The sequence below is a fragment of the Clostridium tyrobutyricum genome, assembly GCF_019144085.1.
GTDB classification, from domain to species: domain Bacteria; phylum Bacillota; class Clostridia; order Clostridiales; family Clostridiaceae; genus Clostridium_B; species Clostridium_B tyrobutyricum_A.
Genome location: NZ_JAHHUY010000008.1, coordinates 57672 through 114331 on the forward strand (window position 1 = coordinate 57672; position 56660 = coordinate 114331).

General features: G+C 29.4%; 55 protein-coding genes, 1 riboswitch and 1 other annotated feature (1 of these 57 only partly in view). Of the genes, 17 read left to right on the forward strand and 38 right to left on the reverse strand.

The features are described 5' to 3' along the window. On the reverse strand, nucleotides 1-1065 hold the 5' portion of the coding sequence (larC, locus tag KM800_RS05530) for a nickel pincer cofactor biosynthesis protein LarC (protein ID WP_217812180.1). 180 nt of this gene lie to the left of the window's left edge; 1065 of the gene's 1245 nt are visible here — the first part of the coding sequence; the start codon lies at nucleotides 1063-1065; its stop codon lies beyond the left edge, outside the window. Between the two features lie 21 nt (nucleotides 1066-1086). Continuing rightward, the gene (locus tag KM800_RS05535; RefSeq protein ID WP_217812181.1) at nucleotides 1087-1767 is read right to left on the reverse strand and encodes a FadR/GntR family transcriptional regulator; all 681 of its coding nucleotides are present in this window, start codon (nucleotides 1765-1767) and stop codon (nucleotides 1087-1089) included. A gap of 173 nt (nucleotides 1768-1940) precedes the next feature. Here KM800_RS05535 and KM800_RS05540 point away from each other — a divergent pair, with 173 nt between their 5' ends. Both KM800_RS05540 and KM800_RS05545 read left to right on the forward strand, forming a co-directional pair. Further along, on the forward strand, nucleotides 1941-2552 hold the full coding sequence (locus KM800_RS05540) for a DNA-3-methyladenine glycosylase (RefSeq protein WP_217812182.1): 612 nt from the start codon (nucleotides 1941-1943) through the stop codon (nucleotides 2550-2552). Nucleotides 2553-2564: 12 nt separating this feature from the next. Further along, nucleotides 2565-2810: a GIY-YIG nuclease family protein gene (locus KM800_RS05545; RefSeq protein ID WP_217812183.1), complete on the forward strand. Its 246-nt coding sequence runs from the start codon at nucleotides 2565-2567 to the stop codon at nucleotides 2808-2810. Nucleotides 2811-2844: 34 nt separating this feature from the next. On the opposite strand, the gene KM800_RS05550 is transcribed toward KM800_RS05545, so the two are convergent. From KM800_RS05550 to ileS, 5 genes are all read right to left on the reverse strand, one after another. Further along, nucleotides 2845-3912: a mannose-1-phosphate guanylyltransferase gene (locus KM800_RS05550; RefSeq protein WP_217812184.1), complete on the reverse strand. Its 1068-nt coding sequence runs from the start codon at nucleotides 3910-3912 to the stop codon at nucleotides 2845-2847. Nucleotides 3913-3997: 85 nt separating this feature from the next. Beyond that, the gene (locus KM800_RS05555; protein WP_217812185.1) at nucleotides 3998-8104 is read right to left on the reverse strand and encodes an AAA domain-containing protein; all 4107 of its coding nucleotides are present in this window, start codon (nucleotides 8102-8104) and stop codon (nucleotides 3998-4000) included. Nucleotides 8105-8297: 193 nt separating this feature from the next. Further along, nucleotides 8298-8903 (reverse strand): DedA family protein, encoded by a 606-nt coding sequence (locus KM800_RS05560; RefSeq protein WP_217812186.1) that lies wholly within the window; start codon nucleotides 8901-8903, stop codon nucleotides 8298-8300. 59 nt (nucleotides 8904-8962) lie between these two features. Further along, the gene (locus KM800_RS05565) at nucleotides 8963-9961 is read right to left on the reverse strand and encodes a LacI family DNA-binding transcriptional regulator (RefSeq protein WP_217812187.1); all 999 of its coding nucleotides are present in this window, start codon (nucleotides 9959-9961) and stop codon (nucleotides 8963-8965) included. A 175-nt stretch (nucleotides 9962-10136) separates the two neighbouring features. After that, nucleotides 10137-13244, reverse strand: coding sequence for an isoleucine--tRNA ligase (ileS, locus tag KM800_RS05570; protein ID WP_217812188.1), 3108 nt, complete (start codon nucleotides 13242-13244; stop codon nucleotides 10137-10139). Nucleotides 13245-13298: 54 nt separating this feature from the next. Then, nucleotides 13299-13521: a binding site (T-box leader), on the reverse strand. 142 nt (nucleotides 13522-13663) lie between these two features. On the opposite strand from ileS, the gene KM800_RS05575 reads away from it, so the two are divergent. Further along, complete coding sequence (locus tag KM800_RS05575; RefSeq protein ID WP_217812189.1) at nucleotides 13664-14299, forward strand: MBL fold metallo-hydrolase; 636 nt, start codon at nucleotides 13664-13666, stop codon at nucleotides 14297-14299. Nucleotides 14300-14334: 35 nt separating this feature from the next. Here the strand turns inward: KM800_RS05575 and KM800_RS05580 are convergent, their stop codons facing one another. From KM800_RS05580 to KM800_RS05590, 3 genes are read right to left on the reverse strand one after another with little or no spacing between them, the layout of a single operon-like run. Then, on the reverse strand, nucleotides 14335-14700 hold the full coding sequence (locus KM800_RS05580; protein WP_254906470.1) for an ArsR/SmtB family transcription factor: 366 nt from the start codon (nucleotides 14698-14700) through the stop codon (nucleotides 14335-14337). Nucleotides 14701-14749: 49 nt separating this feature from the next. Further along, the gene (gene nrdG / locus KM800_RS05585; RefSeq protein ID WP_419195457.1) at nucleotides 14750-15256 is read right to left on the reverse strand and encodes an anaerobic ribonucleoside-triphosphate reductase activating protein; all 507 of its coding nucleotides are present in this window, start codon (nucleotides 15254-15256) and stop codon (nucleotides 14750-14752) included. A 27-nt stretch (nucleotides 15257-15283) separates the two neighbouring features. Continuing rightward, entirely contained in the window at nucleotides 15284-17392 is a 2109-nt protein-coding gene (locus KM800_RS05590; protein ID WP_217812191.1) for an anaerobic ribonucleoside triphosphate reductase, read from the reverse strand. A gap of 280 nt (nucleotides 17393-17672) precedes the next feature. On the opposite strand from KM800_RS05590, the gene KM800_RS05595 reads away from it, so the two are divergent. Next, on the forward strand, nucleotides 17673-17864 hold the full coding sequence (locus KM800_RS05595; RefSeq protein ID WP_217812192.1) for a hypothetical protein: 192 nt from the start codon (nucleotides 17673-17675) through the stop codon (nucleotides 17862-17864). A gap of 27 nt (nucleotides 17865-17891) precedes the next feature. Next, nucleotides 17892-17987, forward strand: a riboswitch (TPP riboswitch). Between the two features lie 53 nt (nucleotides 17988-18040). Beyond that, nucleotides 18041-18664 carry an energy-coupled thiamine transporter ThiT gene (thiT, locus tag KM800_RS05600; protein ID WP_217812193.1) on the forward strand — a complete coding sequence of 208 codons (624 nt, stop codon included), beginning with the start codon at nucleotides 18041-18043 and terminating at the stop codon, nucleotides 18662-18664. Between the two features lie 59 nt (nucleotides 18665-18723). Here the strand turns inward: thiT and KM800_RS05605 are convergent, their stop codons facing one another. The 7 genes from KM800_RS05605 to KM800_RS05635 form a co-directional block, all read right to left on the reverse strand. Then, entirely contained in the window at nucleotides 18724-18915 is a 192-nt protein-coding gene (locus tag KM800_RS05605) for a ferredoxin (RefSeq protein WP_217812194.1), read from the reverse strand. A gap of 175 nt (nucleotides 18916-19090) precedes the next feature. Next, nucleotides 19091-19948: an Mrp/NBP35 family ATP-binding protein gene (locus tag KM800_RS05610; protein ID WP_217812195.1), complete on the reverse strand. Its 858-nt coding sequence runs from the start codon at nucleotides 19946-19948 to the stop codon at nucleotides 19091-19093. A gap of 167 nt (nucleotides 19949-20115) precedes the next feature. Then, entirely contained in the window at nucleotides 20116-20700 is a 585-nt protein-coding gene (locus KM800_RS05615; RefSeq protein WP_217812196.1) for a PsbP-related protein, read from the reverse strand. A gap of 1 nt (nucleotide 20701) precedes the next feature. Then, the gene (locus KM800_RS05620; protein WP_217812197.1) at nucleotides 20702-22087 is read right to left on the reverse strand and encodes a hypothetical protein; all 1386 of its coding nucleotides are present in this window, start codon (nucleotides 22085-22087) and stop codon (nucleotides 20702-20704) included. A gap of 67 nt (nucleotides 22088-22154) precedes the next feature. Then, entirely contained in the window at nucleotides 22155-22991 is an 837-nt protein-coding gene (gene rsmA, locus KM800_RS05625; protein ID WP_217812198.1) for a 16S rRNA (adenine(1518)-N(6)/adenine(1519)-N(6))-dimethyltransferase RsmA, read from the reverse strand. Between the two features lie 19 nt (nucleotides 22992-23010). Next, nucleotides 23011-23544 carry a ribonuclease M5 gene (gene rnmV / locus KM800_RS05630; protein ID WP_217812199.1) on the reverse strand — a complete coding sequence of 178 codons (534 nt, stop codon included), beginning with the start codon at nucleotides 23542-23544 and terminating at the stop codon, nucleotides 23011-23013. 178 nt (nucleotides 23545-23722) lie between these two features. Continuing rightward, nucleotides 23723-25000 carry a cation:dicarboxylate symporter family transporter gene (locus KM800_RS05635; protein ID WP_217812200.1) on the reverse strand — a complete coding sequence of 426 codons (1278 nt, stop codon included), beginning with the start codon at nucleotides 24998-25000 and terminating at the stop codon, nucleotides 23723-23725. Between the two features lie 473 nt (nucleotides 25001-25473). On the opposite strand from KM800_RS05635, the gene KM800_RS05640 reads away from it, so the two are divergent. Together KM800_RS05640 and KM800_RS05645 are read left to right on the forward strand one after the other, a co-directional pair. Further along, a complete protein-coding gene (locus KM800_RS05640; RefSeq protein WP_217812234.1) occupies nucleotides 25474-26604 on the forward strand; it encodes a sensor histidine kinase in 1131 nt (376 codons plus the stop codon). Nucleotides 26605-26608: 4 nt separating this feature from the next. Beyond that, nucleotides 26609-27538: a response regulator gene (locus KM800_RS05645; RefSeq protein ID WP_217812201.1), complete on the forward strand. Its 930-nt coding sequence runs from the start codon at nucleotides 26609-26611 to the stop codon at nucleotides 27536-27538. Between the two features lie 25 nt (nucleotides 27539-27563). Here KM800_RS05645 and KM800_RS05650 read toward each other — a convergent pair whose 3' ends face one another. Then, nucleotides 27564-28613, reverse strand: coding sequence for a 3D domain-containing protein (locus KM800_RS05650; protein ID WP_217812202.1), 1050 nt, complete (start codon nucleotides 28611-28613; stop codon nucleotides 27564-27566). A 226-nt stretch (nucleotides 28614-28839) separates the two neighbouring features. Then, entirely contained in the window at nucleotides 28840-29616 is a 777-nt protein-coding gene (locus KM800_RS05655; protein WP_217812203.1) for a TatD family hydrolase, read from the reverse strand. Nucleotides 29617-29782: 166 nt separating this feature from the next. Here KM800_RS05655 and KM800_RS05660 point away from each other — a divergent pair, with 166 nt between their 5' ends. Next, on the forward strand, nucleotides 29783-31414 hold the full coding sequence (locus KM800_RS05660) for an NAD-dependent malic enzyme (protein ID WP_217812204.1): 1632 nt from the start codon (nucleotides 29783-29785) through the stop codon (nucleotides 31412-31414). Nucleotides 31415-31458: 44 nt separating this feature from the next. Here KM800_RS05660 and metG read toward each other — a convergent pair whose 3' ends face one another. The 4 genes from metG to KM800_RS05680 form a co-directional block, all read right to left on the reverse strand. Next, the gene (gene metG / locus KM800_RS05665; RefSeq protein WP_217812205.1) at nucleotides 31459-33393 is read right to left on the reverse strand and encodes a methionine--tRNA ligase; all 1935 of its coding nucleotides are present in this window, start codon (nucleotides 33391-33393) and stop codon (nucleotides 31459-31461) included. Between the two features lie 369 nt (nucleotides 33394-33762). After that, a complete protein-coding gene (locus KM800_RS05670; protein WP_217812206.1) occupies nucleotides 33763-34323 on the reverse strand; it encodes a uracil-DNA glycosylase in 561 nt (186 codons plus the stop codon). Nucleotides 34324-34425: 102 nt separating this feature from the next. Beyond that, nucleotides 34426-35919, reverse strand: a complete 1494-nt coding sequence (locus tag KM800_RS05675; RefSeq protein ID WP_217812207.1) for an Ig-like domain-containing protein — start codon at nucleotides 35917-35919, stop codon at nucleotides 34426-34428. A 42-nt stretch (nucleotides 35920-35961) separates the two neighbouring features. Beyond that, entirely contained in the window at nucleotides 35962-36861 is a 900-nt protein-coding gene (locus KM800_RS05680; RefSeq protein WP_254906471.1) for a polysaccharide deacetylase family protein, read from the reverse strand. Nucleotides 36862-37652: 791 nt separating this feature from the next. Between KM800_RS05680 and KM800_RS05685 the strand changes: the two genes are divergently transcribed. Both KM800_RS05685 and ispF read left to right on the forward strand, forming a co-directional pair. Next, on the forward strand, nucleotides 37653-37835 hold the full coding sequence (locus KM800_RS05685; RefSeq protein ID WP_217812208.1) for a hypothetical protein: 183 nt from the start codon (nucleotides 37653-37655) through the stop codon (nucleotides 37833-37835). 75 nt (nucleotides 37836-37910) lie between these two features. Next, nucleotides 37911-38390, forward strand: a complete 480-nt coding sequence (gene ispF, locus KM800_RS05690) for a 2-C-methyl-D-erythritol 2,4-cyclodiphosphate synthase (protein ID WP_217812209.1) — start codon at nucleotides 37911-37913, stop codon at nucleotides 38388-38390. A 4-nt stretch (nucleotides 38391-38394) separates the two neighbouring features. On the opposite strand, the gene KM800_RS05695 is transcribed toward ispF, so the two are convergent. Beyond that, nucleotides 38395-39009: a DUF1836 domain-containing protein gene (locus KM800_RS05695; RefSeq protein ID WP_217812210.1), complete on the reverse strand. Its 615-nt coding sequence runs from the start codon at nucleotides 39007-39009 to the stop codon at nucleotides 38395-38397. Between the two features lie 283 nt (nucleotides 39010-39292). On the opposite strand from KM800_RS05695, the gene KM800_RS05700 reads away from it, so the two are divergent. Genes KM800_RS05700 through KM800_RS05710 form a run of 3 tightly spaced genes read left to right on the forward strand, consistent with a single transcriptional unit; the run spans nucleotide 39293 to nucleotide 41221 of the window. Next, on the forward strand, nucleotides 39293-39865 hold the full coding sequence (locus KM800_RS05700; RefSeq protein ID WP_217812211.1) for a hypothetical protein: 573 nt from the start codon (nucleotides 39293-39295) through the stop codon (nucleotides 39863-39865). A 17-nt stretch (nucleotides 39866-39882) separates the two neighbouring features. Continuing rightward, nucleotides 39883-40539 (forward strand): PspA/IM30 family protein, encoded by a 657-nt coding sequence (locus KM800_RS05705; RefSeq protein WP_217812212.1) that lies wholly within the window; start codon nucleotides 39883-39885, stop codon nucleotides 40537-40539. Nucleotides 40540-40567: 28 nt separating this feature from the next. Further along, nucleotides 40568-41221 carry a DUF1292 domain-containing protein gene (locus KM800_RS05710; RefSeq protein ID WP_217812213.1) on the forward strand — a complete coding sequence of 218 codons (654 nt, stop codon included), beginning with the start codon at nucleotides 40568-40570 and terminating at the stop codon, nucleotides 41219-41221. Nucleotides 41222-41370: 149 nt separating this feature from the next. Here KM800_RS05710 and KM800_RS05715 read toward each other — a convergent pair whose 3' ends face one another. Then, nucleotides 41371-42765 (reverse strand): HD domain-containing protein, encoded by a 1395-nt coding sequence (locus tag KM800_RS05715; protein ID WP_217812214.1) that lies wholly within the window; start codon nucleotides 42763-42765, stop codon nucleotides 41371-41373. A 389-nt stretch (nucleotides 42766-43154) separates the two neighbouring features. On the opposite strand from KM800_RS05715, the gene KM800_RS05720 reads away from it, so the two are divergent. Then, complete coding sequence (locus KM800_RS05720; protein ID WP_217812215.1) at nucleotides 43155-43400, forward strand: AbrB/MazE/SpoVT family DNA-binding domain-containing protein; 246 nt, start codon at nucleotides 43155-43157, stop codon at nucleotides 43398-43400. A 137-nt stretch (nucleotides 43401-43537) separates the two neighbouring features. Here the strand turns inward: KM800_RS05720 and KM800_RS05725 are convergent, their stop codons facing one another. From KM800_RS05725 to KM800_RS05785, 13 genes are all read right to left on the reverse strand, one after another. Continuing rightward, on the reverse strand, nucleotides 43538-44632 hold the full coding sequence (locus KM800_RS05725; RefSeq protein ID WP_217812216.1) for an NlpC/P60 family protein: 1095 nt from the start codon (nucleotides 44630-44632) through the stop codon (nucleotides 43538-43540). Nucleotides 44633-45056: 424 nt separating this feature from the next. Further along, nucleotides 45057-45902, reverse strand: coding sequence for a 16S rRNA (cytidine(1402)-2'-O)-methyltransferase (gene rsmI, locus KM800_RS05730; RefSeq protein ID WP_217812217.1), 846 nt, complete (start codon nucleotides 45900-45902; stop codon nucleotides 45057-45059). Beyond that, the gene (locus tag KM800_RS05735) at nucleotides 45889-46656 is read right to left on the reverse strand and encodes a tRNA1(Val) (adenine(37)-N6)-methyltransferase (RefSeq protein WP_217812218.1); all 768 of its coding nucleotides are present in this window, start codon (nucleotides 46654-46656) and stop codon (nucleotides 45889-45891) included. Before KM800_RS05735 ends, rsmI begins: the two co-directional genes overlap by 14 nt. 83 nt (nucleotides 46657-46739) lie before the next feature. Beyond that, nucleotides 46740-47519: an OmpA/MotB family protein gene (locus tag KM800_RS05740; protein ID WP_217812219.1), complete on the reverse strand. Its 780-nt coding sequence runs from the start codon at nucleotides 47517-47519 to the stop codon at nucleotides 46740-46742. Then, nucleotides 47516-48310 (reverse strand): flagellar motor protein, encoded by a 795-nt coding sequence (locus KM800_RS05745; protein ID WP_217812220.1) that lies wholly within the window; start codon nucleotides 48308-48310, stop codon nucleotides 47516-47518. The genes KM800_RS05740 and KM800_RS05745 overlap by 4 nt, the downstream gene beginning before the upstream one ends. Nucleotides 48311-48462: 152 nt before the next feature. Beyond that, nucleotides 48463-48636, reverse strand: a complete 174-nt coding sequence (locus KM800_RS05750) for a DUF362 domain-containing protein (RefSeq protein WP_017750904.1) — start codon at nucleotides 48634-48636, stop codon at nucleotides 48463-48465. 88 nt (nucleotides 48637-48724) lie between these two features. Beyond that, nucleotides 48725-48928, reverse strand: coding sequence for a heavy-metal-associated domain-containing protein (locus tag KM800_RS05755; RefSeq protein WP_217812221.1), 204 nt, complete (start codon nucleotides 48926-48928; stop codon nucleotides 48725-48727). Nucleotides 48929-48946: 18 nt separating this feature from the next. Further along, nucleotides 48947-49861, reverse strand: a complete 915-nt coding sequence (locus KM800_RS05760; protein ID WP_217812222.1) for a PSP1 domain-containing protein — start codon at nucleotides 49859-49861, stop codon at nucleotides 48947-48949. A gap of 1 nt (nucleotide 49862) precedes the next feature. Beyond that, nucleotides 49863-50807, reverse strand: coding sequence for a DNA polymerase III subunit delta' (locus KM800_RS05765; protein ID WP_217812223.1), 945 nt, complete (start codon nucleotides 50805-50807; stop codon nucleotides 49863-49865). A 16-nt stretch (nucleotides 50808-50823) separates the two neighbouring features. Further along, complete coding sequence (locus KM800_RS05770; protein WP_217812224.1) at nucleotides 50824-51153, reverse strand: cyclic-di-AMP receptor; 330 nt, start codon at nucleotides 51151-51153, stop codon at nucleotides 50824-50826. Nucleotides 51154-51254: 101 nt separating this feature from the next. Continuing rightward, nucleotides 51255-51941, reverse strand: coding sequence for a dTMP kinase (locus KM800_RS05775; RefSeq protein ID WP_217812225.1), 687 nt, complete (start codon nucleotides 51939-51941; stop codon nucleotides 51255-51257). A 16-nt stretch (nucleotides 51942-51957) separates the two neighbouring features. Continuing rightward, nucleotides 51958-53385: an aminotransferase class I/II-fold pyridoxal phosphate-dependent enzyme gene (locus KM800_RS05780; RefSeq protein ID WP_217812226.1), complete on the reverse strand. Its 1428-nt coding sequence runs from the start codon at nucleotides 53383-53385 to the stop codon at nucleotides 51958-51960. Continuing rightward, a complete protein-coding gene (locus KM800_RS05785) occupies nucleotides 53364-53576 on the reverse strand; it encodes a sigma factor G inhibitor Gin (RefSeq protein WP_217812227.1) in 213 nt (70 codons plus the stop codon). The genes KM800_RS05780 and KM800_RS05785 overlap by 22 nt, the downstream gene beginning before the upstream one ends. A gap of 344 nt (nucleotides 53577-53920) precedes the next feature. On the opposite strand from KM800_RS05785, the gene KM800_RS05790 reads away from it, so the two are divergent. From KM800_RS05790 to KM800_RS05800, 3 genes are read left to right on the forward strand one after another with little or no spacing between them, the layout of a single operon-like run. Further along, entirely contained in the window at nucleotides 53921-54862 is a 942-nt protein-coding gene (locus KM800_RS05790; RefSeq protein ID WP_217812228.1) for a magnesium transporter CorA family protein, read from the forward strand. Between the two features lie 13 nt (nucleotides 54863-54875). Continuing rightward, complete coding sequence (locus KM800_RS05795; RefSeq protein ID WP_217812229.1) at nucleotides 54876-55811, forward strand: S66 peptidase family protein; 936 nt, start codon at nucleotides 54876-54878, stop codon at nucleotides 55809-55811. Between the two features lie 53 nt (nucleotides 55812-55864). Beyond that, a complete protein-coding gene (locus KM800_RS05800; RefSeq protein ID WP_217812230.1) occupies nucleotides 55865-56587 on the forward strand; it encodes an NAD-dependent protein deacylase in 723 nt (240 codons plus the stop codon). Nucleotides 56588-56660: the final 73 nt, after the last annotated feature.

The window sequence follows — 56660 nt, forward strand, 5'->3', positions numbered from 1 at the left end:
GAGCATATCTCGATTTACTGTATATTTTCTGACTCCCAATGTAGTAGTATTTACAAAAATAACATCTCTAATATCATCTTCGCATTCACTTTTATATAAAACACTTATTTTTACTGCTGGTCTTTCCTTTTTCATCATTATTGGTGCAAAATATACATCCAATGCTCCCTTGTCCAACAAAAGATCCATAACATATTCATAATCTTCAGGACTCATGTCGTCTATATTGCATTCCATGACTTTTGCCTGATCTGTATCAGTGCAAGTATCCTGTTGTGTAGATTCGCCTATAAACACTCTCAAAATATTTGGTACATCAGGATTGTCTTTCATACCTATTCCATAGCCTATTTTATTTATTCTGAAATCTTTAACATCAGTAAAATTAGATGTAAAATAGGTCAGAATAGCTGCACCTGTTGGAGTTGTGGCCTCAAATGGTATTTGAGATTTTACTGGAATATTCTTTAATATTTCTACCGTTGCAGGTGCAGGCACTGGCATAGTACCATGTGCACACTTTACAAATCCATAGCCGACTTCCACTTTAGATGCCATAACTTTATCTATATTCAGATAATCAAAACATATTGCTGCACCTACAATATCAATTATTGAGTCAACTGCACCTACTTCATGAAAGTGCACTTCTTGTATGGGCTTGTTATGAACTTTTGATTCAGCTTCAGCTACCTTCTTAAAAATTTCAAGACTCATTTTTTTTACTTTTGGACTTAATTCACTAGAATTTATAATATTTTCAACATCGGATAAGTTTCTGTGATGATGGTGATGTTGGACCGAATTATGAAATTGATGATTATGGTTTAGACCATTAGGAACATCGTGAGCATGATGATTAACTTCTTCTGATAGGATGATATCTACTTTTGTTCCTGAAATACCATTTTTAGTATCTTGTTTTATAATTATATTATATTCATTAATTTTTAATTTTGCAAGTTCTGATATAAGATGCCTTTTATCTACTCCAACATCTATCATTGCTCCTAAGTTCATATCTCCACTTATTCCGGAAAAACAATCATAATAAAGTATTTTCATAAGTTCACTACTCCCTAATTTTTAATTTTTATCGTTCAATAATTTTTGGTTAAATTTAATTAATTCCAATGTTAACTTCTCCGCCATATCAGGATCTTGTTTTTCAATTGCATCAAACAAATCGTCATGAAGATAATCTTGTTCGGCTCCAAATTCTGAAATATCCAAAGAATTATTTATATTATCACGTATATACTGATATACATATTTATAAATATCAAATAACACTGTATTATGTGTTGAGCGTGCCACTGCAATATGAAATTCCACATCTTTTTCCAAATTTTCCTGTGAATTGTCTGTACAATTATTCCTGTCTTGTAAATGTATTTTAAGCACTTTAAGATCCTTATTTGTACGTCTTATAGCCGCCAATCTAACTACCTCTTTTTCAATGGCAAATCTAGCTTCCAATACGTCCAGTATATCTGATTTTTTTAAACGATTTAACATAGCAGCCTCAAATCGGTTTGACATCCTAACATATGTACCATCACCCTGCTTAGCTTCTAATACTTCAGCATTTATTAAAGATTGAACAGCTTCTCTTATGGTATTTCGGCTCACCCCAAATTGTTTTACCAGCTCTGGTTCAGAAGGTATTTTTGCCCCTACGGCCCAATTGCCCTCAAGTATAAGTTGTTCCATTTGATTTAATATTTGTTTTGACAATGACACTCTAACGGGTTTATTAAAATGCATTTTATAACCTCCAAATGTACTACATCCAAACATATGATGTTTGGTTAATATAATTATATCAATTAAATACTATAAAATAAAGCATATAAATCCAATATATTAAATTTGACAAATTATTATAAACTTATATAATCTATTATTAAAATACACTATATAATAGGGAGGTAAATTATATGAAAAAACTTACAAGAGATTTTTATAACAGAGACACTTTAATAGTTGCAAAAGATCTTTTAGGTAAAATACTGGTACACAATATAAACGGTAAATCACTTTCAGGAAAAATAGTAGAAGTGGAGGCATACAAGGGAATCTCAGATAAAGCTGCCCACTCTTACAATGGAAGAAGAACTAAAAGGACTGAAGTCATGTATGGTATTTCAGGAATTTCTTATGTATTCATGATATATGGAATATATAATTGTTTTAATATAACAACAGAAAAAGAGGGTATTCCAACAGCCATACTTGTAAGAGCATTAGAACCTGTAGACAATCTAGATGAATTATCTTTTAATAGATTTAATAAACACTACATTGAGCTTTCAAAATACCAACGAAAAAATATCACTAATGGCCCTGGAAAACTATGTCAAGCTCTTTTAATAGATAGGAAACAAAACGGTGAAAATCTATGTAATAATGAACTATATATATTGGATAGCAATTTGCACAATTTTAAAATTCAAGCTTCAAAAAGAATAGGAATCGACTATGCAGAAGAAGCTGCTGACTATTTATGGAGATTTTATATAAAAGATAATATTTACGTATCTAAAATATAAGGAGATTTTATAATGTACTATGTCTATATATTAAAGTGCTGCGATAATACTCTATACACTGGTTATACCAATGACATTCAAAAAAGATTAAAAACTCATAATAATGGCAAGGGTGCAAAGTACACAAGATCACGACTACCTGTGGAATTGATATACTTTGAAAAATATGATTTCAAAAATGATGCCATGAAACGAGAATATCAAATAAAACAATTATCTCGATATCAAAAATTAGAATTGATCAATACCATACAGTAACTTTAGACACTGTATGGTATTTTTATTTAGATACTTACAAATATCTCTTCAGATTATTCTTGTTTTTCAAAATATCCACCAAATATTTTACTTCTTGATCCTTACTCTTGTCCATAACTAATAGCACATCTTTAGAATCTATAATTATTAAATTTTTAACTCCAAATGCTACTATAAGCTTTTTCCCTCCAAAAACTGTACAATTCTCACTTGATTCTACAAATGTATTCCCGCTTAAGTTATTTCCCTTATATTTCTTTAAATATCTTCCTAGTGCAGTAAACGTACCTATGTCATCCCATAAAAACTCACATTTAACTACATAAGCCTTTCTTGTTTTCTGCATTATTCCAAAATCCACAGAAATACCACTAATTATACTATAGTGTTCCTTTATAGTATATACTTCTTTTTCTGTCCCTAAATCTTGATATATAGCAATCATACTTTTATACATCTTGGGAAGATATTTTTGCATTTCTCTTAGAAATACATCTGCCCTCCATACAAACATTCCACTGTTCCAAAGATAATTTCCCTTAAGTATCAAATCCTTGGCAACTTCCAAATTGGGTTTTTCCAAAAATCTTTCTACCTTAAAACTAGCTATGCAGGTATTTATAAGTTCACCCATTTCTATATATCCATATCCTGTTTCAGGCCTTGTTGGTTTAACTCCTATAGTTACAAGTGCCCTTTTTTTCTCTGCAATCTCAACTGCCTGATTTATAGTACTCAAAAATAATTCTCTATCCCCTATATAATGATCTGATGGCAAAATTATCATAGTGGCAGATGGATCCTTTTTTAATAGTTTTACTGCTGAAAATCCAATACATGTAGCCGTTTCCTTGTTCTCTGGTTCTGAAAATATATTTTTTCCGTCTATATCAGGAAGTTCTTCTTGAACTTTATCTATATATTCCTCATTAGTAATAACATATATATTTTTTTTATCTACTAAAGGAGATATTCTATCCACTGTACCTCTTAAAAAACTTTTATTATTTATGACTTTTAAAAACTGCTTAGGATTCTTTGCTCTTGAAAGAGGATAGAGCCTTGTACCCTTTCCACCAGCTAGAATTAATGCATATAACAAGTAATTTCCTCCTAATTATTGCTTGTGAACTTCCTAATTATTAAAGCATATTATAATATATGTCTATTATATATAAGTTGTGAAACTATACGGCCTTAAGATTTTTTGTCTCTTCAGTGCTGTTAGAAGAATTAATCTGGTGCTTATATCTTTTTATTCCAATACTATCCAGTTTATTAAATATCTTATTCATGACAATTTCCGACTTTAGATAAAATTCACTACCTCTAATTCTTAAAAATGTCCATCCCACCCTTTCAAGGTCAAGCTGTCTTTCTATATTTTCCTTAAAGTTATATTTTTCCTCTAATTCATCTCCATCACATATAATAGCAACTCTATTTCTAGAACCCTCTATCATAAAGTCTATATTATATTTTCCTATCTTTATTTGAGGTCTCACTCTATATCCCGCATTTTTTATAATTGTATATACATCTTTTTGAAAATCGGATTGGAATACTTGTCCTAAGTTCTTCTTGTGAATACTATACTTGTTATAATTCAAGCAATAATTCAACAATGAGTGTCTTATGCACTCCTCGCTCAAATCTTCCAAATTAACTGAATAAAAAAGCCACATCTGATTTCTGGCCCTACTTGCAGCTACATTAAATCTTCTCATATCATTGTCCCTGGAAAGTGGTGCAAATTTAACATTATTTGAAATTACCATGGACAAAAACATTACATCTCTTTCATCACCCTGGAAAGAATAGGCATCCCCACACACTATTCTCCTATTTATCATTTCCTTTACTCCAATTTTTCTTCTTAAAATAGTTTCTATCAAATTTCCCTGAGCTTCTCCCAAAAGTGATATAACCCCCATACTCATACCATTATATTTTTTGTCTTTACAACACTCTGTTATTTTATTTGCTATAGCTTCCGCTTCTATATTATTTATAGGTTTTCTAGTATCCCTTTTACCATCTACCTTAATAGCATTTATAGGAGGACTGAAAGTTTCACTCAAACTTGGATATCTCAATGGTTTTATATCTCCTGAATAGACAATATTATTACTGAATCTTATTATCTCAGGTACGCATCTAAAATGCTCCTTCAGCATCAATCTATTAGGAAATACTCTAAGTGCAGTATCATAAAGACTTGTTTGAAGATCAAACCACTGTCTATCAGGTATATCTTTAAGATATTTTTCTATCAGACTTGATACTAATTTTTGATCAACCCCTATAATTTCAGGACTTATTTGCTTGTCATCTCCTACTATAACTGCACGTTTAGCTCTCATGAGTCCACATAGTGAAAATATATCACTCTGACTACTTTCGTCAAATATTATTACATCAAACAAATTATCATTTAATTTTATATTTTCAATTACTCTATTTAAAGGCATGATCCATACAGGAATAACTTCTTTACATTTTTCCATTTCGTTTTGAGCTATTTTCCTATACTTTGATACCATTTTCCCTCTACCTTTTCCGATTCTCTTTACTGCCTGCATCCATGAAAACAAACTTCTCTTTTGGCTTTCTTTTGTATTAACTATCTGATTGTACCATGTGCTCTTGGCTACTAATTCTTTTACTATAAGTTTTTCTCTTGCTTTTTGTCTCTCCAATTTTTCTTCAATCTTTTCTGGATTTAGTGCACTTATCTTATTTAAAAGATTGTTCCATTGAGACCATTGCCATGCCTTGTCAAAACTTTTATACATATTTTTTGATTGTTCCCAATGTTCGACTATTTTTTGAGTAGTATTAGGACATACTCTTGACATTTTTTTCGTCAAATCATTAATTAACGATATCTTATGATTTACTTCTTTTATATTCTTTAACTCTGTAGAAAGTTTCTCCGCAAGTTTCTCGGATATATTACCTGATTCTAATTGATTATTTACATCATTATCAAGTGAGTTCATCAATTTTTTAATAGTATTTAAATATACTTTGGCCTCATTATACTCATCAACATTTTTCATACTATTTACACATTCTATCAAATAATCATAAGTTTTTATATCATATAACTCTATTGATTTAGGAAAGTCTATTTTACCCATATTAGCTAATATGTTTGATTTATACTTCTGATTCCACTCAACAATAAGTTTCAATTTTTTAAAGTTTTCTTGTATATCCAGTATATTTATATCATTTTTGCTAAAATTCTTATTTTGAAATCCATAGTCTTTCATAGTATTGATCCATACATTTTCTAACTTTCTCAATATGTCCTTTTTCTGAAGAAATAATTTTATAACAAATGCCTGGTCCATATTGGAAAATGGTCTATCATCTATAGTACAATTTGAAAATATATATCCACATTCCGGATGAATAATTTTAAACAGTCTTCCTATCTTTTTCTTTTCATCTAATGCTCTATATACAATTTCAAATCTTTTAGTAAATTTATCCATATCCTCTTCTGGCAATTCTACTTTATGGTTTCTTAAATCATTTGAAATTTTAGTAAGCATCAATAACAGATTTGAAGATTTATAATATACATCTTTAAATACTTGCCTTGTAGCCTCATTTTGATGATAACTCTTAAAAATATCCTCCCACATACTGCCCTTGAGTTTAATTATATTATCTCTACAATCATAAATAGCTTTTAAAAGTTCATCATAATTACAATTATGCTTATATGGTATATACCAATCTTTTAAGTTCTCTATAGATTTTTTATTGTTGGCTTTCAATTTTTTATAATCGAATATAGTAGAATATACCTTCTCATTTTCAGGAAGCTTATCCAACACACTCTTTATACTATCAAATCTTAATTTTTGTTCTTTATCTACTTCACCTAATAAATCCATAAGCAAATCAAATTGTTGATTTGAAATTGGCATATCATTTTTTATGTTCACATCGTCTTCAATCCACGAATACCTATTTGAATTTTTATTTACCCACTTTGCAATATCTACCATGGTATACTTTTTGCTTTCATAATTTATAGTCTCATTTTCCAAGGCTTGTACTTCTTTTAGCTTTCTATACAGAATCCTTTGATTTTCTATACAGGACTTTAGCTGCTCTCTTAACAACTCTGCATCATTATGCATGTTTTTAGGATCTAAAGATAGATTGTTGGTTATCTGTCTTACAGAATCACTAAGCTCTTTAAATGATTCTGCATCATTTCCAAGGAGACTTATACAAAGAGGTCTTATGTTCTCAGGTATTTTTTTTATAAGTACTCTAAGTGCCCTGTCCGTCTGGCTTGTAACCAATATCCTTTTCCCATGAGCAAGCAAATGACATACTAAATTCACTATAGTTTGACTTTTTCCAGTTCCAGGAGGTCCCTGCATCACTACTCCATAATTTTCTGATATTCTCTTTATTATTTCTTTTTGTTCTGAATTCGCAGGAAGTGGGAAAAGTACATCTTGCGCCACCTTTTTCCATTCGTTTGTATCTGCTCCCTTATTCGCCTTTTGTTGGTTGTCATTGTTTTCTTGAACTAGGGCCCTGATAGTTTCCGGTATAGGATATCCTTCTCTTACCTTTTTTAATATATTGTTAATCTCAATCTGCCATAATCTCATATTATTTTTTCTAACAAATATTACAAAAGTATTATATATTACAGGGAAATTATAAAATTCAACTTTATCTTTTGAAAAATATCCATCTTCTATTTTCCCATTTTTACTTATGCATGCTATTATATTTGAAAATGCCATCTTAGCATCCTCTTTAACTCTAGGATCCAAATTCATATTATTTATCTTGTCTTCCAAGTCTAATATATTATTTATATTTAGTTTTTGAATGTCTTCAAATATTGAGCTCTGAAATTTAGTCTTCCCTGAAGGTACTAAAGCAAATGTCTTTTTTAAGTTATTAAATTGTATTCTCATCCTTGTTTCAAGAAGAGGATATCTAATTTTTTCATTATCTACTTCCCAGCATATAAGTCCAGATCCACATATTATTTCAAAATTTTCTCCTCTTTTTTCACTTTCCTGATATAACTTAAAGAATTCGTCATACATATATGTGGATTTCTCATTTATTTCTATCCAAGAATCATTTGCAGAATTTTTATTTATAATACACCCGGATAAATTCAAGAACTTTTCTTCCCAGTACACTCTTTCGTAATCATATACATCTTTTATAGTCTTCTCATTCAAGTTCTTTAAACTTAACAGATAAGAAAATATATTCTCTATCTTTTCTCTTTCATGCATATAATATCCTCCTTTTCATATGTAAGGCACCGATAATTAATCCATTTAACTTACTAATTATACTTACTTTTATGTTAAATTATACCATGGAAATATATGATTTACAAAAAAATCGTTAGACAAAAAAAAAGAATTTTGTACATTAAATATAATTTAGTGTACAAAATTCTTTTAATTTATGTATAGTTTTTAATTACTCTTTTGACTTTTTAAATTTGGTAAATATCTTGTAAACTACAAATGCAATCACTATAACAACTAAAGCTACATCTGCAAAATGAAACCATTCACGTATGGTTATCCAATTTTCTCCCATTTTATATCCTGCAAACCCTAAAATAACACTCCATAAGGCAGAACCTATTAAGGTATATACAATAAATTTTTTAAAATTCATTTTGCTTATTCCTGCAGGAAGTGATATAAATGTTCTAATTATAGGCAATAATCTAGAGAAAAATACTATTCTTTCACCATATTTGTTAAAATAATCATCACTTTTTTGTATATGTGATTTAGATAACCTAAGTTTATCTGCATATTTTTCTACCAGAGGTCTTCCACCAATTTTTCCTATATAGTAAGCTACACAAGAACCTATAGTTCCTCCTAATGTTCCAAAAATCACAACAGGAATTATACTTAGCCTTCCTAAATAGCTCAAATAGCCTCCAAAAGGAAGAATAGCCTCGCTAGGTATTGGAATACATGCGCTTTCAAGAGCCATAGCTATAAATACACCTATATACCCCGTTTTATCCAATACAAGAACAACCAAATCTATTAATCTTTCTACCATAAATTTTCCTTTCCTAATAGTTTACCCCTTTGTTATACATATTATTCCAGAAATATTTTTCATTGTTTACATGAATCTCTCTTAATCAATTCATGATTCAATACATATTTTGTATTTTCAACTTTTTGTTTGTTTATAAGTTTTATGAGCATTCTCATACCTACGGAACCCATATCATACATAGGTTGAGCTACTGTAGTTATCTTTGGATAGAATACAGATGCTGAATATATATTTCCAAATCCTATTACATCTACATCTTCCGGAACTCTTATATTGCGGTCTCTAAGTGCATTTATAGCCCCCATAGCAACTTCATCACTACAGCAAAATACTGAATCTATACTCTGCTTATCCAGTATTTGATTCATACCCTCATATCCGTCTTTAGCTTTTAAGCCTCCAAAACAAGTGATATTATCATCAATACTAAAGTTATTATCCTTTAGAGCTTCCTTATATCCTATATATCTAACTGCACTGGCATTTTCTTCATCCTCATGAGCACCTATATAGGCTACTTTTTTATTACCTCTTTCAATTAAATAATTGACTCCATCATAAGCTGCTTTTTTATTGTCAATAGTAACACTTGGTATATCCTCATTATCGTTTGCAGTCTCTACTAATACCATGGTAAGTTGAAGCTGTTTTATTAATTCCAATATAGATGGTTCTAGTGATGCACTCATATACAAAACTCCATCTACCATTTTTTCTTTGAGAACTCTAAGGTATTCCATTTCTTTTTCAAAGTCCAAATCTGTGTTGCAAAGCATTATATTATAGTCATATATATTTGCTACATCTTCGGCCCCTCTTACTATTTCAGGGTAAAATTGATTTGATATATCAGGTATTATTATCCCTATAGTTTTTGTTCTTTGTGTTTTAAGGCTTCTAGCTATTATATTCGGCCTATAGCCTAGCTTATCTATAGCTTCTAAGACTTTTCTCTTAGTTTCCTCATTTACAACGTCTACATCGTTTAATACTCTTGAAACTGTAGCTATAGAAACACCTGCCTCTTTAGCTACATCTTTAATTGATGCTGCCATTTTTTTCACCTACCGATACGTTTTCTTTTTATAATTATACTTGTAAATTGTAACTATTACAAGTTAATTTTATTATATTGACATATACTACAAGAATTATCTACATCAAGGTTATAATCATACAAATTCATCCATATGACTATAACCTTGATTTTATAAATAAAACTTATCAAACTTATTTTTTTAATAACTCTACTGCAATTCTAAAATCTTCTCCATTTATCTTGTAATCATTGTACTTAAAATTTTCATTATACAGAATTTCATATGAAAGTGTTTCTCGTTTAATTTGCTGTTCAAATTTTTTAACTATACCCTCAAGATAAGTATTACCCGAAACATATAATTTTATATTATCTGCAACTTCAAAACCACTTTCTTTTCTCAGGTTTTGTATTTTGCTTAATATTTCTCTCAAGTTTCCCGCTTCTTTAAGTTCTTCAGTTATGGTTGTTTCAAGTACTATACCTATAGTACCTTCACCTGCAAATGCAAATCCTTCTAATCCCTGCATTGTAATAAGCAGATTGTCAGAGTTCAATTCTATTTTTTGTCCATTTATATCAAGATAAACAGAGTCACCTGCTTTTATCTTCTTTGAAAGCTCCATTTGATCCAGGGAAGAAATCTGCTTTCTAATTTCAGGTATAAATCTACCGTATTCTCTTCCCAATACAGGAAGATTTGGTTTTATATTGAAATTAACATACTTAGATAGATCTGCACCAAATTCTACCTTCTTTATATTTAATTCTTCTTTTATCATGTTTCCATAGTAATCTTGAAGAGTCTTGGAACTTACAAGCATTTCTAAAAGTGGCTGTCTGTTCTTTATATTAGCTGTATTCCTAGCACTTCTTCCAAGTTTAACTATTTTATAAGCTTCTGACATATCATCTTCCAAAGCTTTATCTACAATAGTTTCATCATATTCAGGCCATTTACATAAATGCACACTTTCAGGAGCATCTTTATCTAATTTCACTACCAAATTTTGATAAATTTCCTCTGTCATAAATGGTACAAATGGTGCTGCTATCATGCTTAGAGTAGTCAAAACTTTATAAAGTGTTACATAAGCACCTATTTTATCAGTATCCAACTTAGAATTCCAGAATCTTGCTCTGTTAACTCTTACATACCAATTTGAAAGGCTATCTACAAATTCTCCTATGTTTATGGCAGCTTGAGTTACTTCATATTTGTCTAAATGCTTCTCTGTTTCTTTTATAAGTGAATTCAATCTTGACAATATCCACTTATCCATTATATTCTCAGATTTAAAATCTTTATAATTCAACGGGTTAAAATTATCCAAATCCGCGTATAACACATAGAATGAATATACATTCCAAAGGGTTCCCAAGAATTTTCTTTGAGTATCCTGAACTGCCTCTTCATAGAATCTTGATGGAAGCCAGGGAGCACTTGAAGTATAAAAATACCATCTTGTAGCATCTGCTCCTTCATTATTCAAAACTACAGTTGGACTCAATACATTTCCCTTGTGCTTTGACATTTTAAGTCCATGTTTATCTAAAACATGACCTAATACCATACAATTTTCAAATGGACTTCTATGAAATAAGATTGTAGATATTGACATAAGAGTATAAAACCATCCTCTTGTTTGATCTACTGCTTCTGTTATATATTGAGCAGGGAAATTTTCTTCAAACAATTCTTTGTTTTCAAAAGGATAATGATGCTGTGCAAATGGCATTGATCCTGAATCAAACCAACAATCTATTACTTCACTTGCTCTCTTCATGTCCTTGCCGCAGTGCGGACACTTCAATTTAACATTATCTATGTATGGCTTATGAAGTTCTATATTCTCAGGTACATTTATTCCCTTTTCCTTAAGTTCTGCAATACTTCCAATACATTCCTTATGGCCACATTCACATTCCCAGATTGGAAGTGGTGTGCCCCAATATCTCTCTCTGCTGAGGCCCCAATCTATAGCTCCTTCTATAAACTTTCCAAACCTTCCTGTTCTTATGTTATCTGGATACCAGTTAGTACTGTTGGTATTATCAACTAATTTATCTCTCATAGAAGACATTTTTATAAACCAGGTATCTCTTGGATAGTATAAAAGTGGTGTATCACATCTCCAGCAAAATGGATATGAATGAGTAAATTTTTCTGATTTATATAAAATATTGTTTTCTTCTAGATATTTTATTATTTTAGGGTCTGCGTCCTTGACAAATAAGCCTTTCCATGGAGTGACCTCATCTTTGTACCTTCCTTGAGTATCTACAGAATTTACAACAGGTATATCATACTCTTTACATATATTGCTGTCATCTTCACCAAATGCAGGTGCTGTATGAACAATTCCCGTACCATCTGTAAGAGTAACATAGTCTCCATGTATAACATAATGAGCCTTTCCTTCATATTTTACAAAATTAAACATTGGCTCATATTCCAATCCTAAAAGTTCTTTTCCCTTGAGCTTCCTTACTACTTCATATTCTTCTTCCAATTTTCCTAAAAGAGCCTCTGCTAATATAAGGTGCTGGCCTTTGTTTATTACTTCTACATAATCATAAGTTTTATTTATTGCAAGTGCCATATTGTTTGGAAGAGTCCATGGAGTTGTAGTCCATGCAAGCATATACTTATCTTCATCTTTTAGTTTAAACTTAACATAAACTGATGTTTCCTTTACATCTTTATATCCTTGAGATACTTCATGTGAAGAAAGTGCTGTTCCACATCTTGGGCAATATGGAACAACTTTATAACCCTTATACAAAAGGCCTTTATCCCATATCTGCTTTAAAGCCCACCATTCTGATTCTATATAGTCATTATGATAAGTAACATAAGGATTATCCATGTCAACCCAGAATCCTATCCTGTCTGACATATCCTTCCATTCGCTTATATAAGTAAATACACTATCTTTACACTTTTTTATAAAACTTTCCACTCCATATTCTTCTATCTGTGGTTTTCCTGATATTCCAAGACTTTTTTCCACTTCAAGTTCAACTGGAAGTCCATGTGTATCCCAACCTGCTTTTCTTAAAACATTATAGCCTTTCATTACCTTATATCTTATTATAAAGTCTTTCATGACCCTAGTTAGAACATGACCTATATGAGGATTACCATTGGCAGTTGGTGGTCCATCATAAAAAGTAAAATACTTACCATCTTTATTTAGTTCAAAATTCTTTTCAACAATTTTATTTTTTTTCCAAAAGTCTACTACATCTTTTTCCCTGTCAATAAAACTTTTAGAGTTATCAATCTTATTATACATAATTAACTCCTTTCTATAGCATATAATATCTTAAATAAAAAAACTTCATCCTAATAATAGGACGAAGTTGAGATTCGCTTTACCACCTATGTGTAAATTTCAAAAAATACAAATACATTTTATTCCTTAACGTGGAACTACGAAAAAACCTACTAATAATTATTTCAGTTTTTTAGCTCCCAGGTGATTTTCTTTAAATCTTCCTGCGAATTTTCACCTATACTTCGCTCTCTTTCAGTAACACGATTTAAATACTCTTCCTGTTCAAAGCTTTCGATATTCAACTATACTATTTTACGTAATCGACTTAATTATATTATAGACATTTTTTATTGTCAAATATTTTCATACTATTTTTTACAATAAATATCTAAATATAATGTTATAATGTTCTTAATATTAAACTAGGAGATGATTTTATGAAAGTAACGTGGCTTGGTCATTCTAGTTTTATACTGGAGGATTCAAACAACATTAAAGTTTTAACAGATCCTTTTGATGATTCAACTGGATATAAGGTATTTGAGGGTACTGTAGATACAGTTACTATAAGTCATCATCATTTTGATCACGACTACACCAAAAAAATAACATATTCAAATATAATAGATAAAACAGGTGATTTTAATTTTCAAAATATCTCGATAAAAGGATTTCCTTCCTATCACGATAAAGTAAAAGGTGCAAAAAGAGGCAAAAACATAATTTTTATAATTGAAATGGATGGATATAGACTATGTCATCTAGGAGATCTAGGATATGTATTATCCAAAGAAGAAATTAATAATCTTAAATCTATAGATGTACTGTTTATACCTGTAGGCGGTAATTTTACCATAGATGGAAAAGAAGCTGCTGAAGTAGCAAAACTAATACATCCTCATATTATAATTCCAATGCATTATAAAACACCTGACTTATCATTTGAATTAGATGGATTAGAAACTTTTCTCAAATATATTAAAAGTGGAAAATATATCGGTAAAAATTATTTAAACCTATCTGATGATTGTAAAAATCAATATAAAGATGTAAAAATACTAAATTACAAATAAAAAAGCTGTCTCAAAATTTATTTTGAGACAGTTTTTTATCCTATGACTACATGCTCTAAACCAGCATTAAACAATTGATTTATATGCTCGTCATCCAAGGAATAATATACAAGCTTTCCATCTCTTCTGAATTTAACAAGGCGTGCTGACTTCAATATCCTGAGTTGATGTGATATAGCAGATTGACTCATATTAAGCACTTCTGCAATATCACAAACACATAATTCCGTTTTAAATAAAGCGTATATAATTTTTATTCTAGTATAATCTCCCAGGACTTTAAAGAGAGATGATAATTTAATGAATGTATCTTCATCAAGCATAGTCTTTTTAACACAATTTATAAGTTTATCATGAACTTCATAACAATCACACACTTCTATTTTAGAATCATCACTCATAATATCACTTCCCTATATAAAGTATTAACTATGACATATAATATTATGTTTAAATATCAATTAACACTATATTTTTTAAATTAATACTTGCTCTTACATCTATAATTCTTTGATTACTAGAACCTCTAAATTTGAGTGAAACAGCTTTTTTATTTTCATCAAATTTTCCATCTACAAGTACATCTATATTTTTTAAAAGTTCTAGACCATATTCAATCTTATTATCTAGTATATACTCAATTTTATATCCTGTATAGCACCATATATTCAATCCAATGGTCTTGATTTTCTTTGCCATATATGAAAACTCTTCTGCCTGATAAAATGGATCACCACCTGAAAATGTTACGCCATGTATCATAGAATTTGATTTTATATCTTCAACCAACATATTTATATCTCTCAATTCTCCACCATAAAAAGAATGAGTTGATGGATTAAAGCAGCCCCGGCAATTGTGTCCACAACCTTGAGCAAAATATACCCTTCTAAGCCCTGGTCCATTTACCAGACTCTCATAAGCTATACCTGATAATCTTACTCTTTTATGCTCCATATCCATCACCTGTTTTCAATATTCATATTATACATTATAAACATGCCTTCCAGAAGCCTGTGATATTCTATCTTTTCTCTCTGCTACTTTTCCTTCTCCAAATCTCTCATCTAACGAAAGATATCCTGTAACTCTTGATATTCCCTGAATGTCACTACTTCCACACTTTGGACATTCATCCTCTCCATGAAGATAAGTACCACATTTTCTACAATATCTTATGTGAAAATTTATTCCTATATAGCTTATATTAGTATTGGTATATGCATAGTTTATTATATCATAAATTGTCTGTTCCGATGGATAATCATCAAGCTCAATATAGCTTATATGTCCTCCATTACATAATTTATGATATGGCGCTTCTATATCAATTTTATCTTTTATTGATATGGGATAGTTTACAGGTACATGATATGAATTAGTATAATAATCCTTATCTGTAACTCCTTCTATTTCTCCAAATATCTTTTTATCTTTGAGTATGAACTTACCACTAAGTCCTTCTGCTGGTGTAGCATAGCAGCTCCAATTCAAATGAGTCTCTTCTGTCAACTTATCTGTATAATTTCTGATATGAGATATGATTTTGAAGCCAAGTTCTCTTGATTCTTTACTTTGTCCGTGATGTTTTCCTGTAAGAGCCACTAAAGTCTCTGCAAGTCCAATAAATCCTACACCCCATGTACCCTGTTTTAATATAGGCTCTATAGAATCCTCTTCACCTAAATTTTCAGAACCCTTCATAAGACCCTGTCCTGCAACAAAAGGCAAATCTTTAACTTTTAACTTCTTAAGTGTATCATATCTATGCATTAGAGATTCTCTTGAAAGATCTAATCTATCATCAAGAAGTCTAAAAAATTTATTTATATCTCCTTTAGCTAAAATACCTATTCTTGGCAAGTTAATTGTAGTTGGAGCTATATTGCCCCTACCCTTTGATCCTGCCTGTCCATTTACATTTGAACATACATATGTTCTGCATCCCATAGTAGCTGGAACTATTCCCTGGTCATAATAAAATTTATTGAAGTCTGCATCCATATTCATAAAAGTAGGATTCATTCTCCTTGCAGCTACCTTGCAGGCAATTTTAAATAAATAGTAATAAGGATCTCCCTGTTTTTTATTTACTCCATCTTTTACTCTAAATATTATATTAGGAAATACAGGCTGTTCTCCTTGTCCAAGTCCCTTTTCATACTCAGTTAAAAACACTTCACATACCAAAGCCGCATCTTTCGACCTTGGAATACCCACATTAATAGAACTAAATGGCACTTGAGAACCTGCTCTTGAATGCATAGTATTCAAATTATATATTATACCCTGCATGGATTGTTCTACATTTTTTCTCAATTTCTTATTGGATATCTCTGCCATGTTACTTTCATCTATTCCCATGTCTTTTAGGTCATTTATTATTTCCTGTCTTGTAGGTTCAATAAACATAGCCATGTCATTATCAAAATCCGGATGAGATTGTCCACCGAACATATCATTTTGTGATGATTGTAATAATATACATGACAATTCAGCGGCAGACCCTATTCTCTTTGGCTTTCTTATATTACCGTATCCTGTATTGAATCCATTCAGCAATACCTCTTTTGTAGGTATGTGTAGACAATTAATACTTAAGTTATAGGAATCAAGATCATGATAATATACATCTCCGTTTTCATGTGCTTTAGCTAAATATTTAGGCATGGTGGCCAAATTATGCCACTTATTTGATTCGCTTGCTATTCTTAAAAGCTTTGAACTATAATTATTACCAACATTTGCGTTATCCCTGTCTGTTTCAATACCTATTTTATCAATAGCTTTCATAAGATCAGATTTTATTTCTCTTATATTATTCCTATCTCTTCTATAATTGGAATAAGCTTGTCCAATTGTTCTGTATTCATTATTTATAAGTACGTCTTCAACTATATTTTGTATATTCTCTACATTTATTTCTTGTAAATCCAAATTTTCTATATGTTGAATAATTTTTTGAGTTAAATCAATAAACTCACTTTCTTTTAGCTCAAAGCCTATTTCATCTGATGCTCCTTTTATAGCATTAGTTATCTTAATAGAATTAAATTCTACTTCTCTTCCATCTCTTTTTACAACATGTAGCATATATTATTCCTCCAAACCACTATATCTTGAATGCTTATGTAATTATACTATTTACCTTTATAAATATCAATTCTTATCTTCAGTGCTTATTTTTACATTAAGCCTATTTTTACTGGATTAATATAAAAATTCTCCAATTTGGTCTGAATTGTAATATTAAAATTTATAGAATAATTTTTTTAAGGTTTCACAAAATAACTTTAAAAGTATGCTTAAATATTATACTACAATTAAAAACCGAAAACATATTTTACATTAAATTTAAAGGAGTAATGTATCTATGATTGGAAAAATAATAGATTCAAGTAATACAGAAGCTACCGTAGTCTTTTGTGACGGTTCAACTGTAAATATATCAACTTCTTATCTTCCCTATAACTTTAAAACAGGAGATAATATAAACATAGAACTATCCAATACAAATATGACTGGAAGAGGTCCTACCAATATATCAAGCCCTCCAATTTGTTGAATTATTTATATGTATATACTATAATAATTTTGATGCTAGGGGTGCTTTTAAAGCTGAGAAATATATATTAACCCTTTACCTGATCTGGGTAATACCAGCGTAGGGAAGCCAATTGTGGCTTTTATGAAAAACTTTCCTCTTTTTTATGTACCTCTAAAATATGAAGGAGGATTTTTATGTCATTATCAAAAAATTTTATAGAAATAATGTCACATCCAGACGCAATATTTACATTGATAGCTTTAATAATTTTTATTTTGTTTATTACTAAAATAAGAAAGATAGAATTCAATACTCACATAATAACTCATATAGGAATTGCATTGGCACTTGCTACTATATTAGAAATATTTAGATTGTACCACTTGCCACAGGGTGGGAATATAACTCTTGGAAGTATGATACCTATATTGCTTATAGCCTTTTTTTATGGTCCAGAACTAGGTTTCCTTACAGGTTTTCTATATGGCATTATAAATTTAATATTGGATCCATATATACTTCAGCCTGTACAAGTTATATTTGACTATCCGCTTCCTTTTATGATGCTTGGTATTGCAGGCTATTTTAAAAATTATAAATTACTAGGAACTTTGACAGCTATTTTAGGCCGGTTTATATGTCACTTTATATCAGGAGTATTATTTTTCGGAAGTTTTGCTCCAAAAGGCATGTCTCCTATGATTTATTCATTATCTGTAAATGGTATTTTCATGTTGATTGAAGGTATTATATGCTTGGTTATAGTAGCTTTATTACCACTTAAACGTATTGAAAGTATTTTAAAGAGAACTTATTAAATAATTATAGAACAAAAAACTGTACAAAATTATTTGCGTACAGTTTTTTATATAAATAATTATTCATTTATAGATATAGCATCCACAGGACATCCATCTCTTGCTTCCCTTGTTGAATCTTCAGACGTATTTGGAATTTCACTTACCAATGTACCAGCTTTTCCATCATCATCCATGGTGAATACATCAGGACATACACTTGGGCACATGCCACATCCTATACAGACATCTTTATCAACTTCTGCTTCCACAAATATCACATCCTCTCTTCAATAAAGTTTTGCATAGAAAAATATGTGATTTTTCGATTTTAATCTTGATTTATATTGATATATAAAAAGACTTAATTCGACAATTCACGATATATTATACATTAATAATTATTGACCAATTAGGATATTAATATTCATTTTAGCTTTAAATACTTTATCTATTTTTATTTAAACCTTCCATAAAATTCTCAATTAAAGTGTTATAATCAGTTGAATTACATATGTAATCTTCCACATTTCCACTTTCCATACTATCTGCCAATTCTAGATCCATAGGTAATTCAGCAAGAAGAGGAAGACCTAAATATGCAGCCTGTTCCCTGGCAGATTTTTTACTAAATAATCTTATTTTTTCGTCACATTTTTCACATTTAACATATGAGAGATTTTCTACAGCTCCAATTATATTTATATTCATTTTCTCAGCCATTATAACCACTTTTTTAACTATCATGGATACCATATCCTGAGGTGTTGAAACAATAACTATACCTTCAAGAGGTACTTGTTGCATTATAGTAAGTGCTATATCACCTGTTCCAGGAGGCATATCTATTAAAAGATAATCCAATTCTCCCCACTGAGTATCTGAATACATCTGTGTCAATACTCCAGTAATAACAGGTCCTCTCCATATAACCGGCTGTTCCTCTTTTTCCGTCAAAAGATTCAATGAGATAACCTTTACTCCCAATTTTGTATTTACAGTAGAAAATTTCACATCCTGTGTACCTTCTATTTGAGATATATTGGCTCTTTTAGTGTTTATCCCAAAAAACCTGGGCATGGATGGTCCCGTTATATCTCCATCTAGTACTCCAACTTTATATCCTTTGTGTGCCAACTTTATGGCAAGGGTACCGGTTATTGTTGATTTGCCCACCCCACCTTTTCCACTCATGACACCTATTATATGTTTTATATTGCCAAATTTCGGAATTAGCTTAGAGCATTTATTCTTATTTTCCTCACCACATTTGGAATTACTTGGGCAGGTATTACAATTACTCATTTTATTATTACTTCCCTTCTTTAATTATGACTGATTTCTAATATCTATATAATACTAATTTTTATATGCTTTTAAATATCATAATGTTTAAAAATCTCTCTCAATATTATAACATAATTTGATAAAAAAATTCCCTTTCAATAACAAACTTGAAGGGAAAGTATTGTTCAATCATATCTAAGGGTCTCTACTATAGTTTTAAATACAGTTTCCATATCACCCTTAAAATCACTTTGTCTCATAAAGAATGAAAATCTATAAAATCTATCTCCATCTTTTATAAAATACTCATTACAAACATAACTATCTCCTACTGGTTTTGTAATAGTATATTTTAGTAGATAGCCATTTTTTTGTCCAATACTTATGCTATCCAAAGAATATGTCTTATAAAGATTTTGCTTATCGGATATTAGCTTGCTGTTTATTAGAAACTCTTTGAGATTACCTTTAAAGTTCCATATTTCAAAAAAACCGATTACCTTATTATCATCACTTATAAAATCTGTATGGCATATTATATCCTCTCCAAATATATCCTGTTTTTTCACTTGCCATTTTGACGGAAGTTTATATTTTAATTTACCATTTAATTCACTATATTCTGATAGAGAACTTATATTATTTTGGATTAGTGCCGTATATCTTAATCTCTCCTGAAAACTATTGCCAAATATAAATAGTATAATTATAAGTCCTATTATAATTATAATAACACCCAGATTTCTCTTATTTAAAGTTGTTGATTTCATATCACTTTTTCTTTATAGGTATTTGTATAGTTCCAGTTTTAAAATCATAGAACATTATCCAGTAACCGGATTTATCTTTACCTCTGTAAGAAGGTATCCACGTAACAAATCCAGATTTTCCTCCATAAGGTTGGTCTTCTCTACTTTTCGTTCCAGGTATTCCATAAAGCATATATTTAACATTTCCATTTTTGTCATATTTATATCCAAATAAGATATGACAATTCTCTTCTATATACTTATAATAGGGCATCATAGGACAATATACGAATGTGTATTTATTACGGTCTCTAGTGTTTTGAAGACTATTTATTGATGTTACAGGTACCTTATACCATTTACATCTTTTTAATTCTCTAGTAACGTCTGAAACTTCCTTGAATCCTTTTACAAGTAATCCCAGAAAATCATTTTTTGATTTTTTGTTATGTCCTCTATAATCCTCCTCTGAAACTTCTACAGCTGAATTATCTATATAAATTTCATCATCATTAGACTCATCTTCATTTATATTTTTAATTTCCTCTAGTCTTTCCTTTTTCTCATCTTGAACTAAATCAGAAATTTTATTTAATAAACTAGACTCTTTATCCAACCTCTGTTTTGGTTTATCAGCTTCAATATTATCCATCTTTTCCGTATTAATTTCTTTTTTCTTCAATTCTATATTTTCTTCATATTCATCAAATATGCTTTTATTATTGGATAGTTTAGCTTTATCCTTTTGATTATCTTTTTTTTCATCTTTCTTATTGTCTTTTACAGTTTTCTTCTTTGTATCCTTATCATTTTTAGCATCCTTATCCTTGTCTTTTTTAATGTCCTTAGATTTTTCAACTTCTTTTTTAACATCGGATTTATCTTTATTGTTGTCTTGTTTATTGTCGGACTTATTGTCTGTCTTTTTATCTGATTGTTTTACTGGTTTTGACTTTTGACCCTCAGCTTTTTTATTTTTATTCTCTGAAACATCAAATGACTGCCAATCAGGTATATCCATACTTGCAAATCCACTCATTACAGCTATTATATTTCCATCTAAAAGTCTAACAATAGCTGCTCCAGATACTTTATCTATGCCTATTCCACTACCTGATACATTATTTATCGGATATTCATAGCTAACATCAGCTCTGCCATAATCATCTATGTTCATTTCTCCAACATTAATTATCTTCTTCGCATCGTTTTTATTGCATATAAGTATCATGTAATAAGGTGTTTTATCTTTTTTTAGATTCTGTACGTAATAAGATACTTTGCACTTATCATTTTTAGTTTCCAACTTAGCATATCCTGAAGCAATTTTATCAGAAGCTAAAGAGTATCCTTTTTCATCTTCCTGCAATATTATAAAATATCTACTATAACTCTTTTTTTGCGCCAACTTCTATACCTCCATATATTTTATTCATTATAATATATGAGGCAACTTCCAAAAAGTGAACAATTAATTACAATAATTCGTGTATAGAATCAGATAATTTACCAAATTCCTTTATAGAAAGAGTCTCTCCTCTTCTCTTTGGATCAATACTTGATCTTTCAAAAGCAAGTTCCATATCCACTTTGGAAATTTTCAATGGTTTCAATGCATTCCATAAAGTTTTTCTTCTCATATTAAAAGCCAACCTTACTATTTTAAAAAAGAATTTTTTATCTTTCAACTCTATTTTAGGTTCACTTAGTCTGTCTAACTTTATTATGATAGAATCTACCTTGGGACTTGGAATAAATGCGTCTGGAGTTACTTTTCTAACTACAGATACATCGCAATAATATTGAACTAAAATAGACAAAGCCCCATATTGTTTACAAGCGGGTTTAGCTGCTATCCTTTCGCCTACTTCTTTCTGTATCATTATAGTTAAAGATTTAAATTTATAATCTTCATTTAAAATTTTTGATATTATAGGTGTAGTTACATAATACGGAAGATTGGCTACAAATTTTACTTTATCATAATCAGCAATCAATTTGTTGAAATCTGTTTTTAGTGCATCTCCATGTATTAACTCAAAATTAGAAAAGTCCTTTAACTCTTCTTGAAGTATGGGTATCAATCCTGAATCCAACTCTATTGCACATACTTTATTAGCCCTGTTTAAGAGTTCCCTGGTAAGTGTTCCAACTCCCGGTCCTATCTCTATAACAAAATCCTCACTTGAGATATCCGCTGCACATATTATATCCTCCAATACCGAATCATCTATTAAAAAATTTTGTCCTAGTTTTTTCGAAAATTTAAATTTATATTTGTATACAATATCTTTGGTAGAAAACTTCTCCATATAAATCTCCTTATATATATTATTTTAACTCATTTAAAGCCTTCTTAAACTCCTCCTTTGTAATTCCATAATTATTCAATCTATTTAAAAATTGTGCTGCATTAGCATATCCTATTCCTAATTTTTTGCCAAGTTTATCCCTTCTATATTTAGCTTTTTTATCTCCTGTAAGTTCAAAAAATATCATGTCATTTATATCAAATTCATGTCTTTTTTCTTTTTCTTCATACTTTGCATTTTCAAGAGCTCTTCTTATAACTTCAGGAGATGCATTTTCTACTCCTATATCTCCATCACGCATACCATCTTCCTGGGATATATATGCATGTTTTATATTTTTTACTCGTTTTGAAATAATTCTTCTGATTTTTTCTCCTGCAAAATCAGGATCTGTAAGAACTATAACACCACGTCTTTTTTGAGCCTCTTTTATCTTATCTATAACTTTTTTATTTATTCCAAATCCACCTACTGCTATAAGCTCTGCATCAACTGCTTTTTTTACAGCTGTTACATCATCCCTACCCTCAACTACAATAATTTCTTTAATCATAAATCCTCCATAATTTATAGAATATAATAGCTTTATTTTATCATAAATTATAACTTTTACTATGTATTTCTCAATTATTCATAAAAAACTGACCTCCCATAAGTTAGATTTTTAGATCTAACTTATGGGGGTCAGTTCATAAACTCCAGACTGTCTTTTTATATACAAGTATATACTTTTATGCAATTTCCTTTATTGAATTTAAATTTTGAATATATTCCTCGCCTTTTACAGCATTGTATTTACCTTCCCATTTTGATATAGCTACTGCAGCTAGAGAATTACCAATAATGTTTACTACAGTCCTTGCCATATCAAGAATACGATCTATACCTGCAATAAATGCAACTCCCTCTATTGGTATACCTACAGAACCTAAAGTGGCAAGTAAAACTACAAAAGATGCTCCAGGAACTCCTGCCATACCCTTAGAAGCTACAAGCAATACTATTATCAAATTGATTTGTGCTGGAAGAGTCATATGGATTCCATACATCTGTGCAATAAATAAGGCTGCTATTGATTGATACAATGTAGATCCATCCAGATTAAAAGAATATCCTGTAGGAATAACAAAGGATGTAATAGCCTTTGGGCATCCAAATTTCTCCATTTTCTCCATAAGCTTTGGTAATACCGCTTCAGAACTTGCAGTAGTATAAGCAAGAATAATTTCGTCTTTTAAAATTTTAAACATTTTAAAAATGCTTGTACCTGCTATTTTAGCTACTATGCCTAATATAACTACTATGAAAAATGCCATTGTACCATATGTAGTAATAATCAATTTTACCAAGGGAATTAAAGAGGAAATACCGAATTTCGATATTGTAACCCCAATAAGAGCAAATACACCAATTGGTGCAGTCTTCATAATTTGATTCGTCATCCAGAACATAGCATCTGCCACACCCTGACAGACATCAATTACAACTTTACCTTTTTTACCTATAGCTGCTATACCCAATCCAAACATAACAGAGAAAAATATAATAGGAAGTAAATTTCCTGTAGAAAGTGCCTCAAAAAAATTGCTAGGAACAATATTTATAAATGTATCTGCCAAACTGTGATGTGTGTTCTGTGCAGTATTTACATAGCTTTTAATACTTACCTTTGAAAGTTCATGAATATTTACACCACTTCCAGGATGAAATATATTGGCAGATCCAATTCCTATAAAAATAGCAATAGTAGTTATGAGTTCAAAATATATAATAGTTTTGCCGCCTAGTTTTCCTAATTTTTTAATGTCTCCTACACCGGCAACTCCAACTACCAATGATGAAAAGACAATAGGTATAACTATCATCTTAATAAGGTTCAGGAAAATCTGACCTATAGGTTCAAGATAAGTTGCAACAGCTGCATTACCATAAAAAGCACCTCCTACTACAACACCCAGTACTAGACCGATAACTATCTGTACTGCCAAACTGCATTTAAATTTTTTCATTCTATTCCACCTCATTAATAATTTTAATTTAAAATATCTGTTTTATATTCTTATGTATTGAAATCAGCATTATCTTACTTTATATTTATAATATATCCTTATCTATATTAATCTACATAAAACTACAATGTACTTTTTAATTTTAATAACAAAATAGATATATTGTTAAGCAATTCTTAACGATATATCTATTTTTATGACAATACACTTAATTGTATTTTTTGCTTATAAATCTTTAAATATTATAGTATATTTACCAGATTTCTGATATTCTTTTATATAGATTAAATATACTATTTTAAATCGGGAGATGTGAATTATTGTCGAAAAAGAATTTTTACATAATAGTCCTTTTTATATTATTAGTACCTATAGTAGGTGAATTTAAATTTTTCCCTTTTCACGATAGTTTTCGTGTAAGCTTAGGTACCCCACTATTTTTCTTCTGGTTATTATTTACACATAAGATGCCCATGATTTTACCTACATTTATAATAGGTATAGTTGTAGTGTCCTTTAGAATATTTATTGATTTAATTTCAAATAATAATTTTGAATTTATTATTTCTTTTTCAACACATTTATCTACATTTTTCTATTATTTTACTTATTCTCTTCTCTTTTATTTAATGAAAGTAAAGAGATTTCAAAATCGTTTGCCTATAATAATAGGTTTATCTACTCTTATAGAAATATGCTCAAGTACAATTGAACTTGTATTCAGACATTTTATATTATCAGATACTATTAATGGAATAATACTGGGCAAAATAGTGCTCATAGCTCTTATAAGAAGTATTTTTGTTCTTGGAATTTTTAGCATGATCAAATTACAGAAAACTGAACAGGAAATAGAACATCAACAAATACAAAATGCTCATATGATTTTTTTAATATCCAATTTATATGAAGAATCTATAGAATTAAAGAAATCCCTTCAAAATGCAGAAAATATAACTAGAAACTGTTATAATTTATATAGAAAAATACAAAGTAAAGATTTAAATATAAATATAGATGAATTATCTAAAAAATTACTGGTTATTGCTGGAGAAGTACATGACATAAAAAAAGATAATCAAAGAATATATTCTGGTATTTCCAAAATGATTTCCAACGAAAATTCTACAGATTACATGGATATAAAAGAAATAGGTAATATAATTATTAATAGCAATAAAAAATATGCAGACTCATTAGGTAAAAATATAAAATTTTTTCTTACTATTAAATCACATGTAAAACACATTCATATTTATACAACTTTATCACTTATTAATAATTTGGTATCCAATTCTGTAGAAGCTATATCCCAAAATGGAATAATAAAAATTATGATTTATAGAATCGATAATTGTATAAGATTCGAAGTCCATGACAACGGTATTGGTATTCCTGATAAAAAAAGAGATTTGATTTTTAAGGCTGGCTATACTACTAAATATGATATGTATGGTACTCCTTCTACCGGTATGGGTCTTCCATATATCAAAAAATTAGTGGAAGAACTAAATGGTACTATAGAATTAAAAAGTGAAGTAAATTCAAACAATACAGTTTTTACTATTACACTTCCTATTAAAAGTTTATCTGAGAAAGGATGATATAATGAACTTTTTTATTGTTGACGATGATGAAGTAATCCGTTCCATGATAAAAGAAATTATTGAAGATTATGATCTTGGAAAAGTAGTAGGGGCCTCTGAAGATGGCTCTTATATAAATACAGATATGCTTAATTTTAAAAAAGTGGATATTCTTATCATAGACTTGCTTATGCCTATTAAAGATGGTATTCAAACAGTACAGGATTTAGGTCCATCTTTTGATTTTAAAATTATAATGCTTTCACAAGTAGAAGATAAAAATATAATAGGTGATGCATATTCTCTTAATATAGAATACTATATTACAAAACCAATTAATAGATTGGAAGTAATAAAAGTAATAGAAAAGGTATCAAATAATATCAAGCTTCAAAGATCTATAAAAGACATTCAGAAAACTATAAGCATACTCGGTCTTGAAAAGTCTAAAAAAATAGATAAAAAATCTACTGTACAGAAAAATATTATCGAATGTGGAGAATTTATATTAACAGATCTTGGTATGATAAGTGAAAGCGGAAGTACCGATATTATAGACATACTTCAATATCTTTCAGATTATTATAGAGGAAATTCTTTTAAAAATGATTTTCCATCTTTAAAAGATCTATTTACGAATACATCAACAAAAAGGCTTGGCAGTTCTTACACAAAAGAAAACTTACAAAAAGAATTCAAAGCTTCGGAACAGAGAGTAAGAAGAGCAATATTCCAGGGTTTAAGTTATATAGCTTCTCTTGGGCTGACAGATTACTCCAATACTAAATTCGAGGAATACTCCTCTAAGTTTTTTGATTTTACAGAGGTCCGCAAAAGAATGCTCGAACTGCAAAATGAAATTCATAGTTCCATGTCTCATATACGTATAAATACCAAAAAATTTATAAAGGTATTTTATATGGAAGCTAAAAAGAGCAGCAAAAATATTTAACCAAAAAAATAGGAGCATAAAACTCCTATTCAATGACATACACATTAACCGTTTTTACTCCCCAGTTGTTTGCTTCTGAACTGGAGTTAAAAAACAGATCCAGTCTATTTCCCTTAATGGCACCGCCAGTATCCTCAGCTATGGCATAACCATAACCGTCTATATACAACCTTGTGCCTAATGGTATCACTCTTGGATCAACTGCTACAGAACTAACATTACTTCTTTTAGCTACAGTACCTGTAGCTGTTATGCCAAATCCTGGATCTCCAGGTCCCTTGCCTGTACTTTCATAATCTGCAGTATATGCAGTTGATCTCATCTGTAGAGATTTAGCATATGAAAAATTACCTCCTCTTGAAGGGGTATAAGATACTGCATCTGCTGATAAAGTACCCATTGCAACAACCTTTTGTACAGGCTGTTTTTTGACTACTTCTCTTATAACCTTCCTGGCGGTTTCCTTCCCATTTTCATATATAATTCTTGTTACAGTCTCTTTTTCTCCATTTCTACCTTCCTGAATAACTTTTTTACTACCAGACTGGACACTGGTATCATCTTTTACAACTGTTTCATATTCTATAGGTATATTTGTGCTTACTTCCTTACTGTCAACCCTGGTTACACATACTTTTAATTCATTTTTTAATGGCAAATCTCCACTTGGAGATACTCTATCCAAACTTCTCAATTTAATTTTTTCTGCTTCCAACATATGAAAAACATCATCTTCTGCAGAATGTACGTGTACCTTTCTTCCGTCAACAACAACTTCCAATTTTACTGCTCTTTTAATATATAATTTTCCTTTGTCGTAAACTTTGCTGTTTAAACTAGGGGTTACTTTATCCTTAGGTCCTACCTTAATTTTGTTATTATTCAATATTTTCCCATAATTACTGCTGAAAGTAGTAATTTTCTTATCTGTGCCATCTACTGAAATAGTTATTGTCTTTTTCATATTAAAAATTACCGCAGTCACTATTATAACTAAAACCGCTATAATAACTGCTGATGTCTTAGGACCATTGGAAAAATATTTGTTTACGTATGTCCTTAACTTTCCCACCATAAAAAATACCTCCTCTGGGTAAGAGCGATACACAATATTATAACGGCAAGCTTGATTTATGTCAAATAATCGCTCTAATAGGCTGTTAAATGCATTCTATGCATAAACTAATAAAATATTATTATGATTCCAAATTGACTTTATTAACAGCCTTATAAATCCTATAAAGAAAATACTTTCAGATGAAAAATATTATAACTAAATTACTATATATATATGATAAATATCATGATTTTATTCCAAGTAATTTTTTATTGTTGGCAATTGTTATACTACTCAATTCTTCTGCTCTTATTTGTCTTATTTCAGCTATCTTTTCTATTATAAATTTTATGTATTCAGATCTGTTTCTATTACCTCTAAAAGGAGTCGGTGCCATATAGGGACAATCAGTTTCAACTAAAATTCTGTCAAGTGGAACTTCTTTTGCCACATCAACTACTTTCTTTGCATTTTTAAAAGTTACCACTCCTGTAAAGCCTATATAATACCCAAGTTTAACGCACTCTCTAGCAAATTCAACACTTCCAGAAAAACAATGAATCTCCCCTTTAACACTGCTAAATTGCTTTATTATTTCAAGAGTATCTCCATGAGCTTCCCTATCGTGAATGATTACTGGAAGATTCAACTCTTTGGCAAGTTTCATTTGTCTTATAAAAACTTTTTTTTGGATATCTCTAGGTGGATTCTCTTTATAATAATAATCAAGTCCTATTTCACCAATAGCCCTAACTTTAGACATTTTAGATAAATTTTTGAGTTCTGTAACTGTATCCTCTGAAAATTTATCTGCGTACTCTGGATGTATGCCTACAGCCGCATAAAATATATCATGCTTTTTTGAAAGCTCTGCAGAAGCTCTTGATCCTTGTATTGATGCACCACAATTCAACACTCCTACAATTCTATTTTTTACAAGTTCTTCTATTATAATTTCCCTGTCTTTATCAAATTGCTCATCATCATAATGTGCATGAGCATCAAATATATCAAAATCCATTTTAAATTCCCTCCTTTTATTTTATATTGTACATATAACTACAATCTTTAACATGCCTTATATAGTTTAATTTTTGCTATAGGTATAGTATACTTCATTATATGGATTTATAAGTTATAAAAAGTTGAAAAACCATTAAAATATATCAACAAGGAGTGTTTAATAAATGCCTAATTTAACAGGACAGGATCTATTGAGAAATCCTTTTTTTAACAAAGGAACTGCTTTTACACACCAAGAAAGAGAAAAATATGATCTGGTAGGTTTTTTGCCCGATGCAGTAAGGACAATAGATGAACAGGAAAAGATTATATATGAAAAGATTATATCCATTCAAGATAACCTTGAAAAACATCTTTTTCTAATGAATTTATATGACACAAATCGCACTCTTTTCTACTATATTGTTGGAAAACATGTTACAGAATTCCTCCCTATTATTTATACTCCAACTATAGGAGATGCAGTAATAAACTATTCAAAAAATTTTGATACTCCAAAAGATGCTGTATTCTTATCTGTAGATAATCCAGGAAATATAAGAAACTCTATTGAAGCCGCTTTAAAAAATCTTGATGAAATTAAGCTTATAGTTGTAACAGATGGAGAAGGAGTACTTGGAATAGGTGACTGGGGAGTACACGGTGTAGACATATCAATAGGGAAATTGGCAGTGTATACTGTAGCCGCTGGTATAAATCCTAAAAATGTTCTTCCTGTAGTAATAGATGCAGGTACAAACAATGAAAAACTTCTAAATGATCCACTATACATAGGAAATAAACATAATAGAATTACAGGAAAGATATATGATGATTTTATAGACCAATTTGTTAAAATATCCCTTGACCTTTTTCCAGAAGTTCTCATACACTGGGAAGATTTTGGCCGGGGCAATGCAAGAAAAATTCTTGAAAAATATAGAAAAGACATATGTACATTCAATGACGATATCCAGGGAACTGGAGTAATGATGGTATCTGCCATGAATGCTATAGCTAAAGTTACAAAAATTCCCGTAAAAAATCATATAGTATTGGTATTTGGAGGGGGTACTGCAGGTGTTGGTGTCTCTGATCAAATATTTCTTGAAAAAGTTAAAAACGGATTGACTGAAGATGAAGCCAAAGCACAGTTTTATCTCGTAGATAGGCAGGGACTTTTAACTCAGGATATGGACGGTCTTACAGATGGACAAAAGAAATATGCTCGACCAAGTGGGGAATTTAAAAATCCATTAAAATCTCTGGCAGAAATAGTAGATGCAGTTAAACCTACAGTACTTATTGGAACTTCAGGTGTTCATGGTGCTTTTACAGAACAAGTTGTAAAAAGTATGTCAAAATCCACAAAAAGACCTGCCATCATGCCTATTTCAAATCCTACAAAACTATGTGAAGCAACTGCAGAAGATGTTATAAAATGGTCTGATGGTAAAGCCCTAGTAGTTACCGGTAGTCCTTCTGATCCAGTGGAATACAATGGGGTTACATACACAATAGGTCAGGCTAATAATGCACTTCTTTATCCAGGTCTTGGGCTTGGTATAATAGTTGCAAAATCAAAAGTAGTCACAGATGATATGCTCTCTGCTGCTGCAAATGGAATTGCTTCTCTCCAGGACATGTCAAAATTAGGTGCACCTATACTTCCACCGGTATCAATGCTTAGAGAATCATCAAAACTTGTAGCAACTGCTGTAGTAACTCAAGCAGTTAAGGAAGGCATAAACCGAAATACTATTGAAGATCCAAAAAAAGCAGTAGAAAATGAACTCTGGGAACCATGTTATAGATAATACAAAAATAAACTGCCGGTAATTATATACCGACAGTTTATTTTCTATTTTACAATACTTCCTGTTTCCAATTCTCCAGATATGGTAGCTGTGAATAATTTGCTTTCATCGTCTGATGCTGCTGAAAGTATCATTCCCTGGGAAATCTCGCCTCTTAATTTAATAGACTTTAAATTTGCCACAACTACAACGAATTTACCTACAAGATCTTCAGGCTTATAGTATTTAGCTATACCTGATACAATCTGCCTTTCTTCTCCTCCAATGTCAACCTTAAACTTAAGAAGTTTTTTAGCTCCTTTTATATTTTCACAATTAATTACTTTTGCTACTCTTAAATCCAATTTGTCAAAATCATCTATAGTTATCTCTTGCTTTATAGGTTTCATCTTTTTATTGTTTTTAGCTTCCTGCTGCTCCTTAAGTTTGTTGAGTTCTTCTATCTTTTTATCAACATCTATTCTTGGGAATATGGCTTCTCCTCTGTTTATTTTAGTGCCAGACTTTGTACCATTAAAGGAATTCAAACTTTTCCATGATATGGCTTCAACATTCAACTGATCATTTATTTTCTTGCTAGTGTCTGGTAAAAATGAAGATATACATACTGAAATTATCCTTAAAGATTCTGCCAGATTATAAAGTACTGTTGACAGATTTCCTCTTTTGGATTCATCTTTAGCAAGTATCCATGGCATAGTTTCATCTATGTACTTATTGGATTTGCCTACAAGCTCCCATATGCTATCCAAAGCTTCAGGTATTCTAAGTGCATTCATATTGTCTTCTACTTTTTGAGGAACTTCAAGAGCTATGTTTTTCAAGCTATCATCCGCATCATTTTTTTCCAAAGCTTCAGGTATTATCCCATCAAAATATTTGTCTATCATAGCGCACGTTCTTGAAAGAAGATTTCCAAGATCATTTGCCAAATCTGAATTTATTTTATTTATAAATATTTCATTATTGAATAGTCCGTCCGATCCAAATGGAATTTCTCTAAGTAAATAGTATCTTACAGGATCTGTTCCAAAATTATTTACAAGTACAACAGGATCTACAACATTACCTTTAGATTTTGACATCTTGCCGCCGTTTACCAGCAGCCATCCATGTCCAAACACCTGTTTAGGTAAAGGAAGTCCAAGTGCCATAAGCATTATAGGCCAATAAATCGTATGGAATCTCAATATATCCTTGCCAACTAGGTGTACATTTGCGGGCCAATATTTATCAAACATTTCCGTATTATCACTTCCATAACCAAGAGCAGTTATATAGTTCACAAGAGCATCTATCCAAACATATATTACGTGTTTTTCATCAAAAGTTACAGGTATACCCCAGTTGAATGAAGTTCTTGATACACATAAGTCCTGAAGACCAGGTTTTAAGAAGTTATTCAACATCTCATTTTTTCGTGACTCCGGCTGTATAAATTCAGGATGATTCTCAATATACTCTATAAGTTTTGGAGCATATTTTGACATTTTAAAAAAATATGCTTCTTCTTTTGTCTTCTCCACAGGTCTTCCACAGTCAGGACATTTGCCATCCACTAATTGTGTTTCTGTCCAAAAGGATTCACATGGTGTACAGTACCATCCTTCATATTTTCCTTTATATATATCTCCCTGATCATATAATTTCTTAAATATTTTCTGTACTGCATTTACATGATAGTCATCTGTAGTTCTTATAAATTTATCATAACTTATATTCATCATTCCCCAAAGTTCTTTTATTCCGCTTACTATTTCATCTACATATTCCTTTGGAGTAATACCTTTGGCCTCAGCCAGTCTTTGAATTTTCTGCCCATGTTCATCTGTTCCAGTTAAAAGCATGACATCATAACCTGTTAATCTTTTAAATCTGGCTAATGCATCCGCGGCCACAGTAGTATAGGTATTTCCTATATGAAGTTTAGCTGATGGATAATAAATTGGTGTTGTAATATAATAAGTTTTTTTATTCATTTCTATTACTTCCCTTCCTTTTACATTTGTTTAATGGATTATTTTTATAATACTGGCAATAAAAAGCCTCTATATAGATATAACAATATCCATATAGAGGTATACAATAACACTTTACCACTCTATTTCATTTTTACCTCACAGTAAAAATCTCACTAAGTAATTTAAATTACTATACAGTATAACGTCTGTAAATCCGGACTACCTTAATATATTTTCAGATAATATGCTCCAGATCCATATTCATAAATCAATATGCCATCAGTTTCCACCAGACACTGACTCTCTCTTAAACCTTTGATTTATTACTCTTTCCTTCATTGCATTTTTCAGTAACATAATAAATTATATATTTTTGTCTGTCAATATTTATGCTGAAATTTCTCTATATTTTTTATTTATAGCTTTTAAATCTTCTAAAAATAATTGATTTTTATTTGGATCTCTAAGGATTGCAGAAGGATGAAAAGTTGTTGTCATATAAAATCCCTTTCTTTCAATCCATTTGCCTCGATCCCTTGTAATTCGCCAATCTGTTCCCAATATATATCTCATGGCAGTTGCACCTAAGCATACTATGATTTTAGGTTTTACAAGTGCAACTTGATTTCTTACATATTGAAGACATACCTTTGCTTCATCTTCATAGGGTGTTCTATTTTTTTCAGGTCTGCATTTGCAAATATTACATATATAATAGTCTTTATTTCTATAAAGATCTAATTCTTCTAAATACTTTGTCAGTAACTGTCCTGCTCTGCCTACAAAAGGAATACCAGTTCTATCCTCGTCTGCTCCTGGTGCTTCACCTATAAATATAATATCAGCCTTGGAGTTTCCATCTCCAAAAACCATATTTATTCTTGTATTTCCCAGAGCACATTTATGACAATTTATACATTCATCATAAAGTTCTTTCCACTTAAGCAATTTTATTCACTCCAATTAAGCATCGTATAATAATATTATTATACATTCTAATTTTAAAATATACAATTTATACTATAAATATACATATTTCTAAAATAAATTTTATTGTGCATATTTAGGTATGTCAAAATACATCGTTTGATATAATGAAGGTGCCATATTTATCATATTAATTATATTTGATATCTGATTATATGACCAGGAAATATCTGTCGCATACTGATGCTGACCTGGATCTGCTGGATTCCATCTCATCTTGTAGATAGTATCCTGTTTATAATCATCATTATTTATATAACTTTTAGAAAGCCATTGAGCTCCACCCGATATAGCAAGTTGAGGTGTAAACCATCCTTGTTCGTATGCCTTTTTGGAACCTTCACCATTTGGATCACTATCTACTGCCCCTATTCCAAAAAAGTTATAAACAACTTGCCCATCGTATTTTGCTTGTCCGCTTGAAAGATATGAAGTTCCAAGTGCCGTTTCAAGCATTGCATGAGACACTAAATAACTTACACTTATATTATTTGCCTTAGCAGCATTTATAAAGTCCTGTCCATGTCCTTTAAAAATACCCTTGTTTGCAAGAAAATTATTTAAATCATCTGCACTTATACCATCTTCATAACTAAGCTTCAAAAATTGATATTTTCCATATGAATCAAGAAAGTTACTTGGATTCATATAGTATTTTATCTGATTGGCAGAGGCTAAATTAGTAAAACTAGCAGTTTTAGAAAAATAAGGTCCCTCATTGGAATATCCTTCCCATGCCAATTGCTTGTTTACTCCATAACTCAATGATGTACTATAATTGGTATATTGAGCATTTGGAATACTTGAACTATCAACGCATCTAAAATAATTTACATAATAGTTGTCATAATCTGTATTCATATCTCTATGAGCTCCAGTAGACACCCCTGCTCTTCTTACATATATAATTGCTTTATATTTTTGTCCATTTGTTCCAGAAGCCAATTTCTTATTTGCTGTAACTACACCATTTACGGGAGATACATAGTTTTGAGTTATTTCTTGGAATGCTCCATCACTGTATGGATTGTCCTGTGCTACAAATATTCTATATTTAACATTCTGACCAGCTGTGGAATTCAATATAAAACCTTGATTTTGAGAATTTAGCAATGGTGTGTACTTAAAATCATTTGATGTTATAGCAGGTAATGCTGAATAATTTGTACCATCGGAATACTTATTTACAAGAGTAAACTTCAACGTACCGGACTCACTTAAAGGTACACCTGCTGAATCTTTAACTCCTTTACTTACATTTACAGTATATTGAGCACCAGGTATATATCCTGAAGTTTGTGGACTAATAAGCACTGTATATTTATCTTGAGATAAAGTTATAGCTACAGGTATACTATTGCCACTTGCATCCTTAACAATTATATTACTGCTGTTGACCGTATCTGATTCTAATGTCTTGTTAAATTTTACAGACCACTCCTTGTTAACATCTACACTATTTTTAGTGCCTGAATAAGCACTTGCAGTTATCTTAAATTGAAAACTTGTAAAAGAAATAGCTGCAACCAAAATCAATGTTCTTAACCTTTTATTCAAAATATTTCCCCCCATGTTATTTATTGAATACTATTTTCTTTATTATTTGTGCATATCGTATTCAGGATCTTTTAACCTTATCATGAACTCATTCATACTATGATTGGCACTCATATAAACTCTATGCAATTTGTATATTCCCTGAGACTTGTTTCCCCAGCCACTTTCTGTACTAAATGCCATTTTATATCCTGACACTTGAGCAGCCTTAATGGTATTTTGATTAAAGTGCCCAAATGGATATGCTATATAATCTATTTTTTTATTTAATATATTTTCTAAAAACTCTTTTGAATTTCTTAAAGTCTCAAGTTGCTTTTCATAACTTAATTTATCTAAATCATCATGATTTACAGTATGGCTTTCAATATCTATACCATTTTCATTCATTTCCCTCAACTGCTTTGAGGTTAAGTAGGAACTATCTTTATCTACCGTACTAGTTATGACAAATATAGTAGCATGAAATCCAAATTCCTTTAAAACAGGATACGCATTTACGTAGTTATCTTCATATCCATCATCAAACGTTATAAGTACGGATTTTTTAGGAACAGGTTTATTTTCCTCAATAAATTTATAAAACTCAGTTAAAGTCAATGTAGTATATCCACTATCTTTTAAAAATTTCATTTTTTCTCTAAATACATCCTTTGGAATTCTCAATTCATTACCTTTTTCATAATCTATGGAATGGAACATTAATACAGGTACTGAACTGTTATTATATATTACATCTCCTGTAAACTCTCTCGCTTTAGGAATTTTATAATCATTAGAATCTACTACCTTTACTGATTTATTAACATTATTTTTATGATTTATGGTTAAACCTGATTTTATATCCTGCAAAAAATCAAGTTTTAAAATATTACAAACGCCAACTAAACCTGCAGCAATTATTATACATGCTATTATTGTTTTCAATCCTCTTTTGTTCATGTATTCACTTCTCTCTACATAGTTTTTATAAAATATTATTTGGATTAATATGATAAATATACATAAAATAACATATATACTAAATTTAATAGTTACATACCTATTATAATAATATATAATGCTAATAACAATCATATTTATCAACAAAATTTTTAAATACTCTGTATAACTATGTCTATATGTAAGTTATAAACATTATCCACAAATTATATATTTATAATTTTTTATTATTTTAATATAAAAACAACCTAATTTATAATTTTATGCACATTATCCACAGATTGCTTGTTTATAAGTTGTTCAATACCAGTTATTATTATAATTTTCAGTAAATAAAATATTTTTTAATAATTTTTTTATTAATATATATCAACATTATCCACAGATTTGTGTATAACTTGTGCATAACTTTTTTATAGCTTATCTTAAGATTTATTAAAATTTAAATATATGCAGTAACAAATTAATAATATTCTTCATATAATATATTACCCGAATGAAACTGCCTAGCTCAAAAGTACTATTTCTTAAAACACATTATTTTACCTTTTTATCCTTATGCACAATATTTATTTTATAATAAATTCCTAAGTCTCTGAAATCAGAACTTAGGAATTACACCTCTTAAAATGCTGAATTATTTTTATATGGTATTTATTAAATAAATATTGTGTTTAAAATTTATCATGTTAATACATTTCAAGTCAAATATTTCTTACTATTTTATTAACAATGATATCAAAATATGATATCATTTAATTAGATACAATTTAAGGAAGGTGGGAGCTATTATGAAAGATAACGTTATCACAATTGATTTTTCAAAAGTAAGAAAGAAGAAACATGGAAAATTTAATCTTGTCACTTTTTTGAAAAACTTGTTTAATAATATATTTAGCCCTACAAGAGAAAATTCTTCAAACAAAAGTATATCTAATAAAAAAGTAATAAATTATTCAAAATATATCTCTTGATAGTAATTCAAGGTGCATTTTAAAGCACCTTTTTATTTTATAGGAATAAATTTTTACATATTATGGAGGATAAATATGAGAATTGGAATAGGTTACGATGTGCATAAATTAGTAGATGATAGACCGCTAATACTAGGAGGTATAACTATACCTTATCCAAAAGGTCTTTTAGGACATTCAGATGCAGATGTACTCACACATGCAATAATGGACAGTATGCTTGGAGCATTGGCTTTAGGTGATATAGGAAAACACTTTCCTGATACCGACTTAAAGTATAAAAATATATCCAGCATAAAATTATTATATTATGTAAATAATTTAATAATTAACAACAGGTATACTATAGGCAATATAGATTCTATAATAATTGCTCAGGAACCAAAAATTTCTCCTTATATAGATAAAATGAGAAATTGTATAGCCAAAACATTGAATCTTGATGTTAACTTAATAAGTATAAAAGCAACTACTGAGGAGGGTCTTGGATTTACGGGTAAAAAAGAAGGCATAGCATCTAAAAGCATATGCCTTTTAAATAAGAATATTGAATAACGTTTTAAATTTCTTTTTCATAGTTATTTACTATACTGTGTACTAAATTTTTTATTGAACTTGCTTGACAGATTAAAGACATGACTGAAAAAAACAATACTATTCTTTCCTCTTCTTCACTGGATTTCAAATTCATGTCTTTAATCATATTATTTAATCTTTCCTTATCAAATAAATCCTTTGCAATAATCTTTTTAAAACTATCTTTTTGTATATAAGAAAATACTTTATATGCCTTTTCCCATGATATTATATCATCTTCACCATCATTTATCTCATTAAAGGCTAATCTGAATACTTTCTTAATTTCCTCGGTAGATAATATAGGTCTCATATAACTTAATAATACAAGTTGAGCTAAATGATCTTTAGTATATCCTCTTTTTTTACCATTTACAGGTTTTGATATTACTTCATTTTTAACATAATTTTGTACTATGTTGTTTGTATATTTTTCTCCTGAAAATTTATCATTTAAATAATCTATTACCTGAGATAGGAATAAATCATATCTTGGTAAATCTTCATATGGTATAATTGTATTTTTAGATATTTCTTCAGCAGTATTTTTTACGTATTCCATATCAAATTCACTTTTTTTCAATTTTGATCCCTCCAATGATAACTTATAATATCATTATAAGTTATTTATAAACGCTTTACAAGGTAAGTATCTTTAGGATTTAATCATCTATATATTAGAAATTCCGTGTTATTGCAATACATAATTAGATTTATAATGAAATGTTGGCTAAATAGTTCATATTATTTCAAAATCGGATAATATAGTACTTGTAACATGGTATATTATACTGTATTATATAATCATAACTTATATTCATAATGATAAGTTAACATTATTATGGTACTATATTAATAAAAAAACAAGCATTTTATTGGAGGTGTCCAAAATATTTAAAAAGAAATCTTATATAGCTATATTTCTTGTTTTTTTATTTTTATTAATAAATACTATTTTACCAGGTTTTTTACATAATAAGGGTAATACTGCATATGCTAAATCCCCAACTCTAATAAGTTTTAAATCTGGAAGCTTTTCATCACATTCTTCCTCAAGAAGTTCTTCCCATAGTTCAAAATCTCAGGGTGGAAGCTTTAAATCAGGAAGTTTCTCAAAACCTAAATCGGATTATAAAAGCAATAAGAATTCTTCTACTAGTAGTGGAGATTTTAAGTCAGGAAGTTTTTCAAATTCTACAAAATCTGATTCAAAATCCTATAATAAAAAAGCTAATAATTCTTCATCGACACAAAGTTATAATAATGGAACTAATAGAAGATCATTTTTACCTATACCCATTCCAATTCCTTGGGGACATAATTACAGCTCAGGCAGCAATTATGGACAATCTAGTCTTTTATCACGATTTTTCTGGGGTTTTGTTAAATTTATAGTAGTAATATTAATACTACTATTTGTTATTAATAGAATAAATAAATTTAGAAAAAAATAATCTAGGAGGTTACTTAAATGAGTGTTTTTAAAAGAGTATCAAATATCTTCAGAGCTAAGATAAACAATAAATTAGATGAGGTTGAAAATCCTATAGAACTTTTGGACCAAAAATTACGTGACATGGAGGATAGCTTAAACAAAGCAAAATTATCATCCGCTCAAATACTAGGCAATGTTCATGAAATAAAAAAGAAAATGGAGGATTCCAAAAGAACTTCCGAAGAATTTGACAGTAAAGTTAAACTAGCATTAAATAAAGGTAATGAGAAATTAGCAAAAAAAGCATTGGAGAGAAAAATAACAGCAGATAAAACTTATGCATCTTTAGAGACAAGCTATAAAGACGCACATTCTAAAGCTGAAGCTATAAAAATAAAGTTAAAAGAACTAGAAGATGAAATTCAAAAAACTAGAAATTATAGAGATGAAGCTGCTGCAAGATATAACAATGCGGAAGCAAGTAAAAAGGTAAATGAAATTCTTGCAAATGTAGATGATGGAAGCAACAGGATAAACTTAGATGATGTTGAAAGAAAAATTCAACAAAAAGAAGCTTTGTCCAAGGGGATTGAAGATTTAAAAGAAGATAATTCATTAGATAAGGAATTTGAGAAATTAGATGACGTCAACTTAGATGAAGAACTTAAAAAGTATAAAGATAATAACCAATAGACTGTTAAACTTTAATGAGGTGAAAACAATGAGTAAAGTTGATGAATTTATAAATCATGAAAAAACTCATTATGGAAAAATATTTGTAGATATAAGCTATGCAATAGATAATATCTCTCCTTTTTTAGATAACAATATTTTATCTAGAAGAAAATATGTAGTAAAACTTGATATATTAAAAAAGTATATGGAGCTCCTTGAATCTACTGAATCAGAAATTAAGCACAGCAGCTTTTTTAATAAATTCAAAAGTGACAAATATATCTATCTTTTAAATGCCTATAAAGAAGATAATTTAGAATCAATTGAGCAACTAAAAAATTGCAGTACTTGTCAATGCCTCAATTGTACAACAGATTGTAAATTCGACAGTTGTCTTGGCTGTAAAAGTAATTCATATATTAACTATTGTGATAGAAAAAAGATAAATGCCACAAGACACTATAATTTCAATTTAACGCTTACAAATAATAAAACCAATCAAGACAGCAAATATACTACCTTGGCAACTCTGCAAAATGTAGAAAATGATAAAAAATATATAATAATACAAGATGTTCTTACAAAAGAAAAATTTATATTATATTATTATCCTGGAATATCAGAAGATAATTATAGTGAAATAACTGATTCTGATGAATTTGATTTTATAGTCTCTACATTTCAAACTATCGATAAATAAGTAATTTTATAAACTTATCCACAATACATATAAAGTTATACACATTTTCTGTGTATAACTTTATACATTGATACTATTAATTTAGACATAAATTCAAACAAACTTATCCACAGTGTTGATAAGTTTGTTTGTCAATAACTAAACATATATTATAATTTAGCCAACTTTATTTTTTTCACATATTCTATAGCTTGATCTTTTGTATTTATCTTTTTCAAATATCTGAGCTCATCAACGTTTTTTATAACATCGCCAACAATAGAACCTGTTTCCCCAAGAATATCTGAAATATAATTTCCATCTATAATTTTATTATTTTTTATTTCATCATATATCTTATATTCATAAAGCATATCTTCAACAAAACTTTTATATTTTTCTTTTTCATTTTCTTTATCTAAGAGCATCCTAGTAGCATAATTATCACAAAATGAAACTATAAGTATAGCTTTCGAAAGCTTATTATATCTAGAGAAAAATTTATAATAACTTTTTCTTTTATTCTCATCAGTATCTTTAAAATATTTAAGTGGATACATATGAGCTCCTACACTATCTTCTACAAGCTTAGATGCTTTTTGAGGAAATTTTAAATTTTCACATATTGTTTTACATATTTGTGCTCCAATTTCTTCATGTCCGAAAAAACTTATATTTCCATCTCTATTTTTTATATAAGCTTTGTACTTTCCTATATCATGTAAGAAACAAACTAGTCCAATATACTCTCTAGTACTAAACTCTCCAATTTTGCTGCTAAATTCAATTAAATCAATACCTTTTATATTTATTCTTTCCTTTATGATATCCTTAAAAACCTTATAAGTTAAATTACTGTGGGTAAAAACATCTTCTACATGATATTTGCATCTTCCAATAGTTTTTAACTCTTCTGTATATGGTATTAAATACTTAAGTACAGAAAAAGTATCCAATAACTCAAAAACTTTTCCTTCTGTATCATTTTCTATCATAGTCATCAATTCAGAAAAAACCCGTTCCTTTGGTGACTTAACAATCTTATATGCTTCTTTAACAAGCATATCCTCTGTCTCCTTGTTAAAATGCATTCCCAAGGTCAAATACATCCTTATTCCTCTTAAAATTCTTATAGGATCATTATCAAAGCTCTCTTGAGATACCGATTTAATTATTTTATTTTTAATAGCTCTTCTTCCATAAAAGGGATCTATTATTTTGTTTTGTAATACTTTCATCGCTATGGCATTTATCGTGAAATCCCTTTTACTTAAATCTTCCTCAATAGAATTCCCCTTAATTTCAGAAATATCTATAATATTTTCATCTAACAAACATCTATATATTCCTGCTGATTTTTTTATCGGGAAAAATTTATATTCCAATTTTTCAAGCCTTTTTATCAACTTTTCTATATTTCCATCATATATAAAATCTGCATCCTTTGGTTTATTTCTATAACTTATTAATTTATCTCTTATATATCCTCCAACCAAATAAACATTTCCACCAATTTCATTTAATATTGGATCCAAATTTTTAATAAATTGTTTTACATAATCCATATATATCACCTACTCTAAGTACTATTCTATCATATAAAAGTAATTTATTCCTATATAAAATTACTTTTATATGATAACTAAATTATTCTCTATCACACAATATTTTCGACATATATTTCTTATTAACCATATAATAACTATTTTATTATAAATAAAATTTTAATATTTTTTTCTATTAATTATTTAGAACTATAATCTTTTAAAACGCTTCATATAACTAGGTTTATAAGTTATATACACTTTATATTTATAGGTGTTATATTAGCACTCCAATGGAATTTAATAAGAAATATGTAAATATTTTTTGAAAATGTATTGACTTTTAATGTAATTTTTGCTACTATTTAATTATATTCATGTCGAATTATGGAACTTAAGGAGGAAAACAAATGAAATCAACAGGTGTTGTAAGAAGAGTGGACGAGTTAGGAAGAATTGTAATTCCTATAGAATTAAGAAGGACTTTAGACATTGCTGAAAAGGATGCTTTAGAAATATACGTAGATGGTGAACAAATCATATTAAAGAAATATCAACCAGCATGTATTTTCTGTGGTGATGCAAGAGATGTTGTAAATTACAAAGGAAAAAATATATGCAAGAATTGTTTAAATGAATTAAAAGAAGGAAGATAATTCTTCTGTAAAAATAGACTATTTTAAATGGTCTATTTTTTATTGGAATAATTTAATTCAAATATTCATATTAGTATATAATAGAATAAAAAATAAAAGATACATAGTCTTATTACTATGTATCCTTAGAAAAAACATTAGTTAACTCTTCTGCCACCACTAAAATCTGATCTGTCTACTGGAGCTATTTTAACTACATCACCAGTTTTAGGGGCATTTATGTATGAACCATTTCCTACATATATTCCTACATGATATGCAGGTGATCCGAAGAATACCAAATCTCCTGGTTGAAGATCTGATCTAGATACAGGAGTGCCCACATTTTGTTGATCCTGTGAAACTCTTGGAAGTGAAATTCCAAAGTGAGCATATACATATTGAACAAATCCTGAACAATCAAATCCAGATGGAGTAGTTCCACCCCAAACATAAGGAACTCCCAGAAAATTAGATGCATATGCTACTACTGCACTTGAAGAAGCTGATGCTGCTGATCCACCTCTTGAAATAGATTGAGAATTTCCTGATGAAGATGATTGAATTTTAGGTGCCGCTTCCCTAACTTTCTGTACATTAACTGCTGCTACAGCTACTACTCTTTTACTTTCAGCATTTGCTGCTGCTGCCTCGAGAACTTTTTCTTTTTTGTCTAAATCTGCTATTAATTTAGTCTGTGTAGACTTATCACTGTTAAGCTTGGCTAATTTATTCTCATTATCAGTCTTTAAAGCAATAAGTTTATTGCTTTCACTATTTAATTTTTCTTTTTCCTGTGCCAATTGCTGCTTTTTATCCTTTAAATCACTTATTACATCTTTATCCGAAGCCATTACTCTTTTTACTGTATCTACTCTCGACATAAAATCATTTATACTGCTTGAATTTAATATAACACCAAGGTAACTATCTACGCCATTTATGTACATTGCCCTTGCTCTTTTATTAAATAACTGTTGTTGAGTATTTATACTATCTTCTGCATTTTTTAGATTTTGCTTATTTTGATCTATATTGTTAGCTATAGCTTTAATGTCATTTTTATTATTGTTAATTTTATCTAATACTTGAGATATCTGATTGTCTAATTTTTCAACCTTGATTTGCAATTCCTGCTGTTGTTGTTTGACTTGATCTACAGAGCTTGTACTACTTGGTGCAGCCAAAACACTTCCACCTGTTGACAATGCTAATGTTAATGCAATAGCAACAGATATAGTTTTTCTATTCAAAATTCTGTACCCCCCCTATTAACTACTCTTTAACAAATGTTACTGACAATACTAAAAATTTTAATAATACTATTAGCAAATGCTGCAAATTGCTGTAAAATTAAATCTACTTAATAATAATAAGATAGATAAATTCTAACTGAAATGCTAATAATTTAGATTTGATGTATTAAAAGATCGAAAATGTACCGCTATATATATTGTCATGCACAATTAAATTAAAGATACAAGCTGACGATTTATTATCAATTTAAACTCATGTTTATTATTATACAATAAAATTAACAATATCACAACTTTTGCAATATATTTTTTTAAAATATTATAATCCGAAATTATATATGTTTTTATTAATAATCTAAAACTTTTCTTAGATCGGTTTTGACAATAAGTCAATATTTAAATTAAAAAGGTTATAAAAATACTATAACCCTATAGAATGTTTATAAATGTCAGATTTAGATATGTTTCTATCTTTAGCCACTTTTTTCACCGCTTCTTTTTTATCTAGTCCTCCATCCATATAACTTTTTATATGATCTGTGATACTTATATTATCCCAAGCTTTCTTCCTTTCTTCTATGACTTCTTCTTCAGACTTTCCACTAACTACTAATACTATTTCACCCTTTATATTTTGATCTCTATAATACAATAAGGCTTCTTCAATAGTAAATCTTAATATTTCTTCATGGATTTTTGTAAGTTCTCTACATACGGCTATTTTTCTGTTTCCCAGATTATTCTTTAAAAATGACAATGTATCTTTTAATCTATGTGGTGACTCATAAAAAATCAAAGTATCCGTTCTATCCTTTAGTTCTTCTATTATCTTTATTTTATCTTTATTTTGTCTTGGTAAAAACCCTCTAAAAGTAAAATGACTGCTATCCAGTCCTGAATAGACAAGTGCCGTAGTTACAGCTGTAGCTCCAGTAAGAACCTCAAAGTGAATTCCTTCTTCTATACATTTTTTTGCTATAACACTTCCTGGATCAGAAATTCCAGGTGTTCCTGCATCACTTACAATTGCTATGTTTTTTCCTTCTCTAATTTTGTTTATCAATACAGAGCTTTTATCATTTTCATTAAATTTATGATAACTTACAAGAGCCTTTTTTATCTCAAAATGATTTAAAAGCTTTAGAGTCTGTCTAGTATCTTCCGCTGCTATTATATCAACTGTTTTTAATACGTCTAATGCCCTCAGTGTTATATCCTGTAAATTTCCTATAGGCGTAGGAACCAAAAAGAGTTTACCTATTGCCATTTTTATCACTCCCATTTCTTCCATATATAATATTTATTTCTTCAGTATAATCACCATTTTCCCTATGAATTGCAAGAGGAGCTTCCCACTTTAGAAATTTTCCCCCATTTTTCTGACCTTCTATTAAAACCATATTGGGAGCTTTATTAATAGTTGGTTGAACCATTCTCATAAGTTTAGGCTCTATTGAATATTTTCTCATAATACACATTATATCTACAATACGCTCCGGTCTGTGAATCATATAAAACTTTCCATTATCTTTTAATACACTGGTTGCAGCTTTTATTACATCTTCCAAAGTACAGCATATTTCATGTCGTGCTATAGCATTCTTATCGTCTTTACTTACAATACCCGAATTTTTTAATTTATATGGTGGGTTTACAGTAACTACATCTACTTTAGACAAACTATTCATAAAATTTAAGTCTGACAGATCTTTATGTATGAATTCAAGTCTTTGCTCCATATTATTAAAACAAGCAGATCGTTTTGCCATATCAACCATATCTTTTTGTATTTCGATACCAGTTATGTGCTCCGCATTTGTCTTTCCTGCTAATATAAATGGAATTATTCCAGTTCCACTACATAAATCTATTACTTTCATCTTTGATTTTACTTTTGCAAAATTAGCAAGTAGTACTGCATCCACTCCAAATCTGAAAGCTTCTCTTTTTTGTATTATACATATACCGTTAAGTTGTAAATCATCAAGTGTCTCATCGTTTTTTAATAATTTTAATTTCAAAAAAATACCCTCGTTTCAATAATTTAAATTAATATCTATATATTAATTTAAATTAAGAAAAGGGTCAAATATTATATACTCTATTATTTTTTATTATTTTGAGAGTTTGCTGTATTGCTGTCAATACCATTAAATTTACTGTTTTCTATAATTATATCTACACGTCTGTTTTTGGCTTTATTAACATCCGTTGAATTATCTGTAATAGCTCTGTATTGTCCATATCCTACAGATGTAAGTTTTTCTGGACTAATCCCAACTTTATCTTGTAAAAATTGAGTAACATTAGCCGCTCTAACACTTGACAATTGCCAATTGGATTTATATATACCATTACTAATAGGAACATTATCTGTATGTCCCTCTATTCTTATTGAACTTCCAAGTTGATTTACTATCTTCCCTATTCCTATTAGTTTATTCTTGATATTTGGCTTTATATCGGCTTTACCTGTATCAAAAAACAATGTATCATTTATACTAACAACTAGTCCTCTTTGATCTACTGCAGTACTTACACTTTTACTCATACCATTTTTGCTTAAATATTGATCTACTTCTTTTTTTAAGTTTTGAAATTTTTGCTGTTCAGTCTGAGATGTGGTTTGACCATTGTCTCTTTCAGGTATATCTATCTGATTGACATTGTCCTTAACACTAGGTGTATTATCAGTTCCTATTATAGTTTTTCCACCTCCCATGGCTACTTTTAATGACTGAGAAAGTTGTTTGTATTTGTTTTGGTCAACCTGACTCATTGAATACATTACAATAAAAAATATCATAAGCAAAGTTATTAAATCAGAATAAGTAAGCATCCATCTCATACCATCTGGCTCTTTACCTTTCTTCTTTTTCTTCATACATCAGCCTTCCCATCCATTTGTTTATATTTTAACAATTCATCATTACTTAAGAAACTCTTTAGTTTCTCTGCTATAGTGTTTGGATTTATACCTTCCTGGATGTAAAGTATTGCTTCAATTATAAGTGTTTTTTCTTTATATTCTTTTTCATCTGCCTGTTTTAATCTAGTGGCTATTGGCAACCATAAAAGATTAGCAGACCCTATACCATATAATGTAGCTAAAAATGCAGTAGCTATTTTAGAACCTAATGTAGATGTATCTTCCAAGTTTCCCAAAACATGAACTAACCCCATAACTGTACCTATAATACCCATAGTAGGTCCATATCCTCCTGCACTTTCAAATATATTGGATCCCTGAGTATGTCTTTCAGATGTAGATTCAAGTTCTAATTCCAATATATCTCTTACAGCCTGTGGATCTACTCCATCAACCACAAGTTGCAGACCTTTTTTTATAAATGAATCTAAATTAGGATCATTTGATACTTCACTCTCCAAACTCAATAATCCATTTTTTCTAGTCTTAAATGATACATCCTTAAAATATGAAATTAAAGCTGGTAAATCACTTTTTCTAGGGCTAATAATTACTTTAATCATCTTTGGAATTCTCTTTAATATATCTGGGGGAAATGATAATCCTACTGCTCCTATTGTGCCACCAAATACTATCATAGCTGCTGTAGGTCCCATAAGTGCTCCTGCTTGTCCGCCTTCAATTACATATCCAACTACTATCGATAGTAGTCCAAAAATTAAAAATATAAAAACAGATATATCCATTCTTTTCCTCCATAATTAATTAATTTTACTTTAAGTTAGACTTGTTATAACTATATATTTAATTAATCGTGTAAATTTTTATACTCTTTAATACTTAACATGTTTTTTTATAAATTAAAAAGGCCGCCGTTTTGGCAACCTTTTTGATTTAACTAGTCTTGTTGAACTGGTGCTCCTACTGGACAGACATTAGCACAATTTCCACAATCAATACAAGTATTCTCATCTATAACAAACTGAGCATCTCCCTGACTTATTGCCTCAACTGGGCACTCTGAAGCACAAGCTCCACAGCTAACACAGGCATCAGTAATTTTATATGCCATCTCTAAAACCCCTCCCTCATAAAAATTTTATTTTAAATCATCCTTCGATGATATTTTATCATAATTATATAAATTTTAAAAGGTAAATTTATAACAATGTATATCCCAAATCTTCAAGTATTTGAATAAATAGATCCTTGTTTATAAAGTAATTATCATATACTACACTTAATTCCTTCTTGTCAGAATTTATCTGACAAGCCACTACCCCTTCATTATTTGAAACGGCTTTTCTTATATTATTTATATCTTCTAATGTGCGCATATTTGAAATTTTAAATATTGACTCCATACAGTAATATCCTCCTAATTATTCTTTAAAAAGTTTATCTACTGAATCTTTATCTTGTATATCATTAATTTCAACATCTTTTTTATTAATTTCATCTTCATTGATATTACCTTCATAACTACCTGAAATAAGCTTTACATCTTTAATTGAAACTTTTTCTATCATGTCCTCCCCATCTTTACTTTTTATCTTTACCTTAATACTTTCTTCTACTACAGAATTGCTTAAAACTTCACCTTTTCCATAAGGTGTATCTACAATGGATTGGACTTTAGGAAGTATTCTTCTTATATCTTCATAAGTATTTTGTTCATAATTTAAGCAACACATAAGTCTACCACATATACCTGAAATTTTTGTAGGATTAAGTGATAGATTTTGTTCCTTGGCCATCTTTATTGATACAGGTGCAAAATCTCCTAAAAATGTAGAACAACACATAACCCTTCCACAAGGGCCAAGACCACCTATCATTTTAGCTTCATCTCTAACTCCTATTTGTCTAAGCTCTATTCTTGTTCTAAATATAGATGCAAGGTCTTTTACAAGTTCTCTAAAATCAACTCTTCCATCTGCAGTAAAGTAAAAAATCACCTTATTATTGTCGAAAGTATACTCTACATCTATAAGTTTCATTTTTAAATCATGCTGCTCTATTTTATCTATACATATAGAAAAAGCTTCCTTTTCCTTAGCCTTATTTTCATTATGTTTTTTTATATCTTCTTCTGAGGCAATTCTTAATACGTTTTTCAATGGAGATACAATATCATCTTCTTCTATCTGTTTAGGTTCTACAACACATTCTCCAAATTCTATGCCTCTAGCTGTCTCTACTATAACATAAGTATCTTTTTTTATATCTAAATCATCTGGTGAAAAATAATATATCTTACCAGCTTTCTTAAAACGTACTCCTATAACTGTTACCATATCATACCTCCTGCATGTTTACCAACATAGAGTCAAAAACCAGACTTGGACTTACATTATCCTCTAGCTTCATCCTTGTTCTTTTTATAATATTAATGATACCATTGAACTTATTAAATGAGAATATTTCGCACATATTCTTTATATCATTGAACTTATCATTATTTATAAGAAAATTTTTGTTTCCAGTTTCTTTATATATAAGAGCATCTCTTATATAAGACAATATACATGTAAGTATCTCCTGCCATTCATCTTTATGTTTAAATAAAAATAAAGAGTATTTCGATATAAATTCTATACCTTCTTCCTGTAATTCCAATAAAATCTGTGCAGTTACATCCCTTATTTCATGGAATGAAGAATCTTTTATAAATCTTTCAGCTCTTCCAGGTATTCCATCGCTAAAAGCTATAACTGATTTTCGTTCTTCTTCAGGTAAATTAGGAAAATTCCTATTTAAAAATAGTACTATATCTTCATCTTTCAATCTGTTCAATTTATATGTCTCACATCTTGATTGAATAGTATCTAAAATACTATCTAATTTTTCACATAATAAAATTAAATATATCCCATTTGGTGGTTCTTCTATAGTTTTTAAAAGAGCATTTTGTGCTACTTCAGTAATTTTATCCGCACTGTAAATTATAATTACTTTTTTATCTCCTTCATAAGGTTTCTTATTAACTTCTTCTATTATTACCTTGATCTCATCTATACCAATAGATTTTTTATTGCCAGTTATCCTACATTCAACAATATCTACACATTGATTATCACTATTTTTACCAAGTATATAAGCAGCTGTTTCCCGGGCAATAATACTTTTGCCTATTCCATCCTCTCCTACAATAATGTGTGCATGAGAAAAATCTTTTATTTTTATTGATTTAACTATTTGATCTTTTATTTTATAGTTTCCTATTATTTCATCGAAATTCAACCAAAGATTCCTCCCACTAAACTTTTATAAATTTATCCACATTTACAACAAACACTGTTGCTCCACCAACTTCTATCTCCACAGGATAAGGCATATAGATTCCTGTAGTACCAGCAACACTTGAAGGTGTTGTTATAATTTGATTTCTAGTTTTACAAACTTCTTCTATATCTCCTATTACTTTATCTACATCCTTGTCTTCTACTCCTATCATTAAAGTAGTATTTCCAGATTTTAGAAATCCTCCAGTGGTAGCAAGCTTAGTCACCCTAAAGCCATCTTCAGTCAATCCTTCTATCAAATCACCAGTATCATCATCTTGAACAATAGCTATAATCAATTTCATTAAAAATCTCCTCCCAACATAATTATTTCACATAACTAGTCATCTAATATGTTGAATTTTTCCAAATTACATATAATTACCTAATTTGATTTTATCATAATTTATACTGAAATCACTTCTTTTTTTACTATTGAATATATAATATCATGTATTTCATCTACAGTTTTAATTTTATTGTCTTCTATACATTTTATTTTATTCCAATTTCCCCTATTGGCTATATAAAGTGAATTATTATAACATTTCTTTAAGTACTCATAATTTTTTTCATGTATATCCTTTTTTTCATTTCCAGTAAACTTATTAATTCTATTCTCTATAAGTTTATTACTATACTGTGGCGGCATATCCAGAAAAATAACACAATCAGGTTTTGGAAGTTTATATAAATTATACTCAAGATCACTTATCCACTCTAAAAATTCATCTCTTTTTTTCTCATCATTTATTTTAGAAGCCTGATGAACCATATTTGAAGTAGTATACCTATCTGCTATAACAATACCTCCGTCTTTATAAAATTCCTCCCATTCAGTTTTGTATGATGCAAATCTGTCTACTGCATAAAAAGTAGATGCTGCATAGGCATTTACATCTTCGGGATTACTACCAAACTCTCCATTTAAATACATCTTAACAAGTGCGGATGAATTACTCTTGTAATTAGGGAATTCAATTTTTCTAACTTTATAATTTTCGTCATATAGTTTATTAAATAATTTTTGGGACTGGGTAGCCTTACCACTTCCATCAGATCCGCTTTCTATGACTATCAACTTTCCTCTCATGTTCGTCCTCCAAGCTTTAATCTAATACTACTTGTATATCATTTTCATTTATTCCTATCAAATCTATATTATTGTGTTTATAATATTTTATAGTTTCTAAAGTATTCAAATCTATAATCTCTCCTGCACATATTATAGGTATTCCAGGTGGATATGGTATCACACTGTCTCCACAAACTTTTCCTAAGGAATAATTTAAATCTATAAATTTCCTTTTCTTAAAAATAACTTCATAAGGCAGCAGTTTCATTTTAGGTATTTCATAATTTGTGATCTTTATATTGTCAGTTCTTAAATTCTCCAATTTACAAGTATTTAAAACTTGATATAACTTTTCAAATTCACTTCTGTTATTAAACGGAGAAAAAATTAATACAACATTGGAACTATCACTCATTTCACACTGTATCTTATTTTTCCTTAAATATTTCAATAATAGATGTCCGCTATAGCATTTATCTAAATTTATTACATATCTTGTTGAATCCATATCCCATGCAAAATCTAAATTATCGATATACTGCTTATCCAGCACTCTCATCCCATCTATTGTATTTATTTTATTCTTGTAATAATCAAGCTCACAGATAAGTTTTTCATACTTGTCTTTACCATATGTGGCAAGATAAAATCTTGCATAATCCATAGAACACAGTGCGAGATATGAGGGGCTTGTACTTATAAACACATTGAAATAAAAATCCACTTTATGAATATCGCAATTATTATTAACATGAAGATATGCTGTCTGAGTAAAACTTGGTAATGTCTTATGAGCACTCATAACCACCATATCTGCACCTAGTTTTACTGCATTTTCGGGTAAATCATTACATATGCCAAAATGTGCACCATGAGCTGAATCTACTAATACTTTCATACTATACTTTCTGGATATATTTATTATATATCTTAAATTGGTACATATTCCATAGTAATTAGGATAGGTAATAATTACAGCTTTTGCATCCTTATTTGCCTCTATAGTTCTTAAAAAATACTCCAAATCCAAAGTTCCAGGAGCATTTATTTTAGTATCCACAACATTTTGTACATATATAGGAACAGCTTTTCTCATAATCATGGCATTTAAAATAGATCTATGACAATTTCTTTCAACTATTACTTTATCACCTTCATTTAAACTTGAAAATATCATAATCATATTACCTGAAGTACTTCCGTTAACTAAAAAATATGACTTTTCACTACAATAAAGTTCAGAAAGTTTTTTGCTTGCCTCTAAAATTATTCCACTCTGATCATGTAGATTATCTACTCCATCTACCTCTGTAATATCAAACCTAGCTATATTTTTCAAAAATTCTCTTCCTATGGAAGTATTAAAAAAGCCTTTTCCATTTTTATGACCGGGCATGCAAAAAGATATATTGTTTTCTTTGATATAATCCAGTACACCTTCTAAAAGTGGTAATTTTGACAATTCCATTCCTCTTCTCTTATAATTAAAGGCACTATAAATCTCTTTATACATGTTTTATAATATTTATAAAAGTCAGTATCATGTTTAACATTAATTAATCTTTCTTCACATAATTTACATATACCTCTATTATCTATAATTATACCATCATTTAAAGGTCTGCCACATATAATACAACGTTTTTTATTCATAAAAATCCCCCTAATTAAAATATCTTATTAAGATTATTGACTTCAAAACAAATAATATTCAAGTTTGTTATATTTTTTTATTTAGTGTAACAATATTTAATCCATGGGATTAGTTTTCATTTTCTATATATATTTATTTGTAAATTCATCTCCACTAACAGTATATTCATCTTTCAAAATAAATTTATTATAATAAATAATTATTTTTATCGCATATTCAAAAGTTTATTATATAAGCTATAATATAATAGGATATTTTTTATTTATAAAATAATATTTTAACTAATTTAAACATCGTTCCTAATAATAAGATGTATTACATTACTTACATAGGAGGAAATTAAATGATTTCAATATATAAAACCATAGATCAATCACGTACTCTTGAAGCACTTGATACTATTCAGCATGGTTGCTGGATAAATATTGTTGCTCCTTCTGAAGAAGAATTACAAATTGTATCAAGCGAATCCGAAGTACCTATGGAATTTCTAAAATCAGCTCTAGATGAAGAAGAAACCTCTCGTATAGATATAGAGGATAACAATTTATTGGTTATAGTGGATATACCTTTTACCGAAATGGAAGATAACTCATTAACGTATGATTCCTATCCTTTGGCTATAATCCATACAGAATCCACTATAATAACTATATGTTTAAAGAACAGTAAAATATTAACTGACTTTATAAATAATAAAATTAAATCCTTTTATACATTTAAACGCTCAAGGTTCATTTTACAAATTCTTTATAGAATATCAGTATATTACCTTTTATATTTGCGACAGATAGATAAAAAAAGTGTCCTCATAGAACAAAAACTTCATAAGTCGATGAGAAATAAGGAATTTATTCAACTTCTGTCTCTTGAGAAGTCATTAGTCTATTTTTCTACTTCATTAAAAGCTAATGAAATAACTCTTGAAAAGATGTTAAAATTAGAATTATTAAAGAAGTATCCAGAAGATCAGGATATACTTGAAGATGTTATAATTGAAAACAAGCAGGCTATAGAAATGACTAATATCTACAGTAATATACTAAATGGAACTATGGATGCCTTTGGTTCACTTATATCAAATAATTTAAATATTGTAATGAAACTTCTAGCTTCAATAACAATAGTTATGGCAATACCTAATATAATATTTGGTTCTTTTGGTATGAATCTTATGGGTATTCCACTATATAAAAATTCTCATGGTTTTTGGTATATATATGGTGTTACAGCTTTAATATGTATAGCATGTGTACTTTTCTTAAAGAAAAAAGACTTATTTTAAGGATGTGATAATTTTGTTAGGTAACAGACTTGTAAAAAATAGTACTATAGGACTTGTATCTCCAGCTGGTCCTCTAAAATCTGAAGATATTCAGGAAAGTATAGAGTTTCTAAAAAATTTAGGTTTCAATGTAAAAGAGGGAAAACATATATATGATAAATGGGGGTATTTAGCTGGAAAAGATGAAGATAGAGTTCAGGACCTCATGGATATGTTTTTGGATAATACTGTTGATATGATATTATGTGTAAGAGGTGGTTATGGTACTATGCGAATTCTTCCTTTTATAGATTTCAATATTATAAAAAATAATCCAAAAATATTTGCCGGTTTTAGTGATATAACTACATTAATAAATAATATATATCAGAAATGTGGTATTATAACTTTTCATTCTCCCATGTGTAATTCAAATTTTCAAGATAAAATAACTTTGGAAAGTTTTTTAAATGTTTTAACTAATGGGTACAAACCTTTCACTATAAAAAACTCCGAAGAAAAATCTTGTAATTATTTTATAAATTCTAATTACTTCAACGGAACTTCAGCTAATGGAATTTTAGTTGGTGGAAATCTTTCTCTAATATCAAGCACTATTGGTACACCTTATGAAATTGATACTAAAAACAAGATATTATTTATAGAGGATATAAGTGAAGATCCTTATAAAATTGATAGAATGATAACTCAGCTTATTCTTAGTGGAAAAATTCAAGCATGTAATGGTATAATATTAGGACAATTTCATAATTGCACCCTTCCAAATTACAATCGCAGTCTAACATTAGATGAAGTGTTAGAAGATAGAATTCTAAGTTTTAATAAGCCTACTATAGTTAATTTTCAATGTGGACATTCTTATCCAAGATTAACGCTTCCAATTGGTGCTAATGTAAAAATTGATTGTATTAACCAAACAATCCATGTACTGGAACCAATTGTAAAGTAATGTCTATAAAATAAGCACACTTATGCTATAATATTGACTAAGAGGTGATCAACATGAGTTATGAAAAACTAAGATCTGCTATAGACTCAAGTAATAATATCGTATTCTTTGGGGGAGCTGGAGTTTCTACCGAATCTAATATACCTGATTTCAGATCTGAAGCAGGATTATATAAAACTAAAAATAATTTTTCCTATCCCCCTGAAGTTATGTTAAGTCATAGTTTCTTCAAATCTCATCCAGAGGATTTTTTTGATTTTTACAGAGCTAAAATGGTATACAAAAATGCAAAACCTAATAATGCACATTATGCTTTGGCCGAACTTGAAAAACGTGGTAAACTAAAAGCTATTGTGACTCAAAATATAGATGGTTTACATCAAATGGCTGGTTCAAAAAATGTACTGGAACTTCACGGATCAATTCATAGAAATCACTGCACCAAGTGTGGAAAATTTTTTGATTTAGACTATGTACTAAATAATAGTAGTATACCCAAATGTGATGATTGTGGAGGGCTAGTAAAGCCTGATGTGGTTCTGTATGAAGAAGGGCTTGACATGGACATATTAAACGGTGCCGTTCAATATATCAAAAATGCAGATGTTTTAATAGTAGGGGGAACATCACTTGTAGTATATCCAGCAGCTGGATTAGTAGACTATTTTAAAGGAAAATATCTTGTACTTATAAATAAGTCTTCTACACAATATGACTATAAAGCCAATATTGCAATACATGACAGTATAGGTAAAGTTCTCAAAAGTGTAATTTAATAATTAAGAATAATAAAAAACGCTAAACAATTATGTTTAGCGTTTAAAAATTACCTGGCAACTACCTACCCTG

Bases quoted from the DNA above. Each gene is read 5' to 3' on its own strand.
- KM800_RS05595 (WP_217812192.1), top strand. From the start codon at position 17,673: ATGATTGGAAAAATAATAGATTCAAGTAATACAGAAGCTACCGTAGTC.
- KM800_RS05610 (WP_217812195.1), bottom strand. From the start codon at position 19,948: ATGAGTAATTGTAATACCTGCCCAAGTAATTCCAAATGTGGTGAGGAA.
- rnmV (WP_217812199.1), bottom strand. From the start codon at position 23,544: ATGATTAAAGAAATTATTGTAGTTGAGGGTAGGGATGATGTAACAGCT.
- KM800_RS05660 (WP_217812204.1), top strand. From the start codon at position 29,783: ATGCCTAATTTAACAGGACAGGATCTATTGAGAAATCCTTTTTTTAAC.
- KM800_RS05740 (WP_217812219.1), bottom strand. From the start codon at position 47,519: ATGAAGAAAAAGAAGAAAGGTAAAGAGCCAGATGGTATGAGATGGATG.
- ispF (WP_217812209.1), top strand. From the start codon at position 37,911: ATGAGAATTGGAATAGGTTACGATGTGCATAAATTAGTAGATGATAGA.
- KM800_RS05710 (WP_217812213.1), top strand. From the start codon at position 40,568: ATGAGTAAAGTTGATGAATTTATAAATCATGAAAAAACTCATTATGGA.
- KM800_RS05720 (WP_217812215.1), top strand. From the start codon at position 43,155: ATGAAATCAACAGGTGTTGTAAGAAGAGTGGACGAGTTAGGAAGAATT.
- KM800_RS05750 (WP_017750904.1), bottom strand. From the start codon at position 48,636: ATGGCATATAAAATTACTGATGCCTGTGTTAGCTGTGGAGCTTGTGCT.
- KM800_RS05560 (WP_217812186.1), bottom strand. From the start codon at position 8,903: ATGGTAGAAAGATTAATAGATTTGGTTGTTCTTGTATTGGATAAAACG.
- KM800_RS05565 (WP_217812187.1), bottom strand. From the start codon at position 9,961: ATGGCAGCATCAATTAAAGATGTAGCTAAAGAGGCAGGTGTTTCTATA.
- KM800_RS05580 (WP_254906470.1), bottom strand. From the start codon at position 14,700: ATGAGTGATGATTCTAAAATAGAAGTGTGTGATTGTTATGAAGTTCAT.
- nrdG (WP_419195457.1), bottom strand. From the start codon at position 15,256: ATGGAGCATAAAAGAGTAAGATTATCAGGTATAGCTTATGAGAGTCTG.
- thiT (WP_217812193.1), top strand. From the start codon at position 18,041: ATGTCATTATCAAAAAATTTTATAGAAATAATGTCACATCCAGACGCA.
- KM800_RS05715 (WP_217812214.1), bottom strand. From the start codon at position 42,765: ATGGATTATGTAAAACAATTTATTAAAAATTTGGATCCAATATTAAAT.
- KM800_RS05590 (WP_217812191.1), bottom strand. From the start codon at position 17,392: ATGCTACATGTTGTAAAAAGAGATGGAAGAGAAGTAGAATTTAATTCT.
- KM800_RS05785 (WP_217812227.1), bottom strand. From the start codon at position 53,576: ATGAATAAAAAACGTTGTATTATATGTGGCAGACCTTTAAATGATGGT.
- rsmA (WP_217812198.1), bottom strand. From the start codon at position 22,991: ATGGAGAAGTTTTCTACCAAAGATATTGTATACAAATATAAATTTAAA.
- KM800_RS05760 (WP_217812222.1), bottom strand. From the start codon at position 49,861: ATGGTAACAGTTATAGGAGTACGTTTTAAGAAAGCTGGTAAGATATAT.
- KM800_RS05705 (WP_217812212.1), top strand. From the start codon at position 39,883: ATGAGTGTTTTTAAAAGAGTATCAAATATCTTCAGAGCTAAGATAAAC.
- KM800_RS05555 (WP_217812185.1), bottom strand. From the start codon at position 8,104: ATGCATGAAAGAGAAAAGATAGAGAATATATTTTCTTATCTGTTAAGT.
- rsmI (WP_217812217.1), bottom strand. From the start codon at position 45,902: ATGGCAATAGGTAAACTCTTTTTGGTTCCTACGCCTATAGGAAATTTA.
- KM800_RS05650 (WP_217812202.1), bottom strand. From the start codon at position 28,613: ATGGTGGGAAAGTTAAGGACATACGTAAACAAATATTTTTCCAATGGT.
- KM800_RS05680 (WP_254906471.1), bottom strand. From the start codon at position 36,861: ATGAACAAAAGAGGATTGAAAACAATAATAGCATGTATAATAATTGCT.
- KM800_RS05615 (WP_217812196.1), bottom strand. From the start codon at position 20,700: ATGAAATCAACAACTTTAAATAAGAGAAATCTGGGTGTTATTATAATT.
- KM800_RS05540 (WP_217812182.1), top strand. From the start codon at position 1,941: ATGAAAAAACTTACAAGAGATTTTTATAACAGAGACACTTTAATAGTT.
- metG (WP_217812205.1), bottom strand. From the start codon at position 33,393: ATGAATAAAAAAACTTATTATATTACAACACCAATTTATTATCCATCA.
- KM800_RS05635 (WP_217812200.1), bottom strand. From the start codon at position 25,000: ATGAAAAAATTTAAATGCAGTTTGGCAGTACAGATAGTTATCGGTCTA.
- KM800_RS05790 (WP_217812228.1), top strand. From the start codon at position 53,921: ATGATTTCAATATATAAAACCATAGATCAATCACGTACTCTTGAAGCA.
- KM800_RS05640 (WP_217812234.1), top strand. From the start codon at position 25,474: ATGATTTTACCTACATTTATAATAGGTATAGTTGTAGTGTCCTTTAGA.
- KM800_RS05770 (WP_217812224.1), bottom strand. From the start codon at position 51,153: ATGAAATTGATTATAGCTATTGTTCAAGATGATGATACTGGTGATTTG.
- KM800_RS05575 (WP_217812189.1), top strand. From the start codon at position 13,664: ATGAAAGTAACGTGGCTTGGTCATTCTAGTTTTATACTGGAGGATTCA.
- ileS (WP_217812188.1), bottom strand. From the start codon at position 13,244: ATGTATAATAAGATTGATAACTCTAAAAGTTTTATTGACAGGGAAAAA.
- KM800_RS05755 (WP_217812221.1), bottom strand. From the start codon at position 48,928: ATGGAGTCAATATTTAAAATTTCAAATATGCGCACATTAGAAGATATA.
- KM800_RS05645 (WP_217812201.1), top strand. From the start codon at position 26,609: ATGAACTTTTTTATTGTTGACGATGATGAAGTAATCCGTTCCATGATA.
- KM800_RS05745 (WP_217812220.1), bottom strand. From the start codon at position 48,310: ATGGATATATCTGTTTTTATATTTTTAATTTTTGGACTACTATCGATA.
- KM800_RS05775 (WP_217812225.1), bottom strand. From the start codon at position 51,941: ATGAGAGGAAAGTTGATAGTCATAGAAAGCGGATCTGATGGAAGTGGT.
- KM800_RS05655 (WP_217812203.1), bottom strand. From the start codon at position 29,616: ATGGATTTTGATATATTTGATGCTCATGCACATTATGATGATGAGCAA.
- KM800_RS05545 (WP_217812183.1), top strand. From the start codon at position 2,565: ATGTACTATGTCTATATATTAAAGTGCTGCGATAATACTCTATACACT.
- KM800_RS05685 (WP_217812208.1), top strand. From the start codon at position 37,653: ATGAAAGATAACGTTATCACAATTGATTTTTCAAAAGTAAGAAAGAAG.
- KM800_RS05800 (WP_217812230.1), top strand. From the start codon at position 55,865: ATGAGTTATGAAAAACTAAGATCTGCTATAGACTCAAGTAATAATATC.
- KM800_RS05535 (WP_217812181.1), bottom strand. From the start codon at position 1,767: ATGCATTTTAATAAACCCGTTAGAGTGTCATTGTCAAAACAAATATTA.